At 49.7% G+C, this 57,671-nt stretch carries 51 protein-coding genes; 26 read left to right on the forward strand and 25 right to left on the reverse strand.

The window, feature by feature from the left end; translation table 11 throughout:
• Window positions 1-16 precede the first annotated feature (16 nt).
• From D515_RS00900 to argC, 3 genes are all read right to left on the reverse strand, one after another.
• Entirely contained in the window at window positions 17-1,228 is a 1,212-nt protein-coding gene (locus D515_RS00900; RefSeq protein ID WP_002535244.1) for an argininosuccinate synthase, read from the reverse strand.
• A 69-nt stretch (window positions 1,229-1,297) separates the two neighbouring features.
• Entirely contained in the window at window positions 1,298-2,077 is a 780-nt protein-coding gene (gene argB, locus D515_RS00905) for an acetylglutamate kinase (protein WP_002535246.1), read from the reverse strand.
• Window positions 2,078-2,087: 10 nt separating this feature from the next.
• Window positions 2,088-3,095 (reverse strand): N-acetyl-gamma-glutamyl-phosphate reductase, encoded by a 1,008-nt coding sequence (gene argC / locus D515_RS00910; RefSeq protein WP_002535247.1) that lies wholly within the window; start codon window positions 3,093-3,095, stop codon window positions 2,088-2,090.
• A gap of 478 nt (window positions 3,096-3,573) precedes the next feature.
• Here argC and ppc point away from each other — a divergent pair, with 478 nt between their 5' ends.
• The gene (gene ppc, locus D515_RS00915; RefSeq protein ID WP_039849433.1) at window positions 3,574-6,204 is read left to right on the forward strand and encodes a phosphoenolpyruvate carboxylase; all 2,631 of its coding nucleotides are present in this window, start codon (window positions 3,574-3,576) and stop codon (window positions 6,202-6,204) included.
• A gap of 352 nt (window positions 6,205-6,556) precedes the next feature.
• Window positions 6,557-7,129: a PadR family transcriptional regulator gene (locus tag D515_RS00920; RefSeq protein WP_002535249.1), complete on the forward strand. Its 573-nt coding sequence runs from the start codon at window positions 6,557-6,559 to the stop codon at window positions 7,127-7,129.
• Between the two features lie 70 nt (window positions 7,130-7,199).
• Here the strand turns inward: D515_RS00920 and metF are convergent, their stop codons facing one another.
• From metF to D515_RS00935, 3 genes are all read right to left on the reverse strand, one after another.
• Window positions 7,200-8,090 carry a methylenetetrahydrofolate reductase gene (gene metF / locus D515_RS00925; RefSeq protein ID WP_002535250.1) on the reverse strand — a complete coding sequence of 297 codons (891 nt, stop codon included), beginning with the start codon at window positions 8,088-8,090 and terminating at the stop codon, window positions 7,200-7,202.
• A gap of 516 nt (window positions 8,091-8,606) precedes the next feature.
• On the reverse strand, window positions 8,607-11,051 hold the full coding sequence (locus D515_RS00930) for a bifunctional aspartate kinase/homoserine dehydrogenase II (protein WP_002535251.1): 2,445 nt from the start codon (window positions 11,049-11,051) through the stop codon (window positions 8,607-8,609).
• Window positions 11,051-12,214, reverse strand: coding sequence for an O-succinylhomoserine (thiol)-lyase (locus D515_RS00935; protein ID WP_002535252.1), 1,164 nt, complete (start codon window positions 12,212-12,214; stop codon window positions 11,051-11,053). Before D515_RS00935 ends, D515_RS00930 begins: the two co-directional genes overlap by 1 nt.
• A gap of 240 nt (window positions 12,215-12,454) precedes the next feature.
• On the opposite strand from D515_RS00935, the gene metJ reads away from it, so the two are divergent.
• The gene (gene metJ / locus D515_RS00940) at window positions 12,455-12,772 is read left to right on the forward strand and encodes a met regulon transcriptional regulator MetJ (protein WP_002535253.1); all 318 of its coding nucleotides are present in this window, start codon (window positions 12,455-12,457) and stop codon (window positions 12,770-12,772) included.
• Window positions 12,773-12,848: 76 nt separating this feature from the next.
• Here the strand turns inward: metJ and D515_RS00945 are convergent, their stop codons facing one another.
• Both D515_RS00945 and rpmE read right to left on the reverse strand, forming a co-directional pair.
• Complete coding sequence (locus D515_RS00945; RefSeq protein ID WP_002535254.1) at window positions 12,849-14,105, reverse strand: malic enzyme-like NAD(P)-binding protein; 1,257 nt, start codon at window positions 14,103-14,105, stop codon at window positions 12,849-12,851.
• Window positions 14,106-14,563: 458 nt separating this feature from the next.
• The gene (gene rpmE / locus D515_RS00950) at window positions 14,564-14,776 is read right to left on the reverse strand and encodes a 50S ribosomal protein L31 (protein ID WP_002535255.1); all 213 of its coding nucleotides are present in this window, start codon (window positions 14,774-14,776) and stop codon (window positions 14,564-14,566) included.
• A gap of 248 nt (window positions 14,777-15,024) precedes the next feature.
• On the opposite strand from rpmE, the gene priA reads away from it, so the two are divergent.
• From priA to rraA, 7 genes are all read left to right on the forward strand, one after another.
• Window positions 15,025-17,220, forward strand: coding sequence for a primosomal protein N' (gene priA / locus D515_RS00955; RefSeq protein ID WP_002535256.1), 2,196 nt, complete (start codon window positions 15,025-15,027; stop codon window positions 17,218-17,220).
• A gap of 160 nt (window positions 17,221-17,380) precedes the next feature.
• A complete protein-coding gene (cytR, locus tag D515_RS00960) occupies window positions 17,381-18,409 on the forward strand; it encodes a DNA-binding transcriptional regulator CytR (protein ID WP_255350073.1) in 1,029 nt (342 codons plus the stop codon).
• Window positions 18,410-18,490: 81 nt separating this feature from the next.
• Window positions 18,491-19,057 (forward strand): SPOR domain-containing protein, encoded by a 567-nt coding sequence (locus tag D515_RS00965; RefSeq protein ID WP_002535259.1) that lies wholly within the window; start codon window positions 18,491-18,493, stop codon window positions 19,055-19,057.
• A gap of 148 nt (window positions 19,058-19,205) precedes the next feature.
• On the forward strand, window positions 19,206-19,730 hold the full coding sequence (gene hslV / locus D515_RS00970) for an ATP-dependent protease subunit HslV (RefSeq protein ID WP_002535260.1): 525 nt from the start codon (window positions 19,206-19,208) through the stop codon (window positions 19,728-19,730).
• Between the two features lie 15 nt (window positions 19,731-19,745).
• Window positions 19,746-21,080 (forward strand): HslU--HslV peptidase ATPase subunit, encoded by a 1,335-nt coding sequence (gene hslU / locus D515_RS00975; protein ID WP_002535261.1) that lies wholly within the window; start codon window positions 19,746-19,748, stop codon window positions 21,078-21,080.
• 306 nt (window positions 21,081-21,386) lie between these two features.
• Entirely contained in the window at window positions 21,387-22,292 is a 906-nt protein-coding gene (locus D515_RS00980; protein ID WP_002535262.1) for a 1,4-dihydroxy-2-naphthoate polyprenyltransferase, read from the forward strand.
• A gap of 155 nt (window positions 22,293-22,447) precedes the next feature.
• Entirely contained in the window at window positions 22,448-22,933 is a 486-nt protein-coding gene (gene rraA / locus D515_RS00985; protein WP_002535263.1) for a ribonuclease E activity regulator RraA, read from the forward strand.
• A 59-nt stretch (window positions 22,934-22,992) separates the two neighbouring features.
• Here the strand turns inward: rraA and zapB are convergent, their stop codons facing one another.
• Window positions 22,993-23,235 (reverse strand): cell division protein ZapB, encoded by a 243-nt coding sequence (zapB, locus tag D515_RS00990; RefSeq protein WP_002535264.1) that lies wholly within the window; start codon window positions 23,233-23,235, stop codon window positions 22,993-22,995.
• 541 nt (window positions 23,236-23,776) lie between these two features.
• Between zapB and glpK the strand changes: the two genes are divergently transcribed.
• Both glpK and glpX read left to right on the forward strand, forming a co-directional pair.
• Complete coding sequence (glpK, locus tag D515_RS01000) at window positions 23,777-25,282, forward strand: glycerol kinase GlpK (RefSeq protein WP_002535265.1); 1,506 nt, start codon at window positions 23,777-23,779, stop codon at window positions 25,280-25,282.
• Between the two features lie 161 nt (window positions 25,283-25,443).
• Window positions 25,444-26,451, forward strand: coding sequence for a class II fructose-bisphosphatase (gene glpX / locus D515_RS01005; protein WP_002535266.1), 1,008 nt, complete (start codon window positions 25,444-25,446; stop codon window positions 26,449-26,451).
• 63 nt (window positions 26,452-26,514) lie between these two features.
• On the opposite strand, the gene D515_RS01010 is transcribed toward glpX, so the two are convergent.
• Together D515_RS01010 and D515_RS01015 are read right to left on the reverse strand one after the other, a co-directional pair.
• Window positions 26,515-28,059, reverse strand: a complete 1,545-nt coding sequence (locus D515_RS01010; RefSeq protein ID WP_002535267.1) for a DHA2 family efflux MFS transporter permease subunit — start codon at window positions 28,057-28,059, stop codon at window positions 26,515-26,517.
• Entirely contained in the window at window positions 28,043-29,071 is a 1,029-nt protein-coding gene (locus tag D515_RS01015) for an HlyD family secretion protein (RefSeq protein WP_002535268.1), read from the reverse strand. Before D515_RS01015 ends, D515_RS01010 begins: the two co-directional genes overlap by 17 nt.
• Window positions 29,072-29,373: 302 nt before the next feature.
• Between D515_RS01015 and D515_RS01020 the strand changes: the two genes are divergently transcribed.
• The 3 genes from D515_RS01020 (at window position 29,374) to D515_RS01030 (ending at window position 31,390) form a co-directional block, all read left to right on the forward strand.
• Window positions 29,374-29,994 carry a helix-turn-helix transcriptional regulator gene (locus D515_RS01020; RefSeq protein ID WP_002535271.1) on the forward strand — a complete coding sequence of 207 codons (621 nt, stop codon included), beginning with the start codon at window positions 29,374-29,376 and terminating at the stop codon, window positions 29,992-29,994.
• 33 nt (window positions 29,995-30,027) lie between these two features.
• Entirely contained in the window at window positions 30,028-30,771 is a 744-nt protein-coding gene (locus D515_RS01025; RefSeq protein ID WP_002535273.1) for a ferredoxin--NADP reductase, read from the forward strand.
• Between the two features lie 280 nt (window positions 30,772-31,051).
• Entirely contained in the window at window positions 31,052-31,390 is a 339-nt protein-coding gene (locus D515_RS01030) for a DUF3135 domain-containing protein (protein ID WP_002535274.1), read from the forward strand.
• Between the two features lie 217 nt (window positions 31,391-31,607).
• On the opposite strand, the gene D515_RS01035 is transcribed toward D515_RS01030, so the two are convergent.
• Window positions 31,608-31,961 (reverse strand): 5-carboxymethyl-2-hydroxymuconate Delta-isomerase, encoded by a 354-nt coding sequence (locus D515_RS01035; protein WP_002535275.1) that lies wholly within the window; start codon window positions 31,959-31,961, stop codon window positions 31,608-31,610.
• 280 nt (window positions 31,962-32,241) lie between these two features.
• Between D515_RS01035 and tpiA the strand changes: the two genes are divergently transcribed.
• Both tpiA and D515_RS01045 read left to right on the forward strand, forming a co-directional pair.
• A complete protein-coding gene (gene tpiA, locus D515_RS01040) occupies window positions 32,242-33,012 on the forward strand; it encodes a triose-phosphate isomerase (RefSeq protein WP_002535276.1) in 771 nt (256 codons plus the stop codon).
• Window positions 33,013-33,126: 114 nt separating this feature from the next.
• Complete coding sequence (locus D515_RS01045) at window positions 33,127-33,591, forward strand: tRNA (cytidine(34)-2'-O)-methyltransferase (RefSeq protein WP_002535277.1); 465 nt, start codon at window positions 33,127-33,129, stop codon at window positions 33,589-33,591.
• A gap of 50 nt (window positions 33,592-33,641) precedes the next feature.
• Here D515_RS01045 and D515_RS01050 read toward each other — a convergent pair whose 3' ends face one another.
• The 3 genes from D515_RS01050 to D515_RS01060 all read right to left on the reverse strand — a co-directional run bounded on the left by D515_RS01050 (window position 33,642) and on the right by D515_RS01060 (window position 37,514).
• Window positions 33,642-35,315: a methyl-accepting chemotaxis protein gene (locus D515_RS01050; RefSeq protein WP_002535278.1), complete on the reverse strand. Its 1,674-nt coding sequence runs from the start codon at window positions 35,313-35,315 to the stop codon at window positions 33,642-33,644.
• Between the two features lie 133 nt (window positions 35,316-35,448).
• A complete protein-coding gene (cpxA, locus tag D515_RS01055) occupies window positions 35,449-36,819 on the reverse strand; it encodes an envelope stress sensor histidine kinase CpxA (RefSeq protein ID WP_002535280.1) in 1,371 nt (456 codons plus the stop codon).
• The gene (locus D515_RS01060) at window positions 36,819-37,514 is read right to left on the reverse strand and encodes a response regulator (RefSeq protein ID WP_002535281.1); all 696 of its coding nucleotides are present in this window, start codon (window positions 37,512-37,514) and stop codon (window positions 36,819-36,821) included. Before D515_RS01060 ends, cpxA begins: the two co-directional genes overlap by 1 nt.
• Window positions 37,515-37,693: 179 nt before the next feature.
• Between D515_RS01060 and D515_RS01065 the strand changes: the two genes are divergently transcribed.
• The 3 genes from D515_RS01065 (at window position 37,694) to pfkA (ending at window position 40,442) form a co-directional block, all read left to right on the forward strand.
• Window positions 37,694-38,176: a CpxP family protein gene (locus D515_RS01065; RefSeq protein WP_002535282.1), complete on the forward strand. Its 483-nt coding sequence runs from the start codon at window positions 37,694-37,696 to the stop codon at window positions 38,174-38,176.
• Between the two features lie 147 nt (window positions 38,177-38,323).
• Window positions 38,324-39,220 (forward strand): CDF family cation-efflux transporter FieF, encoded by an 897-nt coding sequence (gene fieF, locus D515_RS01070; RefSeq protein WP_002535283.1) that lies wholly within the window; start codon window positions 38,324-38,326, stop codon window positions 39,218-39,220.
• 259 nt (window positions 39,221-39,479) lie between these two features.
• A complete protein-coding gene (pfkA, locus tag D515_RS01075; RefSeq protein WP_002535284.1) occupies window positions 39,480-40,442 on the forward strand; it encodes a 6-phosphofructokinase in 963 nt (320 codons plus the stop codon).
• Window positions 40,443-40,524: 82 nt separating this feature from the next.
• Here the strand turns inward: pfkA and cysE are convergent, their stop codons facing one another.
• The 4 genes from cysE to D515_RS01095 all read right to left on the reverse strand — a co-directional run bounded on the left by cysE (window position 40,525) and on the right by D515_RS01095 (window position 43,653).
• Window positions 40,525-41,370: a serine O-acetyltransferase gene (gene cysE / locus D515_RS01080; RefSeq protein WP_039849462.1), complete on the reverse strand. Its 846-nt coding sequence runs from the start codon at window positions 41,368-41,370 to the stop codon at window positions 40,525-40,527.
• Window positions 41,371-41,600: 230 nt separating this feature from the next.
• A complete protein-coding gene (gene gpsA, locus D515_RS01085) occupies window positions 41,601-42,617 on the reverse strand; it encodes an NAD(P)H-dependent glycerol-3-phosphate dehydrogenase (RefSeq protein ID WP_002535287.1) in 1,017 nt (338 codons plus the stop codon).
• 22 nt (window positions 42,618-42,639) lie between these two features.
• Window positions 42,640-43,113: a protein-export chaperone SecB gene (gene secB, locus D515_RS01090; protein ID WP_002535289.1), complete on the reverse strand. Its 474-nt coding sequence runs from the start codon at window positions 43,111-43,113 to the stop codon at window positions 42,640-42,642.
• Window positions 43,114-43,212: 99 nt separating this feature from the next.
• Window positions 43,213-43,653: a rhodanese-like domain-containing protein gene (locus tag D515_RS01095; protein WP_002535291.1), complete on the reverse strand. Its 441-nt coding sequence runs from the start codon at window positions 43,651-43,653 to the stop codon at window positions 43,213-43,215.
• Window positions 43,654-44,100: 447 nt separating this feature from the next.
• Between D515_RS01095 and gpmM the strand changes: the two genes are divergently transcribed.
• From gpmM to D515_RS01110, 3 genes are all read left to right on the forward strand, one after another.
• Complete coding sequence (gpmM, locus tag D515_RS01100) at window positions 44,101-45,639, forward strand: 2,3-bisphosphoglycerate-independent phosphoglycerate mutase (RefSeq protein WP_002535294.1); 1,539 nt, start codon at window positions 44,101-44,103, stop codon at window positions 45,637-45,639.
• Window positions 45,640-45,828: 189 nt separating this feature from the next.
• Window positions 45,829-46,992 carry a peptidoglycan DD-metalloendopeptidase family protein gene (locus D515_RS01105; RefSeq protein ID WP_051997466.1) on the forward strand — a complete coding sequence of 388 codons (1,164 nt, stop codon included), beginning with the start codon at window positions 45,829-45,831 and terminating at the stop codon, window positions 46,990-46,992.
• 18 nt (window positions 46,993-47,010) lie between these two features.
• The gene (locus D515_RS01110) at window positions 47,011-47,727 is read left to right on the forward strand and encodes a divergent polysaccharide deacetylase family protein (protein WP_002535297.1); all 717 of its coding nucleotides are present in this window, start codon (window positions 47,011-47,013) and stop codon (window positions 47,725-47,727) included.
• A gap of 45 nt (window positions 47,728-47,772) precedes the next feature.
• On the opposite strand, the gene tdh is transcribed toward D515_RS01110, so the two are convergent.
• The 3 genes from tdh to D515_RS01125 form a co-directional block, all read right to left on the reverse strand.
• Entirely contained in the window at window positions 47,773-48,813 is a 1,041-nt protein-coding gene (tdh, locus tag D515_RS01115; protein ID WP_002535298.1) for an L-threonine 3-dehydrogenase, read from the reverse strand.
• A 6-nt stretch (window positions 48,814-48,819) separates the two neighbouring features.
• Window positions 48,820-50,016, reverse strand: coding sequence for a glycine C-acetyltransferase (locus D515_RS01120; protein WP_002535299.1), 1,197 nt, complete (start codon window positions 50,014-50,016; stop codon window positions 48,820-48,822).
• A 177-nt stretch (window positions 50,017-50,193) separates the two neighbouring features.
• A complete protein-coding gene (locus tag D515_RS01125; RefSeq protein ID WP_002535300.1) occupies window positions 50,194-50,856 on the reverse strand; it encodes a TetR/AcrR family transcriptional regulator in 663 nt (220 codons plus the stop codon).
• 107 nt (window positions 50,857-50,963) lie between these two features.
• Here D515_RS01125 and rfaD point away from each other — a divergent pair, with 107 nt between their 5' ends.
• On the forward strand, window positions 50,964-51,908 hold the full coding sequence (gene rfaD, locus D515_RS01130; protein ID WP_002535301.1) for an ADP-glyceromanno-heptose 6-epimerase: 945 nt from the start codon (window positions 50,964-50,966) through the stop codon (window positions 51,906-51,908).
• Between the two features lie 73 nt (window positions 51,909-51,981).
• Window positions 51,982-52,923, forward strand: a complete 942-nt coding sequence (lpxM, locus tag D515_RS01135) for a lauroyl-Kdo(2)-lipid IV(A) myristoyltransferase (RefSeq protein ID WP_002535302.1) — start codon at window positions 51,982-51,984, stop codon at window positions 52,921-52,923.
• Window positions 52,924-52,975: 52 nt separating this feature from the next.
• Here the strand turns inward: lpxM and D515_RS01140 are convergent, their stop codons facing one another.
• From D515_RS01140 to D515_RS01150, 3 genes are read right to left on the reverse strand one after another with little or no spacing between them, the layout of a single operon-like run.
• Complete coding sequence (locus D515_RS01140; protein WP_002535304.1) at window positions 52,976-54,007, reverse strand: glycosyltransferase family 9 protein; 1,032 nt, start codon at window positions 54,005-54,007, stop codon at window positions 52,976-52,978.
• Complete coding sequence (locus tag D515_RS01145) at window positions 53,988-55,289, reverse strand: O-antigen ligase family protein (protein WP_002535305.1); 1,302 nt, start codon at window positions 55,287-55,289, stop codon at window positions 53,988-53,990. The genes D515_RS01140 and D515_RS01145 overlap by 20 nt, the downstream gene beginning before the upstream one ends.
• Window positions 55,282-56,283, reverse strand: a complete 1,002-nt coding sequence (locus D515_RS01150; RefSeq protein WP_039849436.1) for a glycosyltransferase family 4 protein — start codon at window positions 56,281-56,283, stop codon at window positions 55,282-55,284. The genes D515_RS01145 and D515_RS01150 overlap by 8 nt, the downstream gene beginning before the upstream one ends.
• Window positions 56,284-56,528: 245 nt before the next feature.
• Between D515_RS01150 and waaF the strand changes: the two genes are divergently transcribed.
• Entirely contained in the window at window positions 56,529-57,581 is a 1,053-nt protein-coding gene (waaF, locus tag D515_RS01155) for a lipopolysaccharide heptosyltransferase II (RefSeq protein ID WP_002535308.1), read from the forward strand.
• Window positions 57,582-57,671 lie beyond the last annotated feature (90 nt).

Here is a 57,671-nt window from a genome sequence, read left to right on the forward strand (position 1 = left end):
TGCTTCCAGCTGCTGTTTATTTTTGTTTTTTCTCGTTCAGCGCACGAATACGGCTCGACAGCGAGTAGAGACGGATAAAGCCACCAGCATGGCTGTGATCGTAAACGTCATCTTCACCGAAAGTCGCGAATTCTTCGGAGTACAGGCTGTTGAGCGAGCGCTTCTGCACTACTGTAGCCTGTCCTTTGTACAGTTTCACTACTACTTCACCACTTACTGGCTCAGCCAGTGATTCTGCTGCCGCCAGAAGTGACTTACACAGCGGCGTGAACCAACGGCCATCATAGATAAGGTGAGACGCTTTCAGGCCAATCTCTTCACGATATTCGTAGCAATCTTTGTCCAGAACCAGCTGCTCAACACCACGCAGAGCTTCCATCATGATGGTGCCGCCCGGAGTTTCATAACAGCCGCGGGACTTCATGCCGACCAGACGGTTTTCAACGATATCGATACGGCCTACACCATGACGCGCGCCTTTCTCGTTCAGCGTGGTCAGCACTTGGTATGGGCTCAAGCGCTCACCGTCAACCGCAACCACTTCGCCTTTCTCAATCAACAGAGAAACAGTTTCAGACTGATCAGGTGCCTGCTCTGGATCCACAGTCCATACCCAGCAAAGCTCGTTTGGCTGGTTCCAGGTATCTTCCAGTACGCCACCTTCGGTAGAGATGTGCCATGCGTTTGCATCACGGCTGTAGATTTTCTCAAGGCTTGCAGTACAAGGGATGTTGCGCTCTGCCAGGTAATCCAGCAGGGCTTCACGAGAACGCAGGTCCCACTCACGCCAAGGTGCAATCACTTTTAGTTGCGGTGCCAGTGCAGCAAACGCGCTTTCGAAACGCACCTGGTCATTACCTTTACCGGTACAGCCATGACACAGTGCATCTGCGCCAACTTCCAGCGCACATTCCACTTGTGCTTTTGCGATGATTGGACGTGCCATTGACGTACCCAGCAGATATTTACCTTCGTAAACTGCACCGGTTTTCAGGCTTGGGTAGATGTAGTCAGCAACCATTTCTTCTTTCAGGTCAGCGATGTAACATGCTGACGCACCCGAAGCGATCGCTTTCTCTTCAATACCAACCAGCTCTTCTTCACCCTGGCCCACATCGGCAACGAATGCCACAACTTCACAGTCATAGTTCTCTTTCAGCCAAGGAATGATCGCAGACGTATCCAGACCGCCAGAGTATGCTAGTACTACCTTTTTGATATCGCTCATTTTAACTTCTCCATGTTCACCGCTCTGACGGTCAGTACAGGCGGTAACGACTAATAAATTCTGTATTGTTTAAACGGTGAAACGGGTGCCGATATTGCTGCCGCCGAACATCTCAGCGAGCTTCTCGGGATAACGCCAGCTCGCGACCTGAATAGGACGCCCCAACGCGTTTGCCGCTTCAAACGCCGCTTTCACTTTGACGATCATGCCGTCAGTGATCACGCCGCTTTCAATTAATTCATCTGCTAATTTCTCATCAAGCGTTGGCATGAGTTTGCCTTTGCCATTGAGTACGCCACTCACGTCTGACAGCAGAACCAGTTCAGCATCCAATGCAGCAGCTACTGCCACTGCCGCCTGGTCCGCATTCACGTTCATCAGTTCACCTTCGGCATCAATACCGATAGAGCTGATGATTGGCACTGCGCCTGCTGACAAAATCGCTTGTACGACGGAAGAATCGCCCGGTGTTGCCTTGCCCACATTGCCAAGCTCAGGGTCAAGTTGGGTCACTTTACATACACCGCCGTCAGCCAGACTCAGACCAACTGCGTTAATGCCACATTTGATTGCCTCGCCCTGCAGCAGTTTGTTGGCCGTACCCGCCAGTGCACCCGCGACCACATTGATCTGATCTTTTGGAGTGACTCGCAAACCCTGCTTTTTCTCCACTTTCAGGTTTAGCGATTTCATCAAGTCATCAACGAGGTAGCCACCACCGTGAACAATCACCAATTGGCGATTCGCAGAAGCCTGATACTGGCTGATTGATGCGAATAATTTATCCAAAGTCTCTGTGCAAGACAGCGCTGCACCACCCAGTTTGACTACCAAAGGACGTAAACTCATTGCCACTCTCCTACACAATCGCCGTGAGCGGCGAGAATCCAAAGCGAATGTTTATGCACTGCATCGCCTGACTGGCGGCACCTTTCAGCAAGTTATCGATTGCCGACGTCAGAATCACGTGTTGACCTTTCACAGACCAGCCAATATCGCAAAATCCGGTGTTTTGAACAGATTGCAGTTTGGCACTTTGACCCGTGCCTAAAGGACGAACCAACGTTTTGTTTTCGTATGCTTTTTCAAGCGCCTCTGTTACCTGCGCTTCACTGACGCCTTCTGCCAATTTGGCCGTGATGGTCGCGAGAATCCCACGCTTAAAGTTGCCAAGGTGCGGCGTGAAAATCACATCACATCCCAAGTGAGTAGAAATTTCCGGTTGGTGACGGTGTGTGAATACACCGTAAGCATGAAGGCTAACTTCGCAGAAACTGTTGGTCATAGAAGCTTTGCGACCCGCACCAGACACACCGCTCACCGCATTGATCACCGGCCATTGTTGGGTGTCGATAAGTCCAGCATCCAACAGTGGTTTCAACGCCAACTGTGACGCAGTTGGGTAACAACCTGGAACGGCGACGAGATCTGCTTTCGCAATATCAGCCTCGTTCCATTCTGCCAAGCCATAAACCGCTTTTTCCAGCCACTCGCCATATTGGTGCTCAAAGCCGTAGTAGTCGGTGTAGAAGCTGTCAGATTGAACACGGAATGCGCCAGACAAATCAAACACTTTACAGCCTTCAGATAGGAAGGTTGGTGCAATGTTGTGACTGACTTCATGAGCCGTTGCCAGCAACACCACATCCGCAGATTTTGCGACAGCACTGACATCTTTAAGAGGCTGAAGTGGAAGGTCGACCAGACCTTTCAGTGCACCGTGCAAGTCACCGATAGATTTGTTCGCATCCACACTGTTTTCAGAGACATACAATCCTGAAAGCTCAAGCTCAGGATGGAGAAATACCATTTTGGTCAGCTCGGCACCTGTGTATCCACTTGCACCGACAATCACTGTCTTTAACATGAAAAGTCCGTTTATTTCTTTGGGTAGAATGATGAAACATTCAGCTCGCTCAGCTGCAGGAGGGGCAGATACGCCCAACGTTTTTAACGTCGGCGTCGTCGCTGGAGAAGGGAGTTTGAGAACTTATCCATATTCGTATCGTACCTTTTCGCTGCTTCCATGAGCTTTTTTTGGCGAATTATAATTGTTTATTCATTTTAAATGAATTTATATGTGCTTTTTAGCGTGATAAATGACTAATGTCAACAGTCTGTTTAAAATAAAGTCACCCACCTGCGACAGGCTAGCGTTTTTGCCTAAACCCTGTGCTTTAAATGTAATTTTGTTACAACTTCTGCAATGCCTTATTGCTCAAGGGATAGACAAAAAAATGCAGTGAAATAATACGGTGGGTGATTGACCTTTATGCCACTCATTGGCTAGATTGAGCCATTACGATTGCAATTTGGATGTAACAAAGTTACGAAACGGACGCACTATGAATGACAAGTATGACGCTCTAAAGAGCAATGTCAGCATGCTCGGTCACCTTCTGGGTAACACCATTAAAGGTGCCCACGGTGAAGAGTTGCTGGCCAAAGTAGAAGAGATCCGTCAGCTCTCTAAATCCGCTTCTGCGGGTAATAAAGACGATCACGCCAAGCTGATCGATGTGCTGCAAAGCCTGCCGAATGACCAGCTACTACCTGTAGCGCGCGCATTCAGCCAGTTCCTCAACCTCACTAACATCGCTGAACAGTACCATTCTGTTTCCCGCCACTGTGAAGAGCAGGTATGTAATCCTGACTCACTGGACGATCTGTTTATGCGACTGCAAAACGCAGATGTGTCTGACGGTGAGCGTGATAAAGCCGTTGATGACCTGAAGATCGAACTGGTGCTGACAGCACACCCGACGGAAATCGCGCGTCGTACTACCATTCATAAGCTGGTTCAAATCAACAAATGTTTGTCCAAACTTGAACTTGGCGACCTCTCTTCCAGCGAGCGTGATAAAGCAGAACTTCGCCTTGAGCAACTGATTGCTCAGGCGTGGCACTCTGACGTTATCCGTAAGCAACGCCCAACCCCGCTTGATGAAGCCAAATGGGGTTATGCCGTGATTGAAAACAGCCTGTGGCAAGCGGTACCGGAATTCCTGCGTCAGTTTGACCAGAAGATGAAGCGCCACCTTGGCCGCGGCCTGACAGTTGAAGCATCGCCAATCCAGATCTCGAGCTGGATGGGTGGTGACCGCGACGGTAACCCATTCGTGACATCAGAAGTCACCCGTGAAGTGCTGCTATTGTCCCGCTGGAAAGCGGCTGACCTTTATCTCGGCGACATTCAGGAGCTCATCAGCGAGCTGTCGATGACCCGCTGTAATGACATGGTTCGCGCCATGGCAGGTGATGAGCACGAACCGTACCGTGCGATCCTGAAATCACTGCGTCAAACACTGACCAATACCCTGGATCACCTGGATGCCCAAATCCATGGCCGCCGTAGCGATGAAAAAGACATTCTGACCAACGTTGACCAACTGTGGACACCGCTTCACGCGTGCTACCAGTCGCTGCATGAATGTGGCATGGGCATCATCGCTGATGGTCTGCTGCTTGATACGCTGCGTCGTATCCGCACCTTCGGTGTTAACCTCATTAAGCTGGATATCCGTCAGGAAAGCACCCGCCACGCGAATGTGCTGTCTGAAGTGACCCGCACATTGGGCATGGGCGACTACAGCCAGTGGAGCGAGCAGGACAAGCAAGCTTTCCTTATCCGTGAGCTGAGCTCTAAGCGTCCTTTGCTGCCACTTGATTGGGAGCCTTCTGATGAAGTGCAGGAAGTGTTGGATACCTGCCGTATCGTTGCGCAGCAGCCTCGTGAAGCACTGGGCGCCTATGTGATTTCAATGGCGCGCACAGCGTCTGACGTGCTGGCGGTTCACCTTCTTCTAAAAGAGGCAGGCTGCCCGTTCCGCATGGACGTGTGTCCGCTGTTTGAAACCCTGGAAGACCTCAACAATGCCAAGTCTGTGATCAGCCAACTGCTGAGCATCGACTGGTACCGCGGCTTTATTCAAAACTTCCAGATGGTCATGATTGGCTACTCAGACTCCGCCAAAGATGCGGGTGTGATGGCAGCGGGCTGGGCTCAGTATAAAGCCATGGAACAACTGGTTGAGCTGTGTGAAGACGCTGGTGTCGATCTGGTGCTGTTCCACGGCCGTGGTGGTTCTATTGGTCGCGGTGGTGCACCTGCGCACGCTGCACTGCTGTCCCAGCCTCCTCGTAGTCTGAAAGGCGGTCTGCGAGTGACCGAGCAGGGCGAGATGATCCGCTTCAAACTGGGTCTACCAGATGTAGCGATTCAGAGCCTGAATCTTTACGCCAGCGCCATTTTGGAAGCGAACCTGTTGCCACCACCAGCACCTAAGCAGGAATGGCGCGACCTGATGGAAACGCTGAGTGAAGTTTCCTGTGAGGCTTATCGCGGTGTCGTTCGTGGTCACGAAGACTTTGTTCCTTATTTCCGAGCGACAACACCAGAGTTGGAACTGGGCAAACTGCCATTGGGCTCGCGTCCGTCGAAACGTAACCCGAATGGTGGCGTAGAAAGCCTTCGCGCTATCCCATGGATTTTCGCATGGAGTCAGAACCGTCTGCTGCTGCCAGCATGGTTGGGCGCAGGTCAGGCGATTCAATTCTCCATCGACAATGGCCACCTGAAGAATCTTGAAGAGATGTGTCGCGAATGGCCGTTCTTCTCTACCCGCCTGGGTATGCTGGAAATGGTCTTCACCAAGACCAGCCCTTCGATTTCTCAATACTATGACGAGAAACTGGTGGATGAATCACTATGGCGACTGGGTGATGAACTGCGAGACCGATTGGCGCAGGACATCAAAGCCGTGCTGATGGTAGAAAACAGCGATCACCTGATGGAGCAAAACCCTTGGGGCGCGGAATCTATCCGTCTGCGTAATATCTATGTTGAGCCACTGAACATGCTTCAGGCAGAGCTTTTATGCCGTACGCGTGCGACAGACGAAGAGAACACTGAGCTTGATGAAGCACTGATGGTGACCATCGCCGGCATAGCCGCAGGTATGCGCAACACCGGATAAATGAGAAATTGATTCAAAATTAAGAAAGGCTGCCATGTTGCAGCCTTTTTTATTTTTGGGGAGCCTTTTTCGATTGTTGTTGCGTTGATAATGTTATTAATATGTTTTCTTGCCTGTTCGTGACGTTATCGTGACAAAGGTATAGGCAAAACACCGAAGTATAAATAACCGTTTAAGTGTCACTGTACAGCGCTTTTCGCACCACGATTTTTTGGTGCATTGTTGGCAAGAAGCTATGTATGGACGGCAACGAAAAACGTGTCGATCCGCCCAGTGTTGTGGAAAAAATAAATTCGCCAAAGAGCGGCATCCCAGGGCTAAGGATCGCCTTTTAAGATTTTGGATAGAAGAGATGTCACTACCGCACGTAATTCTCACGGTGCTTAGCCACCGCGATGCAACTGGTTATGATATAACCAAAGAGTTTTCTAACGCTATCGGGCACTTCTGGAAAGCCAGCCACCAACAAGTCTATCGCGAACTCAATAAACTGGCCGATATGGGCGCAGTGAGTTGTCGTTTAGAACCACAGGATGGCAAACCTGACAGAAAGGTCTACTCCATCACGGACATTGGTAGACAGAGCCTTTATGAGTGGTTCTTGATGCCTGCAAAACACCCAACCGACCGCGATGAAGTATCTGCAAAACTACTGACCTGCAGCATTTTCGACCCAGCACCAATGATCGAACATATGCATGCATTGATGGACGAGAGCCGCTTGCAGCTAAGCCAATACAGGGACATAGAGCGAAGCCAGTACGCTGACTCTGCACTGCTGACCCGAGAAGGCCGTTTGGAGCGACTGACACTGCGCCGCAACATTCTTCGCAAAGAAGCATGGTTAACGTGGGCAGAAGAAGTCCTGTTTGAACTCAATGCCATGGAAACCATGTCAATGAGTAAGAAAGTCGTTGCCCAGTAAGGACTTTCCAGAAAAGACAAAACCGTCGCTTTGCGACGGTTTTTTGTTTTTGGCTTGTGGACTTTTCATTCTACGCAGTAGGACGCACACCCAATGTGTGGCAAAGCGCATAGGTCAACTCAGCACGGTTTAGCGTATAGAAGTGGAAGTCTTTCACGCCTTCACGACTTAACACGCGCACCATATCAATAGCGTTACTCGCACCGACCATCTGACGGGTTACCGCATCATCTTCCAGACCTTCATACTGCTTGTACATCCAAGCTGGAATGCGCACATTGGTCATGTTGGCAAACTTCGAAGCCTGCTTGAAGTTTGATACAGGCAAGATCCCCGGGATGATTTCAACATCAATACCTGCCGCAGCGCAGCGGTCACGAAAACGCAGGTAGCTTTCAACATCAAAGAAGAACTGTGTGATAGCGCGGTTTGCGCCAGCATCGACTTTACGCTTAAGGTTGATCAGGTCAGCTTGCGCACTTTTCGCTTCTGGGTGAACTTCCGGGTAAGCCGCAACGGAGATATCGAAATCAGCTTCACCTTTCAAAAGCTCAACCAGGTCCGCTGCGTACATATCCGGTTTCTGGCTTTTCTCTGGCAGGTCACCACGCAGGGCAACAATATGGCGGATACCGCTGTTCCAGTAGTCGCGTGCAATCTCACGTAGCTCATCGCGGCTCGCATCGATACAGGTCAGGTGAGGCGCAGCTTCAATACCTGTCTCCTGCTTGATGCTCTTCACGATACCGTGGGTACGGTCACGCTCACCGGAGTTTGCACCGTAAGTCACGGAAACAAATTTAGGTTTCAGGGTTTTCAGGCGTTGTACCGAAGCCCAAAGCGTTTGCTCCATGGCTTCAGAGCTGGGTGGGAAGAACTCAAACGAAACGTTAATGTCGCCGTTCAAATCAGAAAGGTTTTGATTAAGTGCATCCAGATGACTGGCATGTGAGTATCCCATAGCGTCTCCCTACTTCGGCAACATCCGACCGAAAAAATCCTTTAAAGCCGACATCCATATAGACGTCTATATGTCTAGATATTGAATTGCGGGCAATTTAAAGTCAACTTACTTAACTTGAATTTTATTCATGATGATCATGTAAGTCTCTCAAGCACAGCACTCAAAAATGAGCGTGCGCGCTTTACCATAGGGGCTGTTGACCTTTGGTGATGATTTTTGCAGCAGTTTGTGGGGGGTTTATGCAAGGCGGAGGCTTCGATGTGTAGCTAGCCTACATGAGAAGCCGATAACGCAGCAGAAACTCTCCCACAAACGCTGCCCGAAGGGTTCTGCTCTAAGCGTTTTATGCTTTGTTGAGGTGTATTTGCTTAGAATAACTAGGCGGCACACACCTCGCCGCGCCCAAAACGCTTAGAGCCAGAACAAAATTTAACCACCAAAGGTCAACAGCCCCTGAGACTTAGGGTACAAAAAAGCGGAGGCTAAGCTCCGCTTTTTCCAGCCGATTTATGGCTATTTCAGTAAAGATGCGATGCGATTCAAGTCAGACAGCAAAGCGCCTGCTGTCACATCACGTCCTGCACCTGGGCCGCGGATAACCAAAGGGTTCTCGCGGTACCACTGACTTTCAATCGCGAAGATGTTGTCGCAAGGCAGCAGGTTGGCGAGTGGATGCTCTTCAGACAACACTTCAATACCAACACGCGCTTTTCCATCTCGTGAAAGTCTTGCTACATAGCGAAGAACGCCCTGCTCTTTTTTCGCCTGCTCAAGCCAATCTTCAAGCGCTTCATCAAGCTGACTGCTGTTATCCAGAAATGCATCGAGCGACAGCGCAGAAAGTGCCTCAGGTACCAAAGATTGCACCTGCACCTGCTCCGGTTCAATATCCAGACCGGACTCGCGCGCCAGAATCACCAGCTTACGCATCACGTCTGAGCCACTGAGATCTTCACGTGGGTCAGGTTCGGTCAGACCTTGTTGCCACGCCTGTTCCAAAAGCTCGCTGAACTTGATGTCACCGTTGAATTGCTGGAACAGCCAAGACAAGGTTCCAGAGAAGATGCCTGAAATCGCAATAATTTGGTCGCCGCTTTCGCGCAAATCACGCACGGCATGGTTCACGGGAAGGCCTGCACCGACTGTCGCGTTGTAAAGCCAGAAACGACCGGTTTTTGCGAACGCATCCTGAACCTGATGATACAGCTCGCCACTCGCAGAGCCTGCCACCTTATTGGCAGAGATTAGGTGATAGCCATGCTCGGCCAGATCAGGATATTGCATCGAAAGCGGTGCACTGGCGGTCACGTCCAGCACGACAATATCATCGTAAGGATGATTGAGCAGTGCCGTCAGCCAATCGCTCCCTTCATAGGGTTTGGCGACTTCATCAAAACGAGTCATGACGCTATCTGCATCAATACCATCGAAGTCGACCCACTGGTTATCACTGTCTTGCACCGAAATCAGCTCAAAGCTCATGCCATGCCGTTTTTCGAGTGCCGCTTTTTGCTCCGCAAACAGGTTCAGCCAACGGCTACCGATATTGCCTTTACCCAGCAACACCAAACCAATACGACGCTGCGCCTGGAAAAGTGCGCGGTGAATATCTGACACCAACGCCGAAGTGTTCGCTTTACGCAAGATTGCCGCGATACTGAGGCCACTACCAGATTCGCAGATAAACTCAATCGGTTGGCTGCGAAGCTGTTGATAGAAGCCGTGGCAATGCACAGGGTTCGCCGTGACACCTGCGCCCACCGCTGCGACCATGCTGTAGCCTTCACGGAGACGGATATCGGCAGGAATGCCGGCGTTTTGCAGTTGCTCCAACACGCTGTTCACCACTTCGCCAGTGTAAGCGAGTTGGATACGGTGTTGGTCGGCACTGAATGATGACGCCAGCGGCTGAATTTGATTTCGGGTCAGCAGTCGTTCGATATCACGTCGCGCGGTATCAAAGTCGTGCGAACGCGGTACATCCAGTTCAAGCAAGCAGACATCACTCAATGAGGTAATGATTTTCGCACCGCGACCAGACGCCAGAACGCGTTCAATGCGTGTTGAACCTGACTCTGGGTCATAGCTGCAACGCAGATTCAGGTCGATACAGCTTTGTGCTACTGGCTGAAGCGTGCGGGTATGAAGCACAGGTGCTGCTAGGCGCGCGAGTTCAGCTGCTTCATCAAGACGCAGCAGTGGTAGCAGGCAGGCATCACCGACAATACGCGGGTCCGCACTGTACACACCCGCCACATCACTCCAGATGGTCACGCGGCTAACATCTGCCAGTGCACCGATAATGGTTGCTGAGTAATCGGAACCATTACGCCCCAGCAGCACGGTTTCACCTTCAGTGTTACGTGCCATGAATCCAGTGATCACAATGCGACGTTTGGTGTGCTGAACCAGTTGTTCTTTTAGAAGCGGCCACGAGCTTGCGCGATCCACCTCTGGCTGTGCGCCACGTTCCGCACGCAGGAAAGAGCGGGAGTCAAGCTTCACGGCTGGTAGCTCAAGTTGGGTCAGCAATGCAGACAGTAAACGCGCTGACCACACCTCGCCAAAGCCTTGTGCCCATGCTCGTTGCGCTTGGGTCAATGGCTGCTCACCGGCTTGTGCCAGCGTGCTGAAATCTTCGTAGAGTTCGTCCACCAGCAGTTGTTTCTGTTCACCTTCAATCAGGTTCTCAATCAAATCCTGCTGGTATTTGCGTAGGCCCTGCAACGCTTCGTGCGCCAGACGGCCATCTTTCGTTAGCAAATCAAGCCATTCAATCAGGCGGTTCGTAGTCTTGCCGGCTGCAGAAACGACAATAATGTCTGTTTCACTGCTGTATTGTGCCAGAATGCGTGTGACACGGCGGAAACAATCAGGATCGGCAAGGCTGCTGCCACCGAACTTATGTAACTGTCGGGCTTGCGACTGCTGGGGTGATACAACTTCAACCGCGCTCATTACTGGCTCTCTCTTACTCTATCGAATGCTTGTTTCAGGTCGGCAACCAAGTCGGCTTTATCTTCCAGACCGACAGACAAGCGAAGCAGTGTGGCTGCCAGGCCCGCTTCTGCCTGCGCTTCGTCCGACATGGCGCGGTGCGTCATTGAGCCTGGATGGGTCACCAGACTTTCCACACCACCCAATGATTCCGCCAAAGTGAACAGCTTAAGGGAGGATAGGAAAAGTTTCAGCTCACTTTCATCGCCTTTAAGCTCAAAGCTCAACATTCCGCCAAAACCTGATTGTTGTTTCTTCGCAATCTCATGACCCGGGTGCGTTGGCAGCGCCGGATGGTAGATAGTGCTCACCAGAGATTCCTGCTTGAGGTATTCCAGTACTTCTGCACTGTTTTCCTCATGCTGGCGCATTCTTGCGTTCAGAGTGCGAAGACCACGTAGTGTCATGTAGCTATCAAATGCGTTACCGGTAGCCCCAATGCAGTTACCCCACCATTTGAGCTCTTCATAAAGCTCGGCTTCTTTCGCCACGACAACACCACCGACGGTGTCTGAGTGACCGTTGATAAATTTGGTGGTCGAGTGAACAACAAAATCTGCGCCTAAGTTTAGTGGCTGCTGCAAAGCGGGGGACAGGAAGGTGTTATCAACCCCTACCCAAGCACCCACAGCTTTGGCTTTCTCGCAGATGGCTGCAATATCCACCACGCGCAGCAGTGGGTTGGACGGCGTTTCCAACCACACCAACTTGGGGCTCCTCGCCAACGCAGCGTCCAGTGCAGCTGCGTCGGTTTGGTCTACAAATTCCACCTTGAAAGCGCCTTTCTTTGCACGCGAATCGAACAAACGGTAGGTACCGCCGTAGCAATCGTGCGGGGCGATAATCAGGTCATCCGGCGAAACCAGTGACAGCAGCAGGTTAATGGCTGCCATGCCGCAGTTAGTGACCACAGCGCCTGAGCCGTTTTCCAGATCGGCCAATGCTTTTTCCAGCAAAGAGCGGGTTGGGTTGCCACCACGGGCGTAGTCATAAGTTGGCACTTCGCCAAACTCAGGAAATTCGTAATTGGTCGAAAGATACAGTGGAGGCACAACGGCGTGGTGTTGTGAATCTGTGGTGATACCGGTGCGAACGGCGATGGTTGCGGACTTCTTGTCGCTCATGGCGTGCTTCCCTGTCAAAAGATAGATCGTATTCGGCGCAATCTTAGATCAAAACGTGACCTGATTGGTATTTCGTCAACCTTACCCTTTTCAAACGTGAGACGTCAACACTTCTAGACGTCTATATGTCTTTACATATAGCAGTTAATATCGCTAGAATTTATGTTTCATCCAACTTGGGCACCTTGTTTCCCGTGTTGGCAGCGATTTTAGACCCTAAACTGCTACAGAAGGTGAACAATGGCAGACTGGAATGGCGAATATATTAACCCTTACGCCGAGCACGGTAAAAAGAAAGAGCAGGTCAAGAAAATCACCGTTTCTATCCCTCTGAAAGTGCTTAAAATCCTGACAGACGAACGTACCCGTCGCCAGGTCAACAATCTACGCCATGCCACCAACAGTGAATTGCTTTGTGAAGCATTTCTGCATGCCTACACCGGACAGCCACTGCCAACGGACGACGATATTCGCAAGGATAAAAGCGATAGTGTGCCAGCTGAAGTTAAGCGCATTATGAAGGAATTGGGCATTGAGTTTAACGAAGAAGAGTATTGATTTCGTTAACTTCTCGAAAAGATTCAAACAAAAAAACCAGCCGATTGGCTGGTTTTTTATGAGTGTAAAGCCGTCATTACACTTCTTTATCTGCCATGTAGTTTTCCGGCATTTCAATACGCGAGACACCTGAATCTACCGCGGCTTGAGCAACGGCTTTTGCTACACGCGGCAGCAGGCGCGGATCCATTGGTTTTGGAATGATGTATTCCTTACCAAACTCCAGCTTATCGACACGTGCTGCTTTCAATACGCCTTCCGGTACCGGCTCCTTCGCCAATGCACGAATAGCTTCTACCGCAGCCAGTTTCATTTCATCGTTGATACGGCTGGCACGAACATCCAGTGCGCCACGGAAAATGAATGGGAAACAAAGCACATTGTTTACCTGGTTAGGGTAATCGGAACGACCGGTACCCATGATGAGGTCATCACGCACTTCGTGTGCCAGCTCCGGTTTGATTTCAGGGTCAGGGTTTGAACACGCAAACACGATTGGCTTGTCCGCCATCAGCTTCAGCGCTTCAGGTGGCAATAGATCCGGGCCGGATACACCAAGGAAAATGTCTGCGCCTTCAATCACGTCTTCCAGCGTGCGCTTGTCCGTGTTGTTGGCAAACAGTTGCTTGTATTCATTGATGTCATCACGACGAGTGTGAATCACGCCTTTGCGGTCCAGCATGTAGATTTTCTCACGCTGCGCACCGCACTTGATGAGCAGTTCCATACACGCCACTGCAGCAGCACCTGCACCCAGACAGATGATGACTGACTCTTTGATGTCTTTGCCCTGAAGCTCAAGCGCATTCAACATACCTGCGGCAGTCACGATCGCGGTACCGTGTTGGTCATCGTGGAAAACCGGCACATGGCAACGCTCGATGAGCTGCTTTTCAATCTCAAAGCAGTCTGGTGCTTTGATGTCTTCCAGGTTGATACCACCGAAGGTGTCGGAGATGTTCGCGACCGTATCGACGAACTCTTCGATAGTGCGGTGTTTCACTTCGATGTCGATAGAATCGAGACCAGCGAAGCGTTTGAACAGCAGTGCTTTACCTTCCATCACCGGCTTGGAAGCCAGCGGGCCAAGGTTGCCCAGACCGAGGATCGCGGTGCCGTTTGAGATCACTGCAACCATGTTGCCCTTTGCAGTGTATTTATAAACGTTGTCGGCATCTTGTGCGATTTCGCGGACGGGTTCAGCAACACCTGGGCTGTACGCCAGCGCCAGATCTTCTACCGTATCAGCGGGTTTGGAGAGTTCTACGGAGATTTTGCCCGGCACTGGAAATTCATGATAATCCAGCGCCTGTTGGCGTTTGTCTTCAGACATGTATTGTTCCTGACTGTAATTGTTATTGGCTAAATATAATAAGGGGCCCTCTGCCTGCCCCATTATCTTGCTGACTGCCTTCCCGCAAGCTGGGCATTGCAATCAGCAAGTGGCGGAATTTGCGCATTCCCATGTTTATCCGGGTTGCATCTTCCCGCTCATTGCCTGTATCTCCACACAGGCAACGACTTATTCCTCTATTGAGTTTAGCGGACTCAAATAAAAGACAAGTGTCGTCATTTCTTATGACACTTTCAGGTCATTGGGCGGAAGATAAAGGAATTTAAAATGTTAACGCAGCGCGAAAGCCAGAGCTAGTAAGGATTGAACCAAGTTGGCAAAACTCGCTTGGATAAACTGTAATAGTCTACCTATACTGAAGGGTGTAAAAGGTCTTACAAGCTGTATCAGGCAACAAAAAAAGGGTGCTTACGCACCCTTTTTTATTAAATTCGCAATTACTTGCTGCTAAGAACGCCGAAACGTTTCTTGAAGCGGTCAACACGACCACCAGTGTCAACTACACGCTGAGTACCGGTGTAGAATGGGTGACACTTGTCACATACGTCCAGGTTGATGTCTTTACCCAGAGTCGTTTTGAATTCAAAAGTGTTGCCACATGAACATTTTGCAGTTACTGCAGCGTATTCTGGATGGATACCAGCTTTCATAGGGGTTACCTCTTATCTAAGGCCGTGTCGCTCTCCCGAGCCTATCGGGCACCACACGTCGTTAACAAACTGTTTGTAAGGCGCGGATTCTAATCAAGGTGACCTGCGATCGCAACTTTTTTGTTCAATTCATTTCCATGTACTTTCAATGGGCAGTGCCAAAGAATCTTCACCCTGTGCTTTTCGCCCGCCAGCAGCATGGGTACACTGTCGCCAACCTTATTTGAATTCCAAGACCTTATCACACCATGACCCCGACGATTGCTCAGGTGGCGCTGCCCGTTCCGCTTCATAAAACTTTCGACTATCGCATTGATAATGAAATGCCGGTTGTGGGTGGTCGCGTGCGTGTCCCGTTTGGTAAGCAATATAAAGTGGGTATTGTCGTCGCATTGACCGACACCTCTGAATTTCCGCTCGAGCAAATCAAACCCATCAATGCGGTTTTGGATAGCGCCCCGCTATGGACGCCCTCTTTATATAAGGTATTGAACTGGGCAAGCCGCTACTACCAGTATCCATTAGGTGATGCACTGGCGACTGTCATGCCGGGCGCGCTGCGGAAAGGCAAACCAGCAGTCAAAGACCGTGAAAAGTGCTGGCAACTGACCGAAGCCGGGAAAGAGCAGCCATTGTCAGCCCTCACCCGTGCGCCTAAACAGGCGCGCGTTCTCACCTTATTACGCCAAGGCGCGATGACGCACAGCGATCTGCTGGAAGAAGACTTAAGCGCCACCATTCTCAAAGCGGTGGAAGAAAAAGGCTGGATTGAAGCGGTGAAAGAGCAGCGTGCCAAGCCGTGGCAACAAAGCTATGAAGTAGTGGAAGACAAACCAAGACTCAACAGCGAGCAGGCGATGGCGGTTGCCACTATTAACGCCAATCCGGAATTTGCCTGCTATTTAATAGAGGGCGTCACCGGCTCCGGGAAAACAGAGGTCTACCTGAACCTTTTGGAGCCTGTGCTAAAACGCGGTCAGCAAGCACTCATTCTGGTACCCGAAATTGGCTTAACGCCGCAAACCATCAACCGTTTCAAGCGCCGCTTCAATGTTCCCGTGGTGGTGATGCATTCCGGGCTCAATGATACCGAGCGCCTCAACGCCTGGCTGGCAGCCAGAGACAATGAAGCAGCCATTATTATCGGAACCCGTTCTGCCCTGTTCTCGCCTTGCAAATCACTTGGCATTATCGTTGTCGATGAAGAGCATGATGCCTCTTATAAACAGCAGGACTCTTTCCGTTATCACGCCCGCGATCTGGCAGTCATGCGTGGGCATGAAGAGAATGTGCCTGTTGTGCTCGGCTCCGCCACACCTTGCCTTGAAAGCTTGCACAACGCCAAAACCGGTAAATACCACCATCTGACTTTATCCGTGCGCGCGGGAAATGCACTGAAAACCCAAAACGGGGTGTTGGATATTCGCGGCCTTTATTTAGAAGCAGGACTTTCAGCGCCTTTGATTGCCGAGATGAGAAAGCACCTTTCTCAAGGCAATCAGGTGATGCTGTTCCTGAACCGCCGTGGTTATGCCCCCGCATTGATGTGCCATGAATGTGGCTGGCTGGCGGAATGTAAACGCTGTGACGCCTATTACACCCTACACCAGAGCAGCAATGAACTTCGCTGTCACCATTGCGGATCGCAACGCCCTATTCCGCACCAATGTGGAAGCTGCGGCTCAACACAATTGATCAGCGTTGGCGTGGGCACCGAGCAACTGGAAGCCCAGTTGGAAGCCCTGTTTCCGGAATTCAAAACCATCCGAATAGACCGTGATAACACACGTCGTAAAGGTGCGCTTGAAGCCTATCTAAATGCCATTCACAACAAGGAGTACCAAATCCTGATTGGTACCCAGATGCTGGCGAAAGGCCATCACTTTCCTGATGTCACTTTGGTGGCTTTGGTGGATGTAGACAGCGCCCTGTTCAGCAACGATTTCCGTGCGCCGGAACGTTTGGCGCAGCTGTTTGTTCAGGTAGCAGGACGTGCCGGGCGCGCCAGCAAGCCCGGCTATGTTTTGCTACAAACCCACCACCCCGAACATGCACTATTGCAGTCACTCATCCACAAAGGCTACGACAGCTTTGCTGCCGAGGCATTAAATGAGCGGAAAATGGCGCATCTGCCACCTTACAGCTACTTCGCCCTGCTTCGCGCCGAATCACACCATAGTGGAGAGGTGGAGCAGTTTCTGCATCAGGCGAGAACAGTGCTTGATGCATCACCAATCCAGGAAGATGAATGCGCAGTCATGGGGCCAGCGCCAGCGCCATTGCACCGCCGGGCGGGACGTTTTCGCTGGCAGCTGGTTTTCCAAGCGCCTAACCGCAGGATTTTGCAGCAAAGATTAACCATGGCGCTCCCGGCGATACGCCAGTTGCCGCTGTCTAAAAAAGTCCGCTGGTCACTAGATATCGAACCGCAAGATATGAGCTGAATGCAATTTCATTCACTTAAACCGACCGAGATCACGGTATTCTTGCAATTACTGTTAACATGACCATGTTTAATACATCTCCATAGGATTAAGATAGGGCGTGTGGACAAAAATTGTCCCGTTGCTGAAGGTCCCGGTCATCTGGGAAGCATCGCCAATCATAACGAGAAAGAGGAATTACACTATGGCGACAATGAAGGATGTTGCCCATCTGGCCGGCGTCTCTACGGCGACGGTTTCTCGCGCGCTGATGAACCCGGAAAAAGTCTCGGCGTCTACCCGAAAGAAAGTTGAGCAAGCGGTAATGGAAGCGGGCTACAGCCCCAACTCGCTGGCAAGAAACTTACGTCGCAATGAATCAAAAACCATCGTGGCTATCGTGCCTGACATCTGTGATCCCTACTTTACAGAGATCATCCGCGGTATCGAAGAAGCGGCGATGGAGCACGGCTATCTCGTGCTGCTGGGTGACAGTGGCCAACAGGAAAGCCGTGAAAGCTCGTTCGTTAATCTGGTCTTCACCAAGCAAGCTGACGGCATGCTACTTTTAGGTACTGATCTTCCTTTTGACGTCAGCAAACCGGAGCAGAAAAACCTGCCTCCACTTGTCATGGCCTGTGAATACGCACCTGAACTGGAACTGCCTACCGTTCACATCGATAACCTGACTGCAGCGTTTGAAGCCGTGAACTACCTGACTCAGGTAGGCCACAAGCAGATCGCGCAGATCACCGGCGATCCTGATGCTGCGCTCACCCAGTTCCGCGTGCAGGGCTATCAACAGGCGCTGCGCCGTGGTGGCGTGACCATCAACCCTGCATACACAGTGACCGGTGATTTCACCTTTGCTGCAGGCGCACGTGCAATGACCACCTTGCTTTCGCTGCCAACCCCACCGACCGCGGTATTCTGTCACTCTGATGTGATGGCGATTGGTGCTATGCAGCAAGCAAAACGACTGGGTTTCCGCGTGCCGCATGACATTTCGATTGTCGGCTTCGATGACATCCAGTTCGCAGAATACTGCGACCCTGCCCTGACCACGGTTTCCCAGCCACGCTACGACATTGGCCGTCAGGCGATGTTAATGCTGCTGAAAATCCTCAAAGGCAATGATGTGCAAGCAGGTTCACGCCTTCTTGATGCCCAACTCGTTATCCGCGAGAGTGTGGCACCACCATCACGCTAATCTGGTCAGACTGGTACTGGCGCGCAAGTTCGCGAGCCAGTACCATATAGCCTTTATTGAGCAGAAAAGACACGAAAATCAGTGGCAACCAGAGATTATGTCAAGCGTGGCAAAGCACCACGTAAACCAACCCGAAACACCAAGAAGCAGCCTCCTAAACCTGCTTTTCCTTTCAAATGGGCTTTTCTCGCTCTGATCTTGGTGGCAGGCTTTGGCTATGGTCTCTATTACCTTTCCACCAGTGAACCACCCGCAGAGCCTGTTGTTGAAACCAAACCGGTGAAGCCAGCCGTTAAACCTCAGAAGAAAGACGAGAAAGTGATCCCGCCTAAACCTGAGGAGAAATGGAGCTACATTGAAGAGCTGGAAAACAAAGAAGTGAAAGTCGAGGCCAGCGAGCCAGAACTTTCCAGCCGACCTTATTTGATGCAGTGCGGCGCTTACCGCAGTGCCAGTCAAGCTGACGAGCGCAAAGCCATGATTGCGTTTCAGGGTCTCGAAAGCCATATCAAAACCAGTCAGGGTGAAAAAGGCCTCTGGTACCGTGTGGTACTTGGTCCTTACCCAATGAAGCGTGAAGCAGAGCGCGATCGCAACCTGCTTCGCCGAGCAGGCATCGAGCCTTGTGCTATCTGGTACTGGAACTGATCTCCCGCCAGCTGAACTGATTCTGAACACTTGAAGGGTAAAGCCATAATCTCGATGGCTTTACCCTTGAATTTATTTATCCCCGTCCCCACCTCTGCAGTAACAACCCATACTGGTAATAACCAGAGAGAAAAGTAGAGGTTCTTCCGTGACAACTATCGTTTCTGTTCGCCGCAACGGCAAAGTAGTGATCGCCGGTGATGGCCAGGTGTCACTGGGTAATACGGTCATGAAGGGCAATGCCCGTAAAGTTCGCCGTTTATACAACAACAAGGTACTGGCAGGTTTTGCCGGTGGTACAGCCGACGCATTCACCCTGTTCGAACGCTTCGAACGCAAACTGGAAATGCATCAGGGTCATCTGACCAAAGCGGCAGTAGAGCTGGCTAAAGACTGGCGTACTGACCGCGCACTGCGTCGCCTTGAGGCCTTGCTGGCAGTGGCAGACGAAACAGCGTCGCTGATCATCACAGGTAACGGTGATGTAGTTCAGCCAGAACACGATCTGATTGCGATTGGTTCAGGCGGCAACTTCGCACAGGCAGCAGCCACTGCACTGCTTGAAAATACTGAGCTGGATGCACGCGAAATCGCTGAAAAGTCGCTGACCATCGCGGGTGACATCTGTGTGTTCACCAACCAGCACCACACCGTTGAAGAACTCGATTATTAAGACAGGATCCAAAGCATGTCTGAAATGACCCCACGTGAAATCGTTTCCGAGCTTGACCGACACATTATCGGTCAGGACAAAGCCAAGCGCGCCGTTGCTATCGCACTGCGTAACCGCTGGCGTCGCATGCAGCTCAATGAAGATCTGCGTGTCGAAGTGACCCCGAAAAACATTCTGATGATCGGCCCAACCGGTGTTGGTAAAACCGAAATTGCCCGCCGTCTGGCGAAGCTGGCAAATGCGCCGTTCATCAAAGTAGAAGCCACCAAGTTCACCGAAGTGGGCTATGTGGGTAAAGAAGTTGAAACCATCATCCGCGATCTGACGGATGTGGCGATCAAGATGACCCACCAGCAAGCGATGGAAAAAGTGAAATTCCGCGCAGAAGAGCTGGCAGAAGAGCGCATTCTCGATGTACTTCTTCCACCGCCACGTGACGCTTGGGGTCAGAACGAAGAGCCAAAAGCAGACTCGGCAACCCGTCAAAGCTTCCGTAAGAAAATTCGTGAAGGCCAACTGGACGATAAAGAAATCGAGATCGATCTGGCGGCTCCACAGATGAGCATGGAAATCATGGCACCTCCTGGTATGGAAGAAATGACCAACCAGCTGCAGAGCATGTTCCAAAATCTGGGTGGCGGCACCACAGCGAAAAAGCGCAAGATGAAGTTGAAAGACGCGCTGAAGGCTGCAACTGAAGAGGAAGCGGCGAAGCTGGTCAATCAGGAAGAGCTGAAAGATCAGGCCATCGCGTCAGTGGAAAACAACGGTATTGTGTTCATCGACGAAATCGACAAGATCTGTAAACGCGGTGAAAGTTCAGGTCCAGACGTTTCCCGTGAAGGTGTTCAGCGCGACCTGCTGCCACTGGTTGAAGGCAGCACCGTCTCTACCAAGCACGGCATGGTGAAAACTGACCATATCCTGTTCATCGCATCCGGTGCATTCCAGGTCGCGTCTCCGTCAGATCTGATCCCGGAGCTTCAGGGCCGCCTGCCAATCCGCGTTGAGCTGGAAGCGCTGACTGCATCTGACTTCAAACGCATCTTGACTGAACCTAATGCGTCCCTGACGGCGCAATATTCGGCGCTGATGGGTACCGAAGAAGTGAACCTGACCTTCACCGAAGATGGTATTGAAGAGATCGCAAATGCGGCATGGCGTGTGAACGAGAAAACCGAGAACATCGGTGCCCGTCGTCTGCACACTGTAATGGAACGTCTGGTGGATGAAATCTCCTTCGACGCGAGCGAGCGTGGCGGTGAGTCTTTCGAAATCAACTCAGAATACGTGCGCAGCCACCTTGAAGAGCTGGTCGACGACGAAGATCTGAGCCGCTTCATCCTGTAATTGTTCGGGTAAAGTTACTCAAAGGGCAGCATATCGCTGCCCTTTCTCGTATATGGATACGCCACATCCGGGATTATACCAATCACAGTAGGTAGCTGATCAGAAATAGCGCAGGAATAATGCTCGAGAACAAGGCGAAAAATTTCGATAAGTAGTTATTCTACAATCAAATTTTTCAACGCAGTTATGGAGCATTTTAACAAGCTAGGATGAGCAGATATTTACTACGATTGGTATTAGCATTGCCCCTTGATACAAAAACACCAATAATGTGACCTGCTTTAAATCATTCAATGCCAAGGCGATATGTCCGCATCTACTTTCAAAACCTGGCTCGACGCCGCCCGTCCGAAAACCCTGCCACTGGCGATAGCCTGCATTCTGTGTGGCAGTGCTGTAGCAGCGCAAACCTCGCAGTTTTCCATCACCCTCACAGTATTGGCACTGGTGACCGCGCTGCTTCTGCAGATCCTGTCGAACCTTGCCAACGATTACGGTGATGCCGTTAAAGGCACAGATAATGATGACCGTCTTGGTCCTAAACGTGCGATTCAGCAAGGCCTTGTTACGCCAGCCACGATGAAAAAGGCCATGATTCTCAACGTGGTCCTGACTATCGTCGTGGGGGCGGCACTGGTGCTGACGGCATTCGACAAAACTGCTGACATCCTCAGTTTTATCGGCCTTGGCGCGCTCGCGATTGTCGCGGCCATTTGCTACACCGTGGGGAACAAGCCTTATGGCTACAAAGGATTGGGCGACCTGTCGGTACTGATTTTCTTTGGCTGGCTCGGGGTGGCTGGTACCTATTATTTGCAAGCAGGCACGTTAAATTCCGTCGTTCTACTGCCTGCCACGGCGTGTGGTTTACTGGCCGTCGGCGTACTGAACATCAACAATCTGCGCGACATTGATAATGATCGCGCCTGCGGCAAACATACCTTGGTAGTCCGAATGGGACCAAAATGGGGCCGAGCTTATCATCAGGTCTTGCTCGCCACTGCCTTCGCAAGCTTTGCCCTCTTTTCACTGCTTCAACCTGTAGGTTGGTCAGGTTGGCTGTTCCTGTTAGCACTGCCTTTGGCAGCAAAACACGGCCTTGCCGTTTGGCAATCGCCGGATGGTGAAACCCTTCGTCCAATGATGGGTGATATTGTAAAACTCGCACTGCTAACTAACGTCTTGTTTGCGGCAGGCATCTTAATTAGTTGATACAGTGACAAAGGTGATGACAAGCGGCCTGATGAATTGTGCCGTGAGTCATTGCAAAGCCTTAGCTTGTCGTATACTTTTTTGCTGAGGGTGACGCGAAGCCCAATCTTGGCGCCACAACGATTCAGCCCCAATAGCCTAAGAGAAGTCTGACTATGGAATACAATACCTCTGAACTGTGTGACATGTACCTGGATCAGGTTGATGTTCTTGAACCGATGATGAGTTCATACGGTGGCCGTAGCTCCTTCGGTGGTCAGGTAACTACCATCAAGTGCTTTGAAGACAATGGACTGATTCGTGAAGTGGCCGAGCAGGACGGTGAAGGCCGTGTGATGCTCGTTGACGGTGGCGGTTCCCTGCGCCGTGCACTGGTTGATGCTGACATTGCCGCCATGGCTGCGGACAACAACTGGGAAGGCATTGTGGTGTATGGTTGTGTACGCGATGTCGATACCATTGACGAGCTGGATATCGGTATTCAGGCGCTGGCATCCATTCCGGTGGGAGCTGACAGCCAAAGTATTGGTGAAGTGGATGTGCCCGTGAATTTCGGTGGCGTGACTTTCTTGCCGGAAGACCACCTGTATGCAGATACCACAGGCGTTATCCTTTCTCAGGAAGCGATTGATATCGAATAACCCCCCCTGCTACCCGCAGAGAGAAAAACAGAGCCTTAAGGCTCTGTTTTTGTTTTGGCTTATTCGACTTCTTCGATTTTGCCAAGCAGGCTGCGAATGCGTTGTTGCCATGCTTCGTGGTCAGCCTTCAGGCGAGCATTTTCCTGCTCCAGCGCTTCACGGCTTTCACGGTTCGTGTTTGATTCACTGCTCAGTGTTTCGTTCTTCTCTTTCAGTTCTTCGATTTCCATCTGCAGCAGAGAAATTGTGTCTACTGCCATCTGAACCTTGGCTTCAAGCTGCTCTAAAATTTCCAATGACATCAAGGCCACCTATGTGTTCCAACTTATCAATTCTCTCGCCAAGGCTCGCCATCTCTGGTTTCACGCCTTGTGCGTCCCAAAGAGCTATTCTAACTGCCCATGACATGAGTCGCACCTTCGGATTTCCTATTTCGGTCACAAGCGGACAAAAAATCACCATTTATGCGAATTCCTAACCCTTTGATTCTTTATGATTATGCTTTGCCACTCACAAGAATGACTAAAAATGCGATCACAAACAATTTTTATTCACTCGACCCGTGTTAGGGTAATAGCGATCGTATCTCTCTTGGATTACTCCAAGACTTGCCGAACTCGGCCGGGCTGACACTTTGCTGTCAGCCTTTTTCTTTTCTGGGAATCTCACCGTCTCCTTTCTCATTTCTCATTTCTAAGCATCCAATGCGCGAAAACGCTCATCAAAAGAACAAATAATGAGCGAACGCACATTTTGCTTGCCCGCCACTTTCCGAAAACTGTTTCGCCGATAAAGTAGTGAACATTAAAACGCTATGCTTTAAGAAAACAGCGAGGAGATTTCATGAGCACCGAACCGAAATATATTGTCGCCCTCGATCAGGGAACCACCAGCTCAAGAGCCGTTATCCTTGACCACGATGCCAATATCGTGACGGTCGCCCAACGCGAATTCACCCAAATCTACCCTGAGTCCGGCTGGGTTGAGCATGACCCGTTGGAAATCTTCGCTACCCAGACCTCAACACTGGTAGAGGCCATGGGCAAAGTGGGAATACGCTCCGATGAGATCGCTGCTATTGGTATTACCAACCAGCGTGAGACCACCATTGTCTGGAATCGCCACACCGGAAAGCCGATTTATAATGCCATTGTCTGGCAATGCCGCCGCACCGCACCGATTTGTGAGCAGCTTAAAGCCGACGGCTACGAAGAGTACATTCGTGACAATACTGGTTTGGTGGTAGACCCGTATTTCTCCGGCACCAAAATTAAATGGATTCTCGACCATGTTGATGGCGCACATGAGCTCGCAAAAAACGGCGACCTGATGTTCGGCACCGTCGATACCTGGCTGATTTGGAAGATGACTCAAGGACGCGTCCACGTCACTGACTACACCAACGCCAGCCGCACCATGCTGTTTAATATTAACTCGCTCGAGTGGGATGAAACCTTGCTCAAAGCGCTGGATATTCCGCTTTCCATGATGCCGGAAGTGAAGTCCTCTTCTGAGGTTTATGGTCAGGCTAACCTCGGCGGTAAAGGCGGCACCCGCGTCCCGATCGCCGGGATCGCAGGGGATCAGCAAGCCGCCCTGTTCGGTCAGATGTGTGTGGAAGCCGGTCAGGCGAAAAATACCTATGGCACAGGCTGTTTCCTTCTGATGAACACCGGCAAGGAGAAAGTCACCTCTCACAATGGTTTGCTGACGACGTTGGCCTGTGGCCCGAAAGGCGAAGTGGCTTATGCGCTGGAAGGTGCCGTGTTTATGGGCGGCGCATCCATCCAATGGCTACGTGATGAAATGAAGCTCATTACCGATGCCAGCGACTCTGAATACTTCGCTACCAAGGTCGACACCAGCAATGGCGTTTATGTGGTACCTGCCTTTACCGGTTTGGGTGCGCCACATTGGGACCCGTACGCGCGCGGTGCCATCGTCGGCCTTACCCGGGGCGTGAATGCCAACCATATCATCCGCGCCACACTGGAAAGTGTCGCCTATCAGTCTCTCGATGTACTGACTGCGATGGAAGCAGACTCCGGCATCAAACTCGATTTTCTGAAAGTCGACGGCGGCGCGGTGGCAAACAACTTCCTGATGCAGTTCCAGTCTGACGTGCTGAACACCGAAGTGCAGCGCCCGAAAGTCACCGAAGTGACTGCTCTAGGTTCAGCCTACCTTGCTGGCCTTGCCGTGGGTTTCTGGGGTTCGATTGATGAGCTGAAAGACAAAGCCCAGATAGACCGTGTATTTACACCATGCGCAGACGACGGCAAACGCGAGCGCCGTCATCGCGGCTGGCAGCGGGCTGTCGAATGTGCCAAAGGCTGGGAGCAGCCATAACCTTTTGTTGACGCGCCTTTCCATCGGAGGGGCGCGCCTTCGTCTCAAAAACGCAAACGTTTCCTTTTTCCTTATGGTAGAATCCGCGCCGAGATTTTTCGTTGCCGCTCAAAGATGTCGGCAATGCCCCACTTTCATGTATTAAATTCTCTGGAGTTAAGATGAAACGCGATTTAGCGATGGCTTTTTCACGCGTCACAGAAGGCGCAGCACTGGCGGGTTACAAGTGGCTTGGCCGCGGTGACAAAAATGCCGCTGATGGCGCTGCCGTAGAAGTGATGCGCGTTTTGCTGAACAAAACCGATATTGAAGGTGAAATTGTTATCGGTGAAGGCGAAATCGACGAAGCGCCAATGCTCTACATCGGCGAGAAAGTGGGACTGGGTGGCGATGCAGTAGATATCGCGGTTGACCCAATCGAAGGGACCCGTATGACGGCAATGGGTCAGTCCAACGCGCTGGCTGTATTAGCAGCAGGCGAGAAAGGTACCTTCTTGAAAGCCCCAGACATGTACATGGAAAAACTGGTGGTTGGTCCTGAAGCCAAAGGCGTGATCAACATTGAACTGCCGCTTCACGACAACCTGCTCAACATTGCCAAGGCGCTGGGTAAATCGCTGGACGAGCTTGTTGTCACCACGCTGGCGAAGCCACGTCACGACGACACCATCCGCGAAATGCAGCAAATGGGCATCAAGGTCTTCGCGATTCCTGACGGCGACGTTGCTGCTTCTATCCTGACCTGTATGCCAGACAGCGAAGTGGATGTGATGTACGGCATCGGCGGCGCACCGGAAGGTGTGGTGTCTGCCGCGGTTATCCGCGCACTGGGCGGTGACATGAACGGCCGCCTTCTTCCTCGCCATGAAGTGAAAGAAGACAGCGAAGAAAACCGCCGTATGGGTGAACTGGAAATAGAGCGCTGTAAAGAGATGGGCATCGAAACCAATGTCCGCCTGAAGATGGAAGACATGGCGAGCAGCGACAACGTGATTTTCTCAGCGACTGGCATCACCAAAGGCGATCTGCTGGAAGGCATCACCCGCAAAGGCAACATCGCGACCACAGAGACCCTGCTTATTCGCGGTAAGTGCCGCACTATCCGTCGTATCAAGTCTATCCATTATCTGGATCGTAAAGACGACGCAGTGAAAGCAAACATCCTGTAATTACAGTGATGAACCAGAAAAAAGCACGCCAAGGCGTGCTTTTTTGTTTATCGGCCAGAGGACTCAATGGCCGCCCGGCAAACCACCTTCCCGTTTCTCGCCTTTTTTGAACAGCGCCAATAAAGGCACTAAAAAGAAGTACGACACCATGATAAATCCGAAGGTGTAAACGAACGCGAGCAACGTCGATTGCTGGTGAAGCATATTGGTCACCGTCGCAATAAACCCCGGATCCGTGACCGACTGTCCCTGCGCGGCCGCAAATTGCTGAACCACCGGGTTTTCGGGTGTGATCCCACCACCCAGAGAGTTCCACTCTTTTTGCTGGATACGGCTGAAATACGTGTTCACGATAGAGATACCGAATGAACCACCCAAAGTACGGCAAAGATTAAACACCACCGCCCCGCCCACCGCATGATTTGGCGCGAGTGTCGCGTATGCCAGTTGGCTCAGTGGTGCAAATACCAAGCCCATTCCAGCCCCCTGAATGATGCTTGGCAGCAGCACCCAGTAGATATCGATATCGAGCGAATAGCGCATCATCATAAAGCTACCGATACCATTCAGAACCAGTCCAATCACTATCAGCATTCGCGGATCCAAACGGTCGATAATCCGGGAGATAGAGAGCAGCACAATTGCTGATGCAAGCCCCCGCGGCGCCATCACAAAGCCCGTGGTATCCACTGGGTAATTCAACAATTGCTCAAGCATCATCGGCTGCAGTTGGGTGATACCGAACATGCCCATTGAAAAACCCGTCATCACAATACAAGACAGCAATAGGTTCCTGTCTTTGAGTAGCCACATTGGCGCGATTTCGCCTTTGGTGCGGAACGAGCGTATCAGGAAAAACGCCCAGGCCAGTACAGCAATGACCAAAGAGAACAAGATCGTGTTTGAACTAAACCAGCCATCCTCATTACCGCGCTCAAGCACCATCTGCAAAAGCCCAATACCGATGGCCATGCCAAATACCAACGGCCAGTCGACAGTAGTTTTACCCCGGCCATCGAGGTGCACAAAGAAATAGAGGAGTGATAGACATAGCGCCCCAATTGGCACGTTAACGTAGAAAATCCATCGCCAGTCCATGTTCTCAGTGATCAGTCCGCCCACCGTTGGGCCAAGAATGGGCCCCAGTAAAACGCCGACAGAAAAGAGCGCCATCGCTTTACCGCGCTCTTCCTTGGGATAAATCTGTACCATGATGGATTGCGATAGAGGAATAACCGCCGCCCCAAACGCACCCTGCATGATGCGGAAAATGATCATTTCAGTCAGGGTGTCCGCCTGCCCACAAAGTGCAGAAGTCGTAATAAATCCCGCGACGGACACCAAAAGCAACTTACGCACACCGAATTTTAGGCTGAGGTAGCTCGCCAGGGGAATACATATCGCCTCTGCCATGGAATAAGAGGTCAACACCCAGGTTACCTGCTCAGAGGTCACACCCAGCGCGCCCATCATATGCGGCAACGACACATTGGCGATGGTCATGTCCAGCAACACCATGATGGCGGAGAGCATCACCGCCAAAGTGACCATCAACCTCGCACTGCCAGCCTCCATCGGCTGCGGAGAAACATCACTGTTGGCTGTCATTGGCTTTCGCCTTCGCAAGGGTATCAATGGTTACGGTCGCACTCGCCCCAACCCTCAGAGGCGGCTCGTCAGCCTCTCTCGTGATGGTCAATCTCACCGGAAATCGTTGCGGCACTTTCACCCAATTCCCTGTAGCATTTTCGGGTGGCAACAGAGAAAAAGAGGTACCACTTGCCGGCGAAATGGCCTGTACCACGCCCTTAAATGTCACGTCGGAATACATATCCAATACAATCGACGCCGTCATTTCCTGTTGGATATAACCCAAAGCATCTTCTTTGTAGTTAGCTTCCACCCAGAAGGAATTATCCTCAATCATCGGCATTAAGGACTGTCCCGGCGCAACCACACTGCCCGGACGCACTTTGACATCTCCCAAGGTGCCGGAGGTTGGGGCGATGATCGTGGTATAAGAAAGATTGAGAGACGCTTCTGACAAGGCAGCTGCTGCCTGACGTACAGCGGGGGCTTCCGTGCCCGATGCCCCCTGCTCACTGATAAGCTGGGACATTCTCGCCCTTGCGGCATCAAGGTTGTTTTTCGCCGCGGCCAGTTCCGCTTTCAAATCGTCGCCGGATTGCTTTGGCAACACGCCACGTTCCACCAGCGCCATATTTCGCCGGTACTTCTCTTCAACATCATTCAGCTGTGCCGAAGCGGATTGGATCTGCGCACTCGCACCGACAATCGCATCACTGGTGGCTTTGTTGGCAGCGACTGCGCTTTCGTAAGCCGCTTTCGCCTGCTCAACCCTTGCCTGATAAGGCGCCGGATTAATACGGGCAATGACTTGTCCCTGATCGACATAGTCAAAATCGACCACGTTGACTTCCGTCAACTGCCCGCTGATCTGCGGTGCGATGTAAAGAATGTTGCCATGTATATAGGCATCGTCAGTGCTGGGATATTGCTCCTGATGACGAATATAGAAATAGGCGGCAATCGCCAGTATCGCGGCAATCCCAGCCAGAATGACAAGATTTTTAACAGGGAAACTTTTTTGCTCCGTCATGCGACCTCCTGCGACCGCCAAAAACTGAGAACAGATAACCTGAATTCTCAAAACATCGGGAGAGTCTAGACAGGGAAATACACCTTCGTACCACGACCTTATGCGATCAGTTGACTTTCAGGTGTGATTTTTAAGGATGTGACAGTGCTTCTCACTTTGACGACACGGACTACGCCGCTGAATTTTTCGTTACTGAAATAGAGCGCCTCGCTCCACTGAATTAGCATTAAATAAGTAAAGACATTGCTTTATTTACCCACATCCCCGCATAATGAAGTATCCAAATCAGTGACGAAGATGCGATGAAAACAGTCGATAAAATCCTGCACAAGATAAAACGTGAAGGCGCAGTAAGTGCGCGAGTGTTGGCAGATGAAATGGGCTTAACCACCATGGGCATTCGCCAGCACCTTCAGGCCATGGAAGACGAAGGCCTGTTGGATTTTAGTGATATTCGCGTCAAAGTTGGCCGCCCGACGCGCCATTGGTCGCTGACCGCAGAAGGACATCGCCGTTTTGCAGACAGTCATGGCGATCTCGCGATTTCCGTCATCGACTCCGTGGAGTCCCTGTTTGGCGAAGCCGGGCTAAAGAAAGTCATTCAGCAACGTGAAGAAAAAACGTTGCAGCATTACCGCGACGCGCTCAAAGATTGCCACAATTTAAAGGCTAAACTTGAAACCTTGGCGTATCTTAGAGAGAGCGAAGGTTACATGGCCGAGCTTCAGGAAATAGAGGAAGGTTTCCTGTTGATCGAAAACCACTGCCCTATCTGTCAGGCTGCAAAACGCTGTCCGGCATTGTGTAAATCAGAGAAAAATATTTTCCGCACTGTACTGGGTGATGAGTATCTGGTCACGCGTGAAGAGCACATTATTGAAGGGCAACGTCGTTGTACTTACAGGGTTCAAGCACGAGAGTAATGCGCATAAAAAACTGACTTTTGAGGAGGATGTATGGCTACCTGGATCAAAGCGGAAGTTATAGAAAATCGTCGCTGGAATAAAGATCTGTTCAGCCTCGTCCTCGACGCAGAAGTCGATGCTTTTACTGCCGGGCAATTTACCAAGCTTGGGCTGGAAATCGACGGCAAAATCATTCAGCGCGCTTACTCCTTCGTCAATCCACCCAACAGCAAACACCTTGAAATTTATGCCACCCGTGTAGCAGATGGCCTCTTATCTCCAAGGCTTCATGCACTGGAAACGGGGGACACGGTTCTCATCACCAAAGAAGCCAGCGGCTTTTTTACGCTGGAAGAAATCCCCGAGGGCGAAGACCTCTGGATGCTTTCCACCGGGACAGCCATTGGGCCTTTCCTGTCAATCCTGCAAGAAGATGAGGTATGGCAGCGTTTTCGTAAGGTCGTACTGGTACACGCGGTGCGTTTCTCGGCAGACCTCAGCTACCAAGCAGAAATTAACGAGCTGAAGCAAAAACGCAGCGATCAAATTATCGTCCAGCCGTTCGTCAGCCGCGAACCAAAAGCCGGCGCGTTGTCAGGCAGGATCACACATGCCCTTGAAGATGGCCTACTAGAAAGAATGGTTGGTCTTACGATGACGCAGGAAAAAAGTCAGGTGATGCTTTGCGGTAACCCGCAAATGGTCAAAGACGTGCGTGCCATCCTGATTGAAAAAGGATTAGAGAAAAACCTGCGCCGTAAGCCCGGCAACATCACGACAGAACAATATTGGTAAGGCAAGCACACAACCACTTGTCTAATTCTCTGGGAAAAACGTCCGTTTTTCCCTCCCCAAGAAAAAATCACCCACTTTTACGCAAATTCTCAACCATGAGACTTCAAATTACCGTATGTCGTGTTTTGGGTCACAATCAACCAATTACCTGTATCACTCTCAAAACACACCCAACCCATTAACAGTTAATGTCTCACTTATGAGCCATTAGTGTGATTGATCGCTCATTTTTTAACCGTATAGTCAAAGGCAAGTCATGCGCAGCCAGAGGAGTAATGCCATGAAAACGTTGCCTTCATTTGACGAATTAAAAGCGTTAGCAGAAAACGATCCACAAGCACTGGAAGCGCTGAGGATTGAAATGAGCGAAGAGATCATTGAGAGCGCGAGCGAAAGCATGCAGCCAAAACTGCGCGCACAGATGAGTCACATTAACCGTGTAATCGCGTCGGGGAAAAACCCAAACCACGTGAATGCGTTGTTGATGAAAGAGTTGATGCGTCAGTTTGATCGCTTCTCAACCGCCATCAATAACCCAACAGCTTTAACTGAGCGAAGCGCAACCGTCACTACATTGCACCCGAAACGTAACGAAGCAACCGTTGCGATTGAAGGCTAACTCAGTTTTTGAGCGGTGGTCCGCCACCGCCACCTTTTTTTGCCTTATCGCGCATTATACCAATCACAGTAAGTAGATGATCAGAAATAGCGAAGGAAAAATGCTCGAGAACAAGGCGGAAAATTTCGATAAGTAGTTATTCTACAATCAAATTTTCCAACGCAGTTATCGAACATTTTAACAAGCTAGGATGAGCAGATATTTACTACTATTGGTATTAAACCTCGCGTTTTACTTTCGCGTACCAGCGTCTGTCCATATCCCTGACATCCACCGTTAAGCTCGCCACCTCCGGCGCATGCTGCTGCATCACATCCAAAAAGGCATGGCTGAGGTTTCGCTTTTGCTCTTCATCGCGCCCGCCCAACAGCCACAAAGTAACGTGGATGAAGTTTTCCTGATCATCCTTATCCGCAACCAACCAATCATGGCAGGCATAGGCGCGTGATTTAACGTCACTGACATCAAAGATGCCGCTGCCAATGGCGGTCTGATGCAAATCTTCCAAGAGTTGTCCAATGCTGACCCGCTCTGAAACCGGGTCACTGTACTCCATGACAATATGAGGCATAACTCACTCCTTGTTACGATAATGAGCCACTTTACCGCAGCATTTCGGACGATTGTTACTAAAGAGAAGAATATTCTCCTCAGATCACACCACGCCATCTTTCACTCGCAAGTGCTAATCCGAAAATTTATAACGAAATTTTGTTACTCAAAGGTTCACATTTGCGCGCAAAACGAGTAAAAACGATGGCATTTATGATTTTGGACAGGAAACGCTGACAGCGCTGCTGTTATCGTTGCCGAAACTGAATTTCGATAATTGGATTACGGAGGAATTCCCTATGCGCCGTCCATTGGTAATGGGTAACTGGAAACTGAACGGCAGTAAAGCCATGGTAGCGGATCTGATCAAAGGTCTGGACGCACAACTTGCTGGCGTTGAAGGTGTAGACGTTGCGATTGCACCACCAGTGATGTACCTGGATCTGGCAGAGCAGCTGCTGGGCAAAGCAGAAAGCAAAATCCTGCTGGGCTCTCAGAACGTTGACGTTAACGCTAGCGGCGCGTTCACTGGCGACATTTCTCCGGAAATGCTGAAAGACTTCGGTGCGACTCACATCATCATCGGTCACTCAGAGCGTCGTGATTACCACGCAGAATCTGACGAGTACGTAGCGAAGAAATTTGCATTCCTGAAAGAGCACGGTCTGGTTCCTGTTCTGTGTATCGGTGAATCTGAAGCACAAAACGAAGCGGGCGAAACCGTAGCAGTGTGTGCACGTCAACTTGATGCTGTGATCAACACTCAAGGTGTTGAAGCACTGAACGGCGCTGTTATCGCGTACGAGCCAATCTGGGCAATCGGTACCGGTAAAGCAGCGACTGCTGAAGATGCACAACGCATCCACGCTGAAATCCGTGCACACATCGCAGCGAAGAGCGAAGAAGTGGCGAAGAACGTTGTTATCCAATACGGCGGTTCTGTTAAGCCAGAAAACGCAGAAGCGTACTTCGCACAACCAGACATCGACGGTGCACTGGTTGGTGGCGCAGCACTGAACGCAGAAAGCTTTGCAGCTATCGCAAAAGCAGCGGCGGCAGCAAAAGCGTAATTCAGACCCGTTCTGAACCGAAAGGAGAAGCCAAGGCTTCTCCTTTTTTGTTTCTTTATCCGACCTTTCTCGCCCGCTATACTGCGTTTTTCTTTTGACGGCGAGCCTGCTTCCATGTTTCACATTGCGCTTCATGAACCCCAGATTGCCCCGAACACCGGCAATATCATTCGTCTCGCGGCTAATACAGGCTGCAAACTCCATTTGATTGAACCACTGGGTTTTGACTTCGAAGAGAAGAAACTGCGCCGTGCTGGGCTCGATTATCACGACCTGACCAATGTCACCCGTTATCCTGACTATGCGACGTTTCTCGAAGCCATGGGTGAGCGCCGTATTTTTGCCTGCACGACGAAAGGCAGCCGCCCGCATTCTGATGTCAGCTATCAAGCGGGTGATGTGTTTCTGTTCGGCTCGGAAACCAGCGGCCTGCCAGATGAGGTTCGCAACGCCTTCACACCGGATCACCGCATCCGCGTTCCTATGGTGCCGGACAGCCGAAGTCTGAATCTGGCAAACTCGGTGGCAGTCATTTGCTATGAAGCCTGGCGACAGCTTGGCTTTGAAGGTGGACTCTAAAAAAGAAAAGCAGGCCTTCGCCTGCTTTTTTTGTTTCATCTACGTGGTTATCAGGAAGCCATCCCTACCGAGACACGAAGGTTTTTCGCAATCACATTCAGCTTATCTGTCGCATTCACCAATCCGGCCACTTGATGAGCACTTTCATTGGCCATATCACTTATCTTGCTGACGTTCACGTTCACTTCTTCCACCACGCCATTTTGTTCATCCGCGGCACTCGCGACCTGAAGATTCATGTCAGTAACACGAGACGTCGCCTCGCTCGACTGGTTAAGAAGATCAGCTGATTGATGAGAAAGCTCGATGGTCTTATCACCCATTTCACAGCTTTGCTGCATGGTGTCGACGGCTTCTTTGGTCACGCTGGTGAGCTGGGCAATCATGGTTTCAATCTCTGAGGTCGAATCATGGGTACGCTGCGCAAGGCTTCGCACTTCATCCGCGACCACAGCAAATCCACGACCTTGCTCACCGGCACGCGCCGCTTCAATGGCTGCGTTCAATGCCAATAGGTTGGTTTGCTCGGCAATACCTTTAATCACGTCCAAAACAGAAGTGATATTGGCACTGTTTTTCTCCAGCTCTGTCAGCGCCGCACTGCTTTGCGTCAGACTTTCAATCAGTTGCTGGGTTTGGCTGACCGCTTCATCATTGATGCGCATACATTCAGATGATTTGCTTGAGGCTTCTTCTGTTGCTTGCTGAGTTTGAGTGGCGTTGTTGGCAATTTCCTGCGCCGTCGCTGACATCTCGTTGACTGCTGTAGCGACTTGCAAGATCTCTCCGCTTTGCGCATCCGAATTTCGCTTCACAGCCTGCGCCGCCTCATCCAGCAGATTTACTGCATCAGAAACTTCCTGCGCGACTTTGGCAATCATGCCGTTGGTGCTTTGACGGGTGCCTTCGAGGTTTTTCTGTAACTCACCGATAATGCCGGGCTCATCCACCACGGTGGGTTTGCTGAAATCACCATCAGCTTGCACTGAAAGCGCCGCAGATACCTTATTCAAGCCTTCATAGATCCGGTTGAGAATCATCTTAGACATGATAATGGCGACAATTAGCGCAACAATCACAGAAGCGATGACGACGAGCTCTAAGACGACAGCCTTTTCTTCAATATCGATAACCGCTGCTTCAGTGAACTTCCCCACGTCAGTCAACAAGCTGTCGACTATTTTTGTGGTTGTCTCTGCTTCCTTACCCACCACCACATCAAGGACTTCCGCTTCGTGGTAATGGCGCCCGTCAAGCTCTTTAAATACGTCTTCGACGTGAATCATCCACTTGGCATGTAAAGCTTCTAAATCGGCGAGTTTGACGCTAGCAGCCGCGAATGCAACTTGCTCTTCAGCAGTACCGTTGGTGGCACCATCGGCCAATAGCGTTTTGATTTTTATCCAATCCTCTCCGACTTTCGTTCCTAAATCATAAAAATAGGCTTTTTCTTTGTCGTAGTTTTCCTGCGCATTGGGTTCCTTGCCGATCTCAAGCGCATAGCGGAAGGCTTTGTTGTAGTGAACACGTTGCTCGACTTGATGCTCGGTTGCTTTACTGATGGATTCAAGAACAGGAATATCACGGTGAGCGACACCTTGAACATGGCTTTCAATGTAAGCCAACTTATAGAAGACAAACGCTCCGACAAGAATTTGTATTCCACATACTAAAGCGACGAACATGGTCAGACGCTGTTTAATCGTCATTTTGTTTGCTGACATGAGTAGCCTCTCCGCTAAGCCTTCAACTGCATAGGTAGGGAGAGAGGCAGCCTCTCTCCATCAAACTTATCAATAAGGTTAGCAAAGCGTTTCTAAAATGAGAGGTTTATCGTAAATTTTGCTGACGCTATTATCAGCTCAACGTTTTCAGTGTCAGGTGAACGGTCAAACCGCCTAGGCTGTTCAGGCTCGCTTTGGCGCTGCCATTATGTTGGCGCATGGCACTATCAGTAATCGCGAGCCCCAATCCTGTGCCACCGCTTTGCCTGTCACGTGCTGTCGACACGCGGTAAAAAGGCCGGAAAATATCATCCAGCATTTCTTTAGGTACGCCTCCCCCATCGTCACTGACGCTGACCGTTAACTCTCTATCACGCTGTGTGAAAGACACTTCGACTTTAGTGTCCGCATACTTAATGGCATTGCGCACAACGTTTTCCAACGCACTGCAAAGCAGGTTGCCATTTCCTTCAACGCTGGCGTCGGGAATCGTGTTGTACACCAGCGTTTTTCCGCACTCCCCCGCTTCGAACTCTGCATCTTCCAATAAGGTTTCCCAAAGTTCTGCCAGTGTCAGCACGTCACGTTCGGCATGGCTGTTAAGCTGCATACGGGAAAGAGAAAGCAAATCAGCAATCATCTGTTCCATGCGCTCAGCTTCGGTATCAATGCGCGCCAAATCTGTGCTTTCACCCTGTTTGCGAATCGCCAGTGCATTCGCCATACGAAGCCGGGTCAGTGGAGAGCGAAGCTCATGGGAGATATCGGACAGCAAACGTTGCTGCCCACTGATCATCTGATTTAATGCCGTCACCATCTGGTTGAAGCTGGCCCCCGCTTGTGCAAACTCTCGCGGCCCTTTTTCCAAAGAAGGGTCAGTTTCAAAGCGCCCTTCGCCGACGCGTTCAGCTGCCGCCTGAAGGCGGCGTGCAGGGCGGGTGACTACCCACGCGAGCCAAAGCAATAGCGGCGTGCTGACCACCATGGTGACCAACAGCAGTTGAAAAGGTCTATCAAGAATTTGTACGTAAAACGGCGGTTTATCGCGCCACAGCTTGCCGACGTACATCAATGCCTGAGCGCTGCCATCATCAATCAAAAACGGTCCAGCCAGCATCCATTTTCCATAAAGGCGCTGCATCGGGTCTTCTGGGTCATCAGCAAGCGTGGTGAAGTTTTTCAGCATTCTGCTGCCACCATGATGACCTCTATCCAGCAGTTCACCATCAAGCGTCGTGAAATAGATTTTCATCGGTTTACGTTCAGGTTGTTGTCTTTGTAAACGCAGCAGTTTTTGTTTGAGCGACCCTCTCATCTCTGACACTTCTTCCGAAATTCTCTGAGCCAGCTCTTTAAACTCAGTTTGCATCCCAGTGGGCACAGTATGTTGCTGACGAGGGTCACTGTGTTGCGCCGCTAATACAGCAATCAACACCAATAGCAAAGTCAGCCAGAAGATGGCAAAAATACGGCCATAAAGACTCTTGATGGTCGGCAGTTTCATTATGCCTCCACCAGCAAATAGCCACGGCCGCGCAGGGTTTTAATTCGCGGCTTGCCATCTTCACGTTCAGGCAGTTTTTTCCGGATGTTGGAGATATGCATGTCGATGGCGCGATCAAACGGGGCAAGACGTTTTCCGAGCACATTCAGGCTGATATCTGCCTTTGCTACCACGCTTCCCGGCTGTTTCACCAGATACGCTAGCAAAGCGGTTTCCGTGCCGGTCATCTCAATCAGCTGAGACTGGCAATACACTTCCATTTTGCCGGGATAGATCACGATATCCTGATATTCGAGCTTGTCTTGGTTATCGTCTGATCGCTTGTCTTCGCCAGCCTTCGCGGTGCGGCGCAAAATAGCGCGCATACGGGCGAGCAACTCACGATCAGAGAAAGGTTTTGGCAGGTAATCGTCCGCACCGAGTTCCAACCCCATCACGCGGTCAATCTCTTCACCCTTAGCGGTCAGCATCAATACCGGGGTTTCCCAGCTATCGCGAAGACGGCGCAAGGTTTCCATGCCATTCAGTACCGGCATCATCACATCCAGCAGCACCAAATCGGTGCTTTCACTGATCTTATCCAGGCCTTCCTGACCATTATTGGCGGTATCCACCTGGTAGCCTTCCAGCTCCAATAAGTCATGAAGTAGGCTGGTCAGTTCTGTGTCGTCATCAATAAGAAGAATGTTTGCCATGGGGTGCGCCTAATACTGTGTTGTTATGGCTAGTATCTGCCATTCATCGAGCTGATTCCATGTGTAAGTCTTAGCTTTACCCGCCTTTACATTGCTTTACGTAGGCAGAACACCGGTTTACATCCCAGTGGGTAAAGTTACTCCCATCAAGCGACACAACAAAAACCGGAGAGAACACCATGAAATTTTCAAAACGTATTGCTGCAACTGTTATCGCCCTGCCTCTGATGATGGGCTCAATGTCTGCCATGGCATTTGGCGGCAAACATCACGGTGGTGAAGGTATGCACGGCGGTAAAGGCATGATGGGTAAACACCTGTTGCGTGGCGTTGACCTGACCGACGAGCAAAAGGCAGAACTGAAAACCCTTCGCGAGCAAAAACGCGAAGCTATGAAAGCCAACAAAGGCGAATTCCGTACCCAGATGATGGCAGAACGCCAACAGATGCAAGAGCTGATGCTGGCAGATAACTTCGATGAAGCAGCTGTTCGCGCACTGGCAGAAAAGATGGTTGACCAGCAGGTCGAGCGCCGTATAGCCATGGTAAAAAGCCAACACGAAATGATGAGCATTCTGACACCTGAGCAAAAAGTTCAGGTTAAAGAAAACATGGATAAGATGGCCGAGCGCATGCAAAAACGCATGGAAGATCGCGGCTAACCGCCCTTTCCCCTCAATAAGTTCCCCAAAATGCCGGCCCTTGCCGGCATTTGTCTTTCTGCCTCTGAACGCCAGTCTGATGCGGTGCATTAATTTGTCGTAAAAAAACGTTATACTGCGAACACTTAAATCACGCTGATAGTGCTCATGACTGAAAGATACGCCCGACTCGTTCAGACCGCTGCGTGGGCAGCGACCATTACTGCTACCTTCTTGCTTTTAATGAAGCTTTTTACCTGGTGGTACACAGGCTCGGTCAGCCTGCTGGCATCTCTTGTCGACTCCCTGATTGACCTTCTCGCGTCGGTCACCAATCTCGTCGTTGTCAGATATGCACTTCAACCTGCCGATGAAGAGCACAAGTTCGGACACGGTAAAGCGGAGTCTCTCGCCGCCCTCGCACAGGCAGCATTTATTGTCGGTTCTGCCTGTTTCCTGCTGCTCAATGGCGTCGAGCGACTGTTCAAACCGACTGAGTTGAACCACCCCGAGGCGGGTGTGCTCATCAGTGGTATCGCGACGCTGATCACCGGTGGCTTAGTCCTATTCCAGAAATGGGTGGTTCGCAAAACAGGTAGTCAGGCGATTGCAGCAGATTCCCTGCATTACCAATCTGACCTTCTGATGAACATTGCCATTATCGTGGCACTCGGACTGGCATGGTACGGCTTCCCTATGGCGGACGCGATTTTCGCCATTGGTATCGGCGTCTTTATTCTGGTCAGTGCCTTTAGGATGGCGAATGAGGCAGTGCAGTCGCTGCTTGACCGCCAGCTTCCAGTAGAAGATCAGGAGAAGATTTATACCTTGGCATCGACGGTACCGGGTGTAGAAGGCGTGCATGATCTTCGTACTCGTCAGGCAGGTGCAACCCGCTTTATTCAGCTTCACCTTGAACTGGACGACAACCTCAAGCTGGTCGATGCGCACCGGATCGCAGATGCGGTAGAAGACCGCCTGGAGGTCGCCTACCCCGGCGCAGATATCCTTATTCACCAAGATCCGGTCTCAATCGTAGGAAAATCACCGCGCGAACAAATTTAATACACATTGGCGCACGAATATTTGCAACGGTTACTGATATTTATCAACGAAAAACGTTAGCAAAATTGTAATAGTCTTTCATAAGTAGGAAAGTTACAGTTTCAAACGAAGTGCCAGCAGGCTAAACTGGCACGTCTCGGATGTTGAGGCAAACCCGCGTTACCCGCTAAGACTTTCAACGGAAAGCAGGGGTGGGATGATAGCGCCAACATAGAGTCAATGGATTTGAAATTTCAATTCCCAAAGTCAGAGGGTAACCATGGTTAGTAAAATTGGTGTTTTGACCAGTGGCGGTGACGCCCCGGGTATGAATGCAGCGATTCGTGGCGTTGTTCGCGCCGCATTGAGCGAAGGTCTGGAAGTTTACGGTATTTACGACGGCTATCAGGGTCTGCATCAAAATCGTATCGAGAAACTGAACCGCACCAGCGTGTCAGACATTATCAACAAAGGCGGCACCTTCCTGGGTTCTGCGCGCTTCCCTGAGTTCAAAGAAGAGAAAGTGCGTGAGCAAGCCATCCAGAACATGAAGATGCACGGCATCGACGCTCTGGTTGTGATCGGCGGTGACGGTTCTTACATGGGTGCGAAGAAGCTGACTGAAATGGGCTTCCCATGTATCGGTCTGCCAGGCACTATCGACAACGATATTCCAGGTACTGACTACACCATTGGCTACCTGACTGCACTGAACACCGTTGTTGAAGCGATTGACCGTCTGCGTGATACGTCTTCTTCTCACCAGCGTATTTCTATCGTTGAAGTCATGGGCCGCCACTGTGGTGACCTGACTCTGATGGCATCTATCGCAGGTGGCTGTGAATACTTCATTACCCCAGAAATCGGTTTGGACAAAGAGAACCTGATTTCAAAGATCAAAGAAGGTATCTACAAGGGTAAGAAGCACGCCATTATCGCTATCACTGAGCTAATGACTGACACCAATGAACTGGCGAAGTACATTGAAGCGGAAACTGGCCGTGAGACCCGTGCAACTATCCTGGGTCACATTCAGCGCGGTGGTCAGCCACGTGCGTTTGACCGTATTCTGGCATCACGTATGGGTGCTTACGCGGTTGAACTGCTGATGCAAGGTGAAGGTGGTCGTTGTGTGGGCGTTCAGAACGAACAGCTGGTTCACCACGACATCATCGATGCTATCGACAACATGCGCCGTCCATTCCGCAAGGATCTGTACGACGTGGCAACCAAGCTGTTCTAATTCAGCATTGGTCGAAAAAAAACGGAGCCTAATGGCTCCGTTTTTTGTATCCGCTGTTCGTCTCGTTTCAGGCAGGTGACACTCAGATACCATCACCTTCGCTAAAGCTCTGCCCGCACTTAAACTTCTGGTCCATATCGAACGAAGGTTTGTCACTGCTTGGCGCACCGACAATCTTGGCAGGCACACCCGCCGCTGTGGTGTGCGGTGGCACATGGATAAGCACCACTGAACATGCCGCGACTTTCGCCCCTTCACCCACTTCGATATTGCCAAGGACTTTTGCCCCGGCACCAATCATTACGCCGGAGCGGATTTTTGGGTGACGGTCGCCGGACTCTTTACCGGTACCACCTAAAGTCACATCCTGAAGAATGGAAACATCATCTTCAATCACCGCGGTTTCACCCACGACAATGCCGGTTGCATGGTCAAACATGATGCCGCGGCCAATGCGCGCCGCCGGGTGAACATCGACCTGGCAGGCCACGGAAATCTGATTCTGCAAATAGACTGCCAATTCACGGCGGCCTTGATGCCAGAGCCAGTTAGCCACACGGAACCCTTGCAGGGCATGAAAACCTTTTAGATAAAGCAATGGCGTGGAGTAAAGCTCAACGGCAGGATCGCGCTCCACCGTGGCGCAGATATCACAAGCCGCCGACTCGGCAATACTGCTGTCACCGGCATACGCTTCTTCAATCACTTCACGCACCGCCATAGCAGGCATGCTCGGCGTAGCAAGCTTGTTAGCCAGAATATAGCTCAGCGCACCACCCAAGGAGTCATGTTTGATGATAGTGGCATGAAAGAAACTCGCGAGCATAGGCTCACGCTCTGATTGCTCCTTCGCCTCACGCTTGATGGCCTTCCAGACTTTTTCCTGCTGGCATTTTTTATCGCGGCCTTCACCGCACATCCTTTGCATCTTTTTACCCATACCTGCTGTCAGTACATTGCTTTATGCTTCGATCATTCCATGCTCTTTCCGCGGCATTTCGGCGAAGCATTGACCTAAGTGTGACATAGAACGCCAAACAACCCAACACTACCGATTGGTCTGTCAGCTTGGTTGACCTTCTCCTTGCTGTTTGTCGCAAAAACAAAAAACGCGAGACCTTAGTCCCGCGTTTTGTTAGACCCGACTGAACGGAGAAACTATTCAGAGGTACGTTGGCGCGCCAACAGATCCTGCGCCGCCTGACGGGCATCTTTGCCCTCATACAACACCTGGAAAATCTGCTCGACGATAGGCATTTCAACGCCAGTGCGTTTTGCCAGTGCGCGAACTTCTTTGGTATTACGGTAGCCTTCGACCACCTGACCAATTTCATCCTGCGCTTCATCAACGCCTTTACCTTGACCCAGTGCCAGACCAAAACGGCGGTTGCGGGATTGGTTGTCGGTACAGGTCAGTACCAAATCACCCAAACCCGCCATACCCATAAAGGTCTCACGCTCTGCACCCAGCGCCACGCCAAGACGTGTCAACTCAGCAAGGCCACGGGTGATAAGTGCGGTACGGGCATTGGCACCAAAGCCAATGCCGTCAGACATCCCCGCGCCAATCGCAATCACGTTTTTCACCGCGCCACCAAGCTGCATACCGATAAAGTCGCTATTGGCATAAACGCGGAAAGAGCGCGCACAGTGCACTTTTTCCTGCAGCTCAGCCAGAAACTCAGCGTTTGGTGAAGCAACCGAGATAGCTGTAGGCAAACCTGCCGCCAACTCTTTGGCAAACGTTGGGCCAGACAATACTGCCATTGGCACGTCCTCACCCAGTTGCTCGCGCGCGACGTCCTGCAACAGGCGGCCGGTTTCTGGCTCAAGGCCTTTGGTCGCCCAGCAGATACGCTGGTCATCACGAAGGAAAGGTTTCACCTGTGCCAGCACCAGACCAAACACATGGCTTGGCACCACCACCAGAATATCCCTGCTGGCTTGAATAGATGCTTCAAGATCAGCACTCAGGATCAGTGAGTCGGGAAATGCGACACCCGGCAGAAACGCTTCATTTGAGCGATCAATTTCGAGCTGTGCCATATGCTCTGGCTCGTGACCCCACAGCACCACATTGGCGCCATTCCGGGCCAGTGAGATTGCGAGAGACGTACCGTAAGAGCCTGCGCCCAGAACGGTCATTGCCACATTGGCGTTGGCGATATCTGTCATGTGTCGACCTTAAAATTACTGATTACGCGTCAGCGCCGTCTTTTTCTTGCGCTTGTTGGCTTTGCAGGTAGTTCATGAATAGCGCATCAAAGTTAACTGGTGCCAGGTTCAGTTGTGGGAAGGTACCTTTCACTACCAGGCTAGAAATCGTTTCACGCGCGTATGGGAACAGGATGTTCGGGCAGAATGCACCCAGGCAGTGTGCCAGTTGTGGCGCTTCCATACCGTCTACAGAGAAGATACCACCTTGCTGAACTTCACAAAGGAATGCGTTCTCGTCGCCGTTTTTCACGGTCACAGTCAGACGCAGAACCACTTCATAAACACCTTCGCCCAGTTCACGGCTTTGGGTATCCAGATCCAGGTTTACATCTGGGTTCCACTCTTGCTGAAACACTTCTGGAGAGTTAGGCGCTTCGAAAGAAACATCTTTCAGGAAGATACGTTGAATCGCGAAGTTCTGTTGCGCTTGTGGGTTAGTTGCTGCTTCAGCCATAGTGATAAATCCTTGTTATTTAGACAAATGCTTTCACGCATTTTAAAACGATTCAGGCAGCTCACTGAGCTGCCTTCAGAATAGTGAAACCGTCTTTGGTTACTTTTTCTTCTTGCTGCGGATCAGTGGCAGGTTCGCCTCATTCCACGAGATCAGGCCATCTTTCAGAACATTCACGTTCTCGTAACCGGCTTTTGCCAGCACGTTGGCGCTTTCAATCGCCGTTTGACCAGTCTTACACACCAAGATGATTGGGTCAGACTTATGTTTTTCAATCTCAGCGGCGTTATTCGCTTTGATGTCTTTCACCAAAACGTGAAGTGCGCCCGCAATATGACCCGCGCGGTAATCATCGCGGCTACGGATATCAACAAACACACCCTTTTCGCGGTTAACCAAGATAGTCGCATCGCTTGGCGTAATGATTTTATAAAGTGCGGTTTTCTGTTTGATGACTGACAGGATCAGCGCAACAACCAGACCCACCCACACCAGGGACAAGATCAAGTTAGCTTGTACAAATTCAATAAACTGCTGCATGGCTCGCTTCTACTAAGTGTCGGCACAAAAAATCGAACCCGAGTATAACCTTCAAACTGTGCAAATACAGCATGGGCTTGGATTTCCATGCCCCCGCTCACTGACAACAGGATCAAAAAGCTTGAAATCGGTCACATTCGCCTCAATATCTGTCCTACACGGGGAATGTTATTTCCGGGCGTATTCTGCTCAGCTCACCCAGTTGAAGCGAAAGATAAGCGACTGATCTGTTTACTTACTACAAAATTTTCTTTGGTGCTCTTCAATAACGAGACCCTTTCGAAAAGGTAAGACTCTTGCGCAGACCAGTAAATGCAAGGCTCGGCACCCTCCATTACAGTTTTTGTTGAAAATTTAGCGAAAAAGTTTGCCTACTGCTTAACCAATAAAATGTAGTAAAGTTACGCTAATTCACGAATATTGAAATCGACATAAAGAGGACACCGTATGTCTGCTAAGAAGCCTTTGGCACTCGTTATTCTGGACGGATGGGGTTACCGCGAAGACAACAGCGACAACGCAGTTGCGAACGCGAATACACCTGTTCTTGATGGCTTGATGGCGGGCACCAGCACCCTGATCTCTGCATCAGGTATGGATGTTGGTTTGCCAGACGGTCAAATGGGTAACTCAGAAGTGGGCCACACCAACATTGGTGCAGGCCGCATCGTTTACCAGGACCTGACTAAAATCACCAAAGCTATCCAAGATGGTGAGTTTTTCGATAACCCTGTACTGACCGGTGCTATCGACAAAGCAGCGAAAGCAGGCAAAGCGGTTCACATCATGGGTCTGATGTCCCCAGGCGGCGTTCACAGCCACGAAGACCACATTGCAGCAGCTGTTGAAATGGCAGTTCAACGTGGTGCTGAGGAAGTGTACCTGCACTGCTTCCTGGACGGTCGTGACACCCCACCTCGCAGCGCGAAAGCATCACTGGAGCGTTTCGACGCCCTGTTTGCAAAACTGGGTAAAGGCCGTACGGCATCTATCGTAGGTCGTTACTACGCCATGGACCGTGACAACAACTGGGATCGCGTAGAAAAAGCTTATGACCTGATGGTTGAAGCAAAAGGCGCGTTCACTTACGGCTCTGCAGTAGAAGCGCTGGAAGCTGCTTACGCACGTGACGAAAACGATGAATTCGTTCAAGCGTCTGAAATCCGCACTGAAGGCCAGCCTGTTGCGTCTTTCAACGACGGCGACGCAGTGATCTTCATGAACTTCCGCGCTGACCGCGCGCGTCAAATCACCCGCGCATTCATGCCTGGCTTTGATGGCTTCGCTCGTAACAAAGTTGCAGCGCTTGCAGATTTCGTGATGCTGACGGAATACGCGGCAGACATCGACACCGCATGTGCTTATCCTTCAGAAAACCTGGTTAACACCCTGGGTGAGTGGCTGTCTAAGCAAGGTAAAACTCAGTTGCGTATTTCTGAAACCGAAAAATACGCGCACGTCACTTTCTTCTTCAACGGTGGTGTTGAATCCGTATTCGAAGGCGAAGAGCGTGCTCTGGTTGCCTCCCCGAAAGTCGCAACTTACGACCTGCAACCAGAAATGAGCTCTGAAGAGCTGACTGACAAGCTGGTTGACGCGATCAAGAGCGGCAAGTTCGACCAAATCATCTGTAACTACCCGAACTGTGACATGGTTGGCCACACTGGCGTTTACGATGCAGCAGTGAAAGCCGTTGAAGCTATCGACCTCTGCATTGGCCGTGTTGTTGAAGCAATCAAAGAAGTTGATGGTCAACTGCTGATCACTGCTGACCACGGTAACGCGGAAATGATGGTTGACCCAGCAACCGGTGGTATTCACACTGCGCACACTAACCTGCCAGTACCACTGATTTATGCAGGCAGCAAAGACATCGACCTGGTTGACGGCGGTAAACTGTCTGATCTGGCTCCAACGATGCTGGCACTGACCGGTGTTGAAGCGCCAGCTGACATGACCGGTAAACCACTGTTCGTTGCTAAGTAATTAGCCACACTCTTCAGTGATGAAAAGCGCGCTCTTCGGAGCGCGTTTTTTTATGCAATTCTGACAACTCACTTCCTGATTTTCTCTTAAAATAGAGGAAGTAAACTTCACCGATTTTATTCTCGAACTTGCGATGCTGAGACAGGCAGAGTAATGCCAACTCCAGATCGGCTTGATATACTGCCTGCCATGAAGGGAAGAACGTTGCGCCACTTAAAATTGTTGCGCGCCAGTGCCATAAGCGCTGGCGTTTTGTTGTGCCTGCTTACCAGCCCAGCTTCTCTCGCCAGTGACGAGCAGCTTTCTGGCATGAAAAGTGAAATCTCCCGTCAGGAACAGCAGCTCAATTCCAAATCGAAAATACTCAACGCGCTGCAATCCAATCTCAAATCCCAAGAGCAATCCATCGCCGCTATCGCAACACAGATGCGCGATGCCAATGCTGATTTAAGCGTTATCGAAAAAGATATCGCCACACTAAACCGTGAAAGCCAGCGTCTTGAACAGCTTAAGCTTGGCCAGATGGAGCTTTTAAAAGAGCTCTTAAACAGCCAGTACCGACAAGGCCAACACAGCCAACTGAATGCGCTATTAAGTGGTGAAGACTCCACGGACATGGATCGTATGACGGTGTATGCAGAAAAACTTTCCAAGGCGCGAACGGATGCTATCAACGAACTCGCTGCTACCGATACTGAGCTGCAGCTAAAACGCCGCACCCTGCAGCAGCAAACCGATAAGCAAAAGACACTAATTGCCTCTCTTGCCGCTGATAAAGCTAAGCTGGAAAAAGAGCAGCAGGCTCAGAAGAAAACAGCAGGCGCTATCCGCCGTGAAATCAACAGTGACAAGGGTTACCTTGCTGAGCTTCGTAATAACGAAAAGCGTCTGAAAGTAGAGCTTGAACGCGCCGCAGAACAAGCCCGCATTGCCGCCGAGCAATCCAAAGTCAAAATGGATGGCCTCGGTAAGTACAAAGGCAAGATGCAGTGGCCAGTAAAAGGGAAAATCCTGCACCGATATGGCACTGAACAAACCGGACAACTGCGCTGGAATGGCATGGTTATCGCGGCTAAAGAAGGCAGTGAAGTCAAAGCCGCTCACGATGGCACTGTGGTGCTTTCAAACTGGCTACGCGGTTATGGCTTGATGGTGGTGGTCGACCACGGAAAAGGAGACATGAGCTTCTACGGCTACAATCAGGCTTTGCTGCGCAATGTCGGCGATACGGTCAAAGCGGGTGACCCGATTGCCCTTGTCGGAAACAGTGGCGGTCAGGATGCCTCGGCGCTCTATTTCGAAATCCGGCGCAAGGGTAACGCCACCAACCCCAGCCCCTGGCTGACACGGTAAAGGCACTGCAGGTTTCAGATGCAAAGGATTGTTGCTGTTACCACCCTACTCCTTCTCTTTCTGGCTGCGCCCATCGCAGCCAAACCTAAAATCGCCTTTATTATCGATGACCTTGGCTACGAAATGATGCCAAGAGAGATTGCCGCTTTGCCGCCGCAAATCAGTGTCTCCATCATCCCCTTCACCGAATTCGACACGGCGGTTGCGCTGACTGCCTTGAGCCAACAGCGCGAAGTCTTGCTTCACCTTCCGATGCAAAGCCCTGATGGCACGCCGCAAGAGCCTAACTCACTGACGCTTGCCATGAGTAAAAAGGAAATGCAGGGCTCAGTGAAAGAGGCGCTTTATCGCGTTCCGCAGGTAGTGGCAGTGAATAACCATATGGGCAGTTTACTGACCCAACATAAGACGCCGATGCATTGGATCATGGAGCTTCTTGAAGAGCGTAAGATTGGCTTTATCGATAGCCGCACCACGCCAAAAACCGTTGCCCAGCGGATAGCCCGCGAACATGGTCTCGCCACCAATCGCCGTCATGTGTTTCTTGACCATTTCCCTAATGAAGCTTTCATCGAAAACCAGCTCAAACTTGCCGTACAACAAGCCAAACGCCGCGGTGTTGCTGTGGTGATTGCCCACCCCTTCCCTGTCACATTGGAAACCTTACAAGCACAGCTTCCTGAGCTTCAAAAAGAAGTGGAACTGGTGCCAATCTCACTGGCACTCAGGCAATAAAAAACCCGCCGGAGCGGGTTTTAAAATTCAAGCGATAGACGATGATTACTTTGTCCAATCGAGGATAACTTTACCCGACTGCCCAGAGCACATCACGTCAAAGCCTTTCTGGAAATCATCCACGCTGTAGTGGTGCGTGATAATTGGACTCAGATCCAGACCCGATTGGATCAGACTTGCCATCTTGTACCAGGTTTCAAACATTTCACGGCCATAGATGCCTTTAATCACCAGACCTTTGAATATCACCTGATTCCAGTCGATACCCATGTCTGATGGCGGAATACCCAGCAGCGCAATACGACCACCGTGGTTCATGGTTTGAAGCATGCCGTTGAACGCAGACGGATTACCGGACATCTCAAGGCCCACGTCGAAGCCTTCGCGCATACCCAGTTCTGACATCACGTCTTCGAGTTTTTCTTCTGCCACATTCACCGCGCGGGTTACACCCATCTTACGTGCCAGTTCCAGGCGGTATTCATTCACGTCGGTGATCACCACATGACGGGCGCCCACGTGCTTCGCAACCGCTGCCGCCATGATGCCGATTGGGCCAGCACCAGTGATCAGGACATCTTCACCAACAAGATCAAAAGACAGCGCAGTGTGAACCGCGTTACCGAATGGGTCGAAGATAGAAGCTAAATCGTCTGAAATGTCTTCCGGGATTTTGAATGCGTTGAATGCTGGGATCACAAGATACTCGGCAAACGCACCTTCACGGTTTACGCCCACACCAATGGTGTTGCGGCAAAGATGCGTGCGACCAGCACGGCAGTTACGACAGTGGCCACAGGTAATGTGACCTTCACCCGATACGCGGTCGCCAATGGCGAAACCACGCACTTCCTGGCCGATGCCAACCACTTCGCCCACATACTCATGCCCTACAACCATTGGCACAGGAATAGTTTTTTGTGACCACTCATCCCAGTTGTATATATGCACGTCGGTACCACAAATCGCGGTTTTGCGGATTTTGATCAGCAGATCGTTATGGCCCAGCTCTGGCAAATCGGTCTCTGTCATCCAGATCCCTGGTTCTGCTTTCAATTTTGCCAGCGCTTTCATTTTGTTCGTCATCGTTGCTTATCCAATCAGACCCATGTCTTTACCGACTTTGATAAAGGCGTCGATTGCCTTGTCCAGTTGCTCACGGCTGTGTGCCGCTGACATTTGCGTGCGAATACGTGCCTGACCTTTCGGTACTACAGGGAAGGAGAAACCGACTACGTAGATACCTTCTTTCATCATGCGTTCTGCAAATTCGCCCGCTACTTTTGCATCACCCAGCATCACAGGAATGATGGCGTGGTCCGCGCCTGCCAGCGTAAAGCCCGCTTCGCTCATACGGGCACGGAAGTGGTTGGCGTTGTCCCACAGTTTGTCACGCAGATCGCCGCTTTCTGCCAGCAGATCAATCACACGGATAGACGCTGAAACAATCGCTGGTGCCAGTGAGTTCGAGAACAGGTAAGGACGTGAACGCTGACGCAGCCAATCAATCACTTCTTTCTTACCTGACGTGTAACCGCCTGACGCGCCGCCCATGGCTTTACCCAAGGTGCCGGTGATGATGTCGATACGATCAATCACGTCATGGTATTCGTGGGTACCACGACCGTTTGCGCCCATAAAGCCCACGGCATGAGAATCATCCACCATCACCAATGCGCCGTATTTTTCTGCCAGATCGCAGATAGCAGGCAGGTTTGCGACAACACCGTCCATCGAGAACACACCGTCTGTCACGATCAATGTGTTGCGAGCACCTTTTTCTTTCGCCGCAATCAGTTGCTGCTCCAGCTCTTCCATATTGTTGTTGGCATAGCGGAAGCGCATCGCTTTACACAAACGCACACCGTCGATGATAGAGGCGTGGTTCAACGCATCGGAAATGATCGCATCTTCTGCACCCAAAATAGTTTCAAACAGGCCAGCGTTGGCATCGAAGCAAGAAGAGTAAAGGATGGTGTCTTCCATACCGAGAAAGGCAGAAAGCTTTTCTTCCAATACCTTATGCGAATCTTGGGTGCCGCAGATAAAGCGCACCGACGCCATGCCGAAGCCATGCTCATCCATTCCTGCTTTTGCCGCTTCAATCAGCGCAGGGTGGTTAGCCAGCCCCAAGTAGTTATTGGCACAGAAGTTCAATACTTCGTCACCTGACGTTACTGAGATGTTCGCCTTTTGGGCCGACGTGATCACACGTTCATCTTTGTACAGGCCTTCAGCTTTTACTTCTTCAAGCTGCTGGCGAATTTGCTGGTAAAAAGCGGCAGTCATCGCTTACTCCATCGATGGAAACAGGAACAGGTTGATATCAATATGATTATTGCATCACTGAAAGCTAAAGTGTCTAAATAACACCCAGCTTACAGTATGACATATTAGAAAGAGTGTAGATGATAGAGTTCTGAGGAAGGTCGCGTCTATTGAATTAGTACATCTTATTGTGCTCGATCACGCTGAGTCGGAAGCCGCCTTGGTGCTTTCCATCTGTTCGCGATAGTGCCCTATCAAACCTAATACTACTGCTCTGCCTTTATCGGTCGTCATCGGTGACACCATGTTGAGGATTTGCAGCACGCCCTGATAAATCACCACTGGCGTCACTTTCGCCTGCGGTGACTGCGCACTTTGATAGAATATCCAACTCGACGCGACGAGTTTCAGCGTGCTGCACAGTGACTGCAGCGCTTCATCGTCCATATCCAGCCATCCCGTTTCACGAAAGCGGCTCAGCATCGCAAAGAGATTGGCTTTCAATGCCTGCTGCGCCTCCAGATATTTATTCTGAAGCTCAGCATCGCGGCTTAGGATATCGGGCAGATTGGCGTAGAAGAAACGGTATCTCCACATCAGTTGGAAGGTGGCATCAAGGTATGCAAGCAGCCGCTGTTCGTCAGATTCCGCTGGGACTTCCGGCTGGAAACCTGTCGAAAGATCGAGCGCGTATTGATCGAAAATACTGTGTATAATCTCTTCCTTATTACGGAAGTGGTAATACAGGTTTCCCGGGCTTATCCCCAGATCGGCAGCAATATGGTTAGTGGTGACGTTTGGCTCACCCTGCTCGTTGAAGAGCGCCAGCGCTGAATGAATAATGCGATCACGGGTTTTCATGGTTAAACTGCTATCCTCAAGCCCAGAAAGGGAAATATTACCATAGCCTCACTGAATTACTGGTGGGGTCTTCTCATAATTCAGGTCAACAGAATTTAGGTAAATATATGATTATAGTGACTGGCGGCGCCGGCATGATCGGCAGCAATTTGGTTAAAGCGCTGAACGAGCAAGGTTACAACGATATTCTGGTAGTTGATAACCTGAAAGACGGCACCAAGTTCGTGAATCTGGTTGACCTGGATATCGCTGATTACATGGACAAAGAAGACTTCATCGCGCAAATCATGGCGGGTGACGATTTCGGTCCTATCGAAGCGGTATTCCACGAAGGTGCGTGCTCAGCGACCACTGAGTGGGACGGCAAGTACATGATGCTCAACAATTATGAGTATTCAAAAGAGTTGCTGCATTACTGTCTCGAGCGCGAAATTCCATTCCTGTATGCATCATCGGCTGCAACTTACGGCGGCCGTGACCACGACTTCATCGAAGAGCCACAATATGAAGGCGCACTGAACGTTTACGGTTACTCCAAGCAGCTGTTTGACAACTACGTTCGCCGCATTTGGGCAGACGCTGAAGCACACGGTGAGACACTGTCTCAAATCACCGGTTTCCGTTACTTCAACGTATACGGTCCACGCGAGAACCACAAAGGCAGCATGGCGTCTGTGGCTTTTCACCTGAACAACCAAATTAAAGACGGCCAAAACCCGAAACTGTTCGAAGGCAGCGACACCTTCAAGCGTGATTTCGTATATGTTGGTGACGTGTGCAAGATGAACATCTGGTTCTGGCAAAACAGTCAATCAGGCATCTTCAACTGTGGTACCGGTCGCGCAGAACCTTTCCGTGCTGTCGCTGAAGCCGTCATCAAGCACCATGGTCAAGGCGAAGTGGAAGAAATCCCATTCCCAGACCACCTGAAGGGCCGATACCAAGCTTACACTCAGGCAGATCTCACCAAAGTTCGCGCAGCCGGTTATCCTGACGAATTCAAAACCGTCGCGGAAGGCGTTGCCGAGTACATGGCAATTCTTAATAAGTAATTGACTGAAAACGGGTGGAATAACAACGTCACCCGTTTTTCTTCCTAAGTTCGATTTTTGTAGTTCCGACTCTATGAGCCAAGACCCTAAAAATAGCTCTTATCTACCAACGTTTGAATGGGCCTTTTTGCACCCGCGTTACTGGGGTACCTGGCTGGGTATTCTCTTCGCCGCAATTATGGCTTTTGTGCCGTTCAGACTTCGCGACAAATTCGCTGAGTTTCTCGCCAAACGCCTGGTAAAAATGAATAACCGCGCCAAAAAACGTGCGGTGATCAATCTTCAGCAATGTTTTCCAGAAAAAACCGACGAGGAACGTTCCGCCATTTTAGAGCAAAGCTATATTAATGCGGGGTGTGTTCTGCTGGGTTTCGCCACCATCATGATGCGCAGCAAACGCTATTTGGAAAAGCGCACCTTATTCCGCAATGAGGAAATTCTGACAGAGCTTGTCGAGAATGGCGAAAAAGTCATTCTGTTAGTACCTCATAGCTGGGCGATTGATTATCCCGCAGTTCAATTAGCTTCGCGAGGCTTACCTGTCGCTGCCATGGTGAAAAAGCAAAAGAACAAAGTGGCAGACTGGCTAATGAACGTGCAGCGCCTGAAATATGGTGGCAGAACTCACGAGCGTGCAGATGGCATTAAGCCTTTTATTAAGTCCGTGCGTGAGGGCTACCTTGGCTACTATCTGCCGGATGAAGATCATGGCCCGGATTACAGTGTGTTTGTGCCTTTCTTCGCTGCGCAGAAAGCAACACTGTCTGGTTTAGGTAAGCTTGCGACATTGAGCCGCGCGAAAATCGTTCCGCTAATGCCTGTTTATAACCGTGAAACCGGAAACTTTGAGGTGATTGTGCAGCCGCCACTGGCTCCATTCCCATCAGGCAGCGAAGAAACGGATGCGCGCATGATGAACGAACGCATTGAACAGTTTTTGGAAAACGACCCTGGCCAGTATATGTGGATTATGAATTTACTCCGCTCAAAGCCAGATGGTAGTCAGAATTACTAACATAAACAACAAACAAGAGCAGTAGCATGTATAGCAATGCTACTGCTCTTAATCACAAAGACAGAGAGTTGAGATTGTTACGAATAGCCTCAATTATTTGACCATTTGTTGGAATTGAGCTGTCTGCATTCATCACCATTACGTGTCCAGATTCATATTTCGGAGTGTATCTAAATGGTACTGTTGAGTAAAAAATACCTACCGTCGGTGTATGAGTGGCAATAGCCAAATTTCGTATCCCGGTATCAGGAGCAATAACCATAGCAGAACGAGCTAAGTACTCTGTCAGTTGCTCTAGGCTTTTGTTTTCAATGATCTCTATATTGTCATGTTCAGTCAGAAGAGGAGTTAAGAAATCTCCTTTCTCACGGTCATGAACACCTTCTAAATAGCAGTGTTTAGTATTTGGAAAGGCCACTGCAGTATCACTCATTAAACTATACATCTGCTGTTTTGGTAGAATTTTTGATTCAGTAGATGCTCCATTGAAGTATACAAATCTTTGATTCTCTAGAGCACTAAAACATCGATTGTCTGGATAGCCGAAATCAGGTATGTGTGGCGGTACATGCCCGAGGAATCTTAACATGTCGAGCATAGAATCGAGCTCATGTTGGAAATCAGAGCGAGGTACAGACACATTATAAACAGTACCATTCAGTACTGCTTTGTAAGGGAACCCAAACTTTAATTTCGCTTTATTCAGCACAGTCAACCATAGAGAACGGTTTGTACAGGACAAGTCGAAAATAATGTCTTGCTCTCCTAAACCTTTTATGTTGCTTAACTTTTCAGAGAAAGAATAATTATTTTTAACGTCTTTTCCATACATGATATATGTACAGTCGGCCAAATCGCTGGGTAAGCCATATTTGTAGTTAGTAGCACCGACTAAAACTATTTCTGCATTTGGGAAAAACTTCCTAGCCTCTATTAGAAAAGGCCGTACAAGTACTAGATCACCAAGAGCCGCTTGTCGGATAACAGCTATTTTTGTTATTTTTTCAGGTTGGAAATTAGATGCTAAGAATTTTTTAGCCACCGGAGCTGCGTAGGCTCCTTTTTCAAACCAGCTGTATTTCATTTGCTCTCCCGCTATTAAAGTCAATCTTTACGCTTTCAGACAAAACTATTGCGATAGCAAACGTAAAAATATATGCCGAATAGCCTTGCATAATACTGTAAAATGGAAGCCAAAGGAACACACCCAATAGGTAAGCCGAAGTAAAAATGACAAAATCATCACCTCCCTTACTAAATACTGCACGGATCGATATAATAGTAAAAAGACTTAGAATTATTAGTGTAAATAAAACTCCTGATTTGACTGACATATCAATAAATGTCATATGGAAATCAGTTCCTCCAAGTCTCTCACCATCAACACCGTAAGAAAGCCGTTGTTGTTCCGGTAATTGTTCCAAGTATTGAAAATAGTTTGAGGCGGAGCTATTCATTCCTCCTCCAAAAATCATAGTCGTTGGTTGGGTCTCGGTAAGATAAAGCAAATAGTTCATACCGCCTTTCCACATATTGATTCTTGACGTATTAGAGTAATCTGTACTTATATTAGTAATTGATGAAAAACGGTTAGACACCTCTTTATAAACCCCTCCACCGAAAAAACTAAATAATATAGTTAAGAAGAAGAAGATAATAGTAACATGAGGAACGAACCTTCGATGGAACCTTAAGATTAAGAAAGAAATTGATACTGTCCCAGCGAGCCACCCGCCCCTTGTACTCGATACTATCAAGCTTATTAAAAAAGTAAGAAGCATAAAAACAGCCAGAATCTTTAGTCTGTTGCTCAAACTATCTTTAAACAAATAGTGCAGACAGATACAGGAAGAAAAAATAACTGCATTTAAATGCCTATCCGAGGAGAGAAAACCACTTGTCCTAACCATAACATTAAACTCTGCAACAGTAACAAAATTATATATACTATATAAAGCAGATGCAAAGCTAGAAATGACAAATAATATTATGGCCTTTTTCCTTATATCTGAAAAAGCAAGAAAAAAAGTAGCTATGGGAATTACGAGCAAATAGAGATTTTTATATAGGTACTCTTTTAAGTCTATAGAATTAGGATGAAAAAAACTAGAAAATGCAAATGCAAAGTATATAAAAAGTGACAAATTAAAAATATTTTTAATATGACGACTTTTATGGATTTTCTTTATATTAAAAAGAAAAACAAAAACAGAAATAATGGCAAGCATCGATGCCGAGACATTCATCCCAGCCTTTGAAGTTGAGATAGACATAGCAAACAAAAAGAAAAAGCTTAGTGCTATTCTATATAATAATGACTTGCCACCAAAAAAATCCAACCTATTTAAATTAGTAGAACTAGCCATCAATCAGTTCCAACCATTTCTTAATATTACCATTAATGGAAAAGACATCGTTAAAACGAGTCATATTAGCTTCTAAGTTGACCCCTTTTCTTTCTTGATATGCAATTTCAATCATTTTGGACAAGTCATCAATATTTCTATCTTCAGCTAAGTAGACACCATCAAAACCTAGCTTAATAAACTCCGAAAATACGGTGTTGTCATAAGTTATACAACTTAAGCCTTTTGAGATGGCTTCAAGCATAACATTTGGTAATCCTTCGCCATAACTTGGGAAAAGAAAAAAACTGTTGTCACTGTAGAAAGAGGATACATTCTTGCAGAAACCTTCAAATACAACATTAACACCGCCCTCCAAAGCTAGTCTCTCAATTTCTTTCTGGACAGATTTCTCTTCAATCGATCCGACATATGTAATAACTTTACTCTGAATAGGTATTTTAGCTTTCGACAAAGCCTTGATAGCATCTATCACACCTTTCCCATTTTCCACTCTACCAATATGAAGAAAAGTAAGTGATGAATTTCTATTAAAACCAATATCATTAGTATCCAAAGAATTATATATAGTATGAACCTGACCTTCGCTTGCAGGTAAAATATCTAGAATATTTCTCGACAAATGCTCACTTATTCCCACATAGTCAGAGACACAGCTATAGAATATACGATGGATCGGATCTTTCTTAGATGAAGATTTAGTTGTACCATGCCGTACAATAACTCGACAATTAGTCCCCATCACGGAAAAATAGATAGATTTTATTTCTGAAGCTCCGAAGAATATCAACGTATTAATATCTATTTCTTTAATCGCTTTTCTTAAACCAAAGATTAAAGGAATACTCAACTTTGCCTTGAAGTCAATGCTTATTAGCGGAATATCTTGCTCTTTTGCTATTTGTTCGAGAAATGTATTTTTCCTACAGATCAGTACAGCATCTACGCCATAGCTTAAAAACAGATTAGTTTGCTTAAGTGCGTCTAGCTCCATGCCTCCTCGAAAATGAGATAAACACAAAACTGCGGTCTTCGAGGTAACACTCATAAATTCGCCTTCTGAGGAGTATCTACACTACCTGGATTGGTTGTCCTACTCTTATACCGATTATAAGGATCCCGACATTGCATCTCAATTCTTTAAAGCCTCACAAGCCCTATTTTGTCACTATGAAGCTCAGCTCATTATAAGTACAATAACCTCTTAAGAGACCTAAAGGTACGGGTTTAATCGCCGTTATGCATTCATCACAACACGCTTCAAGATGGTTAATCATAGGCCCTTCATGGGTCGGTGACATGGTGATGTCACAAAGCTTGTACAAAACAATCAAAGCAAAGTTCTCCAATGCGCGAATTCATGTATTGGCTCCAGCTTGGTGCAGACCTATTCTCGAGCGAATGCCGGAGGTGGATAGAGCGATAGAAATGCCCATAGGTCATGGCGAGTTTAACCTTGCTGGACGTTGGAGACTTGGTCGATCACTAAAACGGGAAAGCTACACCCATTCTATTGTTTTACCTAACTCAGCAAAATCTGCGCTGATACCATTGTTCGCTGATATCCCTGTTAGAACTGGCTGGAAAGGAGAGATGCGATATGGCCTCCTAAATGATCTTAGGCCTAGCCGTAACATTTTTCAGTATATGGTCGAACGCTACGTTGCGCTTGCATACACACATCAAGACATGGTCGAACAAGTGCAATTGAAGGATATCCCAAAGCCGTCTCTTCTTATCGATGAAGACAATAAAATCAATTGCTTAAAAAAATTCAGTATCAATAATAGCAAAGATATTATTGGAATTTGCCCCGGAGCTGAGTTTGGGCCAGCAAAAAGGTGGCCAGAAAAGCATTACGCAAAAGTCGCGGAGTGGCTTCTGGAAGAAGGCAAACAAATTTGTTTCTTTGGTGGTCCAAAAGATAAAGATGTCACTCGTAAAATCATTCATCTAATTCCCAAGCACCTGCAGAAAAATTGCTTTGATTTAGCAGGTAAGACCTCCTTGAACGATGCTGTTGATGTGCTAGCAGCTTGTAACGTTGTGTTCTCAAATGATTCAGGCCTGATGCACGTCGCCGCTTCAGTTAACACCAGAATAGTGGCTATATTTGGATCAAGCTCACCCGAGTATACTCCCCCTTTGTCAACACGAGTTGCAATTGTGAGTAACGACATTGACTGTAGACCATGCTTCAAAAGACAATGTCCCCTTGAACATTTGAAATGCCTGGATGAGTTATCCCCTAGTACAGTATTTTCGGCTTATAAACGGATAAAGCAGTCTTAGTTTTTTTTAAGAGCATAACCATGATTTGCATTCGCACTTCAAAGCTTTGCAGGGAAAATGCTGTGGTTTTGCTCCCTCATATGAGAGACT

The organism is Grimontia indica (assembly GCF_000333895.2).
GTDB classification, from domain to species: Bacteria; Pseudomonadota; Gammaproteobacteria; order Enterobacterales; family Vibrionaceae; genus Enterovibrio; species Enterovibrio indicus.

Excerpts from the sequence above, each read along its gene's own strand:
- D515_RS00900 (WP_002535244.1), bottom strand. The coding sequence starts at position 1,228 with ATGAGCGATATCAAAAAGGTAGTACTAGCATACTCTGGCGGTCTGGAT.
- argB (WP_002535246.1), bottom strand. The coding sequence starts at position 2,077 with ATGAGTTTACGTCCTTTGGTAGTCAAACTGGGTGGTGCAGCGCTGTCT.
- argC (WP_002535247.1), bottom strand. The coding sequence starts at position 3,095 with ATGTTAAAGACAGTGATTGTCGGTGCAAGTGGATACACAGGTGCCGAG.
- ppc (WP_039849433.1), top strand. The coding sequence starts at position 3,574 with ATGAATGACAAGTATGACGCTCTAAAGAGCAATGTCAGCATGCTCGGT.
- D515_RS00920 (WP_002535249.1), top strand. The coding sequence starts at position 6,557 with ATGTCACTACCGCACGTAATTCTCACGGTGCTTAGCCACCGCGATGCA.
- metF (WP_002535250.1), bottom strand. The coding sequence starts at position 8,090 with ATGGGATACTCACATGCCAGTCATCTGGATGCACTTAATCAAAACCTT.
- D515_RS00930 (WP_002535251.1), bottom strand. The coding sequence starts at position 11,051 with ATGAGCGCGGTTGAAGTTGTATCACCCCAGCAGTCGCAAGCCCGACAG.
- D515_RS00935 (WP_002535252.1), bottom strand. The coding sequence starts at position 12,214 with ATGAGCGACAAGAAGTCCGCAACCATCGCCGTTCGCACCGGTATCACC.
- metJ (WP_002535253.1), top strand. The coding sequence starts at position 12,455 with ATGGCAGACTGGAATGGCGAATATATTAACCCTTACGCCGAGCACGGT.
- D515_RS00945 (WP_002535254.1), bottom strand. The coding sequence starts at position 14,105 with ATGTCTGAAGACAAACGCCAACAGGCGCTGGATTATCATGAATTTCCA.
- rpmE (WP_002535255.1), bottom strand. The coding sequence starts at position 14,776 with ATGAAAGCTGGTATCCATCCAGAATACGCTGCAGTAACTGCAAAATGT.
- priA (WP_002535256.1), top strand. The coding sequence starts at position 15,025 with ATGACCCCGACGATTGCTCAGGTGGCGCTGCCCGTTCCGCTTCATAAA.
- hslU (WP_002535261.1), top strand. The coding sequence starts at position 19,746 with ATGTCTGAAATGACCCCACGTGAAATCGTTTCCGAGCTTGACCGACAC.
- D515_RS00980 (WP_002535262.1), top strand. The coding sequence starts at position 21,387 with ATGTCCGCATCTACTTTCAAAACCTGGCTCGACGCCGCCCGTCCGAAA.
- rraA (WP_002535263.1), top strand. The coding sequence starts at position 22,448 with ATGGAATACAATACCTCTGAACTGTGTGACATGTACCTGGATCAGGTT.
- zapB (WP_002535264.1), bottom strand. The coding sequence starts at position 23,235 with ATGTCATTGGAAATTTTAGAGCAGCTTGAAGCCAAGGTTCAGATGGCA.
- glpK (WP_002535265.1), top strand. The coding sequence starts at position 23,777 with ATGAGCACCGAACCGAAATATATTGTCGCCCTCGATCAGGGAACCACC.
- glpX (WP_002535266.1), top strand. The coding sequence starts at position 25,444 with ATGAAACGCGATTTAGCGATGGCTTTTTCACGCGTCACAGAAGGCGCA.
- D515_RS01010 (WP_002535267.1), bottom strand. The coding sequence starts at position 28,059 with ATGACAGCCAACAGTGATGTTTCTCCGCAGCCGATGGAGGCTGGCAGT.
- D515_RS01015 (WP_002535268.1), bottom strand. The coding sequence starts at position 29,071 with ATGACGGAGCAAAAAAGTTTCCCTGTTAAAAATCTTGTCATTCTGGCT.
- D515_RS01020 (WP_002535271.1), top strand. The coding sequence starts at position 29,374 with ATGAAAACAGTCGATAAAATCCTGCACAAGATAAAACGTGAAGGCGCA.
- D515_RS01025 (WP_002535273.1), top strand. The coding sequence starts at position 30,028 with ATGGCTACCTGGATCAAAGCGGAAGTTATAGAAAATCGTCGCTGGAAT.
- D515_RS01030 (WP_002535274.1), top strand. The coding sequence starts at position 31,052 with ATGAAAACGTTGCCTTCATTTGACGAATTAAAAGCGTTAGCAGAAAAC.
- D515_RS01035 (WP_002535275.1), bottom strand. The coding sequence starts at position 31,961 with ATGCCTCATATTGTCATGGAGTACAGTGACCCGGTTTCAGAGCGGGTC.
- tpiA (WP_002535276.1), top strand. The coding sequence starts at position 32,242 with ATGCGCCGTCCATTGGTAATGGGTAACTGGAAACTGAACGGCAGTAAA.
- D515_RS01045 (WP_002535277.1), top strand. The coding sequence starts at position 33,127 with ATGTTTCACATTGCGCTTCATGAACCCCAGATTGCCCCGAACACCGGC.
- D515_RS01050 (WP_002535278.1), bottom strand. The coding sequence starts at position 35,315 with ATGTCAGCAAACAAAATGACGATTAAACAGCGTCTGACCATGTTCGTC.
- cpxA (WP_002535280.1), bottom strand. The coding sequence starts at position 36,819 with ATGAAACTGCCGACCATCAAGAGTCTTTATGGCCGTATTTTTGCCATC.
- D515_RS01060 (WP_002535281.1), bottom strand. The coding sequence starts at position 37,514 with ATGGCAAACATTCTTCTTATTGATGACGACACAGAACTGACCAGCCTA.
- D515_RS01065 (WP_002535282.1), top strand. The coding sequence starts at position 37,694 with ATGAAATTTTCAAAACGTATTGCTGCAACTGTTATCGCCCTGCCTCTG.
- fieF (WP_002535283.1), top strand. The coding sequence starts at position 38,324 with ATGACTGAAAGATACGCCCGACTCGTTCAGACCGCTGCGTGGGCAGCG.
- pfkA (WP_002535284.1), top strand. The coding sequence starts at position 39,480 with ATGGTTAGTAAAATTGGTGTTTTGACCAGTGGCGGTGACGCCCCGGGT.
- cysE (WP_039849462.1), bottom strand. The coding sequence starts at position 41,370 with ATGCAAAGGATGTGCGGTGAAGGCCGCGATAAAAAATGCCAGCAGGAA.
- gpsA (WP_002535287.1), bottom strand. The coding sequence starts at position 42,617 with ATGACAGATATCGCCAACGCCAATGTGGCAATGACCGTTCTGGGCGCA.
- secB (WP_002535289.1), bottom strand. The coding sequence starts at position 43,113 with ATGGCTGAAGCAGCAACTAACCCACAAGCGCAACAGAACTTCGCGATT.
- D515_RS01095 (WP_002535291.1), bottom strand. The coding sequence starts at position 43,653 with ATGCAGCAGTTTATTGAATTTGTACAAGCTAACTTGATCTTGTCCCTG.
- gpmM (WP_002535294.1), top strand. The coding sequence starts at position 44,101 with ATGTCTGCTAAGAAGCCTTTGGCACTCGTTATTCTGGACGGATGGGGT.
- D515_RS01105 (WP_051997466.1), top strand. The coding sequence starts at position 45,829 with ATGAAGGGAAGAACGTTGCGCCACTTAAAATTGTTGCGCGCCAGTGCC.
- D515_RS01110 (WP_002535297.1), top strand. The coding sequence starts at position 47,011 with ATGCAAAGGATTGTTGCTGTTACCACCCTACTCCTTCTCTTTCTGGCT.
- tdh (WP_002535298.1), bottom strand. The coding sequence starts at position 48,813 with ATGACGAACAAAATGAAAGCGCTGGCAAAATTGAAAGCAGAACCAGGG.
- D515_RS01120 (WP_002535299.1), bottom strand. The coding sequence starts at position 50,016 with ATGACTGCCGCTTTTTACCAGCAAATTCGCCAGCAGCTTGAAGAAGTA.
- D515_RS01125 (WP_002535300.1), bottom strand. The coding sequence starts at position 50,856 with ATGAAAACCCGTGATCGCATTATTCATTCAGCGCTGGCGCTCTTCAAC.
- rfaD (WP_002535301.1), top strand. The coding sequence starts at position 50,964 with ATGATTATAGTGACTGGCGGCGCCGGCATGATCGGCAGCAATTTGGTT.
- lpxM (WP_002535302.1), top strand. The coding sequence starts at position 51,982 with ATGAGCCAAGACCCTAAAAATAGCTCTTATCTACCAACGTTTGAATGG.
- D515_RS01140 (WP_002535304.1), bottom strand. The coding sequence starts at position 54,007 with ATGAAATACAGCTGGTTTGAAAAAGGAGCCTACGCAGCTCCGGTGGCT.
- D515_RS01145 (WP_002535305.1), bottom strand. The coding sequence starts at position 55,289 with ATGGCTAGTTCTACTAATTTAAATAGGTTGGATTTTTTTGGTGGCAAG.
- D515_RS01150 (WP_039849436.1), bottom strand. The coding sequence starts at position 56,283 with ATGGAGCTAGACGCACTTAAGCAAACTAATCTGTTTTTAAGCTATGGC.
- waaF (WP_002535308.1), top strand. The coding sequence starts at position 56,529 with ATGCATTCATCACAACACGCTTCAAGATGGTTAATCATAGGCCCTTCA.